Origin of the sequence: Flagellimonas flava (assembly GCF_050617915.1) — a bacterium.
Lineage (GTDB): Bacteria > Bacteroidota > Bacteroidia > Flavobacteriales > Flavobacteriaceae > Flagellimonas > Flagellimonas flava_A.
In genome coordinates, this window is sequence record NZ_JBODQE010000001.1 from 57,672 (window position 1) to 115,342 (window position 57,671).

The window sequence follows — 57,671 nt, forward strand, 5'->3', positions numbered from 1 at the left end:
ATCTTTATTAGTTTTTTCAACTTATTATAATTAAGGGTTCTGGACAAGAGCGTTGATAGCTCTATTTTCCAAATGCTTCATTTTTTGGGAATGGAATAGCGTGTGGATCATGGCCTTCCCAATTTTTGTTGTGGTCGTAATGTTTTTGGACTTTTTCATTAAGGGAAAAAAAGGTCTTGTGATTACATAAAACGCATTGTACCATCCCGTACGTGATTTAATCCCTTTTTCCGGAATAATGCCTCCTGGCCTAAAAGCGTAGGCATCTTTAAATCCTTTATTCAAGATGTAGTTTTCCGTTTTCCCTTTTACCCTGGCCCACATGGAGCGGCCTTTTTCGCTACTATCCGTTCCCGTACCTGAAACATAATTGAAGACCATATTTGGATTCAAATCAAAAAGCACATCTGCAAATTTTTTGGTGATATCGTATGTAATCTGGGTATATGTTTGCTCGTTCAATCCCAATACAGAAACGCCCATGCAATAAAAACATGCGTGGTATCCCATCAATTGATCCTTGACCGATTCCAATTCCACGAAATCCTTCAACAAGATTTCCTTTAGTTTTGTATGCGACAACCCAAGTGGGTTACGATTGATGACCAGAACTTCGGAAATACGCTCATCTTCAAGGCATTCCAATAGTACACCTTTACCCACCATGCCAGTGGCGCCGGTAATTATTACTTTTTTCATTTTGTTAATTCTGCGTTCGGTATTGTGCGGGACTCATGCCCGTTTTTGACTTGAAAAGTTTGCTGAAATGTTGCGGATATTCAAACCCCAGATCATAGGCAATCTCGCTTATGGAATCAGTGGAACCAAGCAAGCGGTTCTTGGCCCTGTTCACCACAAACCCATGGATATGATCCTTAGCGCTCTTACCCGTTTCCTTTTTAAGCAGATCACTTAAGTAATTCGGTGACATGTGAAGCTCCTCCCCGCAGTATTTTACGGAAGGAATCCCTATTTCTGAAGCCTTACCGGAATTGAAGTATTCCTTTAGCAGGGATTCAAATTGGCTTACATGATCTTGGTTTAAGTTGGTTCGAACATAAAATTGCCGATCATAATATCTAGTGCAATAGTTCAACAACAACTCTATGTTGGAAACAATAAGCTTTTGACTGTGCTTATCTATGTTCTGCTGGTATTCCAAAACAATTTTCCGCACTAAATCACTCACCATAAGCTGTTCTTCTTCGGAAAGATGTAAAGCTTCATTGACCTCGTAATCAAAAAAGGAGTATTGGCTTATGGTCTTCCCAAGTTCTGATTTTCGAATCAGATCTGGGTGGAACAACAGCATCCATCCCTTGGAGTCCGCACAAATATTTTCTGAGGTACCATGAAGGACTTGTTGTGGCTTCATAAATATCATGGTGCCGTCTGAAAAATCATAGGAGTTCCTGCCATATTGAATGGATCCTTCAACCCCGTCCTTCAGGGATACCATATAGAGCTCCGATGAAAAGCGAAACCCTTCAAAGTCCATATTGCTTGGGAAATCCTTCATGTAAACTACCGACACAAGCGGATGTTTAGGTTTGGGAAAACCCATGATCTGATGGATTTTTTCAATGCTTTCTATGTGGATGATATCATTCATGGCTTTTCTAAATTACGTATTTCCTCGGGTTTTAAACCGCCGCCCGAGCAGTGCCCGAGCGACAGCTTCAACCAAACATTAATCAAACAAACATTTATTATGCACTTTTGGCGGCATTGCCCATCATTCTTATAATGGTTCTGTCAAAGAAACGATCACTGAACCACTTTCTAAAGAACAAGGTCTGGGCCGCCATTTTTCCAGCTGCGTATCTGGTTTTGGGTTTATTTACTTTCACTGCTTTGGATATTACTTCCGCAATCACCCCTGGAGAGGAACTTTTGCCTGGACTGTAGGTCTCCTCCACTGCTGCGGTAATCAAATTGGCCAGATCCGAATATGCGCCATTTTTTGAGCGAGAAAAGTTATCGTTCATCACATCACCAAACTCCGTTCTAATGGCGCCAGGTTCCACAATTACAACATCAATTCCAAACTTCTCCACTTCCAATCGGAGGCAATCGCTCCAACCTTCCAAGGCGTGTTTTGTGGCATGGTACCAAGCACCAAGAGGACTGTATATTTTCCCACCAATGGAGCTTATATTAATAATGGTTCCTCTTTTTTGATTTCGCATGCTTGGAAGCACGGCCTTAGTCACTTCCGCCAAACCAAAAATGTTCACTTCAAACTGACGTTTGGCATCTTCGTATGAAACATCTTCCACCGCTCCCCAAATGGCAAAACCGGCATTATTGACCAGTACGTCCACCCGGTCTTCTTTTTTTAGGATGTTGGCAATTACTGCCTTTACCTGATCGTGCTGGGTAACGTCCATGGATATGGCATTTCCGCCAGCCTCAATCAGATCCTGCATATTTTCCACCCTGCGGGCCAAACCATAAACGGTATGCCCTTCCTGAATTAATTGTAGGGCCGTGGCCTTACCTATTCCAGATGATGCCCCAGTGACTATAATTACTTTTTTCATGATATATGTTTTAATGAAATGGTTTCCTTTCCAATTACAGGACAAAAGTAAAAGCGCTGTTTTCCAGCCACGTATACATTTTACAGAATGATGTATACAAATTACTGGTGGTATTTTCGTCAACTAGGTATTTGTTTGGGTTTGGACTGGGATATCCCCCCTATATCCCCCACTTTAGCCCAAAAGAAATTCTGCTACGGTCCTTAAACTGCCCAAAGAGTTGGGATTCCTTCCCGTAAAATGCGTGCGCATTTAGCAATAGTTGGGTATTGGTGTTGAGCCAATAGCTAAGTCTTGGAGTCACATATCCATCGCCATGGTTGGTACTGTGAACCCATAATATTTCGGCTTTAAGGCTATCGTTCAAAAATTCCCTACTTCCCAACAAGGTCAGGTTGGTTTCCCAACGTTCCCGGTTAAAGGGACTAATGGATTCCATCACCCATTCATTGAATAGTTGTCCACTTACTACATACTCGCCTTTAATAAAGTCCACCCCTAAAGCCGTTCTAAAGAAATCGGACTCTTCTACCCAACTGACCGCATTGGGATTATCCGAAACAAAGTTTTGCCCAAATACGTAAGCTAGTTCCCCACGAAAGGTTGAAGAACCAAATACTTTATTAAAAGTCCCACCCAATAATTGTTGCCGTTCGTATTCTGGATTAATGGAAACTGTAGGAGTGCCATCAACCATCTCAAAGTTGGAATAAAAGGCGGGGAGGTCATCATAATAATACAAGTAATTCAGAGACAAGTCCCAACCTTTGGTAAATGATGTAAGCTTCACTCCAAAATCGGAATCCATAAAAAACCGTCTAGGTTTGTTAGGAGTGTTCAATTGGGAATCCACGCCTTCTGGAGGGCTTGGAAACAGACTTTGGGTAAAGAATGGCGCATCAAAATCTTGAGTAATATGATAGGTGTTATCAGGTATCCAAACCAGTTGCACGCCAATATCCTTGATATCGAACTCGGCCTTTACCGACCAAAGTGGAATACGACTATCCTCAAAATCATCAAGAATAAACTCCCTAAAATTCTGTGGGTTCACCACATCCAGTAATTTAATGCCATCCGTCTCGCCCCAGACTATCTGCTGTTTACCCAAGGTTAAACCCAAACCTTCAAGGCGTGTATGGTAATACAGTTCCCGAAGCTCCAAATTGGTGTGCTTGTCCAAAAATAACCTTTGGTTAAAATTCCCTACGGTATGCTGATCGGGGATGCCCGCTTCTAGATTATCCATGAACTCGCTATACATCTGTCCACGGAATACCAACTTAGAGCGTCTATTGAATTTATACGTTATCTCTGGTTTAATGATCCATTCCGACTTCTGTAATTGACCAGAATCAAATTCGTAAGAGGTTTCTGTTGCAACCACCAAGCTAGGGTTCAACTTGTCCCAAAACTTTTTCCTGGGCTGCTCCTGTGCCAAGCCCAATAGGCCAAGCAGCAGGAACAACTTCGGAAGTATTTTTGAAATTTTCATAGCTACAGACCGTCAACCAATGCCTCCTCAGTAAAAAAGTCATCACTTAAATCAGTGCTGTAGTCAATATCCTCAAAGCGGAATACCGTTTTGTGTTTGGTCTTGTGATTCTGCACATCAATTCGGTGCAAAGTCCAAATTCCCTGTACTTTTCTGATATCAGTTACGTGTACCGTCTTTAATGGATTGCCGGCAATGTCCCAACTCTCGGACTTACGCATCATCCATATATTGGCATCCACCCAGAATTTGCCCTTGCTGTAGCCCAATTCCTTGGCGGTGGCTTCATCCTTTGGCGTCGCTTCAAGTACATAGCAATCTTGCCCATCCACTTGGTCTATACCTATGGTCTTGTAATTATAGTCGTCCCTACTGATTTTGGTTTCCAATTTAATGTCCTCGTAGGTCAAATCGGTTCCCAAAAAGTAATCCCCTCGGTTGGAAGCCGAAATCCTCCTTGTTTTTCGAAGCGCGGGAAGGTACAGCCACTGATCATCGTCCACTTCGGCATCTGGATAATCATAGGTCAAAAAAGCCGTCCCTTTTACACTTGTGGGCGTTTCATAGAAAATGATCAAGCGACGTTCTTCTCCAAAATATTTTCGGAGCGCTGTGGTTTCCCTTACCCGAGTCTTACCGCGTTTATCCGTAAGTTCCATGATTAGTTTTCGCTTTACGGAATTCCCTTCATTCCGTGCAAAGGTTTTCTCCGCAATGGACTGTCCATCTGGTAAACTCTGTCCTTGAACAAATCCGATAGCCAACAAAAAGGCCATCATTGTTATCGTGTTGAATTTCATAATGTTTAATTTTTATGTGTGATGAAAAATTTTGGTTTTGCCAATAGAATGATGGCAGGTAAGATGGTCATGCTACCAATGAAGCTGACCATAACGGCCACGGCCACTAAGAAGCCAAATCGGTTCAATGGTGGTACCGCGCTGGTCATGAGCACACCAAAACCGAGGGTCAGTGCCAAAAAGTTGAACAATAGGGCCCTCCCCGCTGATTTAAAGAATTCCTGAAATGCCTGATGTAGGGAAAGTCCTTTTTCGGCTAAGAGATATTTAAATCGGTCTACAGTGTGTACTGCAAAATCGACCCCTACTCCAATGGCAATGGCAGCGAACATGGAAGTACCTACGGCCAACCATATATCGAGCACGCCCATGACGGTGTAGATGAACAATACCGAAATCAATACAGGCACAATGGTAAGTACACCCCCCGCCATGGAACGAAAGCTCAATGCAGCGACAATTAGAACAACCAGCAGCGCAACTATAGCCCCAGTAAAGTGGTTTTGTCCCAATTTGCCTATCCAGTGTACATCAAGGGCCACTTTCCCACTTTGGGTTGCCTTGATGGTGGGTGTGTTGAAATTTGCGTCCAGATAATCTTGCGTTTTCTCCACGATTATCTTTTCATCCAGGTATTCCCCAGAGTTTATTCGGAATCTAACATTGGCCAGACGGTAATCATAATCCACATAATTATCAAAGTCGGTTGGATCCCCGCTAGCAGAATATAAAAGGAAAAACTGACTGATCAGCGCTTCGTTATCAGGGATAGTATAATAATGCACATTGTCCTCATTTACAGATTGATGCATCTTTTTAACGAAATCAACAATTGAAGTACTTCCCTGTACTTTGGGCAACGTTTCCACATGACGCTGCAAGGCCTCGATTTTTTTGAGATTATGGGGTTTAAAAATGTCCTCCGTTTCCGGGGTCTCAATCAAAACGTCCAAATAACTTGTGCCTTCAGTTTTGGAATTAATAACCGCGTCCGCCTGAACAATGGGTTCGGTACTTTGGAAATTGGCGATTCTATCTTCATTTACTTTAAGCTTTAGCGCACCAAAAATTCCCAAGGCAACAATCAATAATGCAGATACAAGTATGGCTCTAGGCCTCTTATACACAAAATTTCCCAATCCCGTCATCAATTTGCCAAAGCCGTCAATGGTGTTGGCGGATTTAAACGCCTTGCTTTTTTGTGGTTTTAATAGCATTAAGGCTGATGGAATCATAAACAATGCGTATACAAGTGCTGTTGCCACCCCAATTCCACCAAACACACCAAAGAAAGCCATTGGAGGCATGTAGGAAGAAAAAACAATAGACATAAACCCAGCAATGGTGGTAATGGAGGTAATGGTAATGGGTCTCCACATGCTCAACATGGTGTTGACCACCAATTCCTTTTGACTCAATCCTGGATGTTTGGCCGCCAATTCATAATACTCTCCCATAATGTGGATACCATCCGCTACGGCAATGGCTATAAGGACCACGGGCAGTCCGTTGGTGATGACATAGAAGTCCACTCCAAAAAAGGCCATCAACCCCAATGCAATTCCAACTGAGGCCAGGACCATTAGATTTGGAATAACCACTCCCCTAACCGTTCTGTAGGCAAAAATGAGGATGAAGGCAATGACCAAACCCGCAAAGGGATTGGTGCGCATCGCATCTTCATCAATGTATTTGATAAGGTAACCGCTTACCGCGCCTTCCCCTGCCAAGTAAAAGTCATGGTTGTCGTGCTGGTAGTCCGCCAGTAGTGCCTGGAGGGAATTGTACACTTCATGCTGTTTTAGGTCATAACTGTCCAACATCTCAGCAATGACCAAAGTGGTGGTTTTATCCTTGGAAACCAGACTGCCCTTATACAATTCAAAATTGTCTATGGCTTGGGAAGCAGCTTTGGCATTGGAGTCGTTAAGTTCCTCGGATTCAAAGAACGGCTCCACCAAGATTCCAAAGTCTGTTCCCACCACATTGTTTTCTGTGGATAGACTCCGCACCTGGTCGGGATCAATGCCAGGGATTTTCTTTAGCTTTTCGCTGAGGTCATCCACAATTCCAAGAGAGGTTGGATTGAATATTCCATGGTCGTTTTTGACTGCAATGACCATGGGGTCTTTTAAACCAAAGGTTTCCTTGATGGCGTTACGCTGAATCAATACGGAATCCTGTGGTGGTAAAAAAGCTTCGTAGCGGGTGTCCTTGGTCAACTTGGGTAAAGAGACCACGGAAACAACGAACGCCGCAAAGCTGAAGATTAGAATGGGTTTGTAGTGCGATGTAACCCAATTAAAAAATGCTTGTGCCCTTTTTGTTTTCATTTTGATGGTTTTAATGTAGTATATACAACTTTATAATTAAAAAATTTATGTTCTCATTTTGGTTTCCAAATTCCTAAGCCCGTCCAATCCAGAACTACCCAATACCCCAACCAACTCGTCCATAATACCGAGCCAAACCGGTGTTAGTTTCTCTACCATTTTGTAACCTTTATCCGTAAGCTCCACAGTGGGTCTATAATCAGAACTACGCGACACGAATCCCCTTTTTTCCAACAGCTTTATATTTCTACTGACTGTGGATTTTTCCAAATAAAGATATTTTCCAATCCTGCCCTGCTCCACTTTCTTCATTTTACTCATGGCAAACAATATCGTCATCTGGTTTTCGGTAATCTCAAAGTCCACAAGGTGCTGCCTGAAATGGGTATCTACCATTCTAGATATCTTTCTTAGCCTTGATCCAATACATTCGCTATAATCATACTTCATGGGGCAAATATACAGATTTATATGTTGCATATACTACTTTTAACTTTTTAATAACATCTGCTGTTCCAACCTATTTATTCCTCATTGGTCAATCCAAACCGCCCATCCGTCAATTCAGTTCAGCTATTATTCCTAACACCATGTAGTTTGATGCTACTTTATCAACATTAAATTATTTATTAGTTATGAAAGTAGGTCCCATTCCATTGTTCCTCGTACTTTTCACAATCTTTTCTTGTTCAGATCAAGAGACACAGCAAAAACTGGTGGACACGCAACGCAAACTTGTAGCAACCGAACAAAAATTGTTAGAAGCGATCAACACAAACCAGTCCAATGCCGAGCTGATCAAAATGTATGTCGAGACTGTGCAAAATGTAATCCATTCCTCAAATGACAAATACACCATTAGAATTGACCAAACCCAGGAAGGAAAGTTGCGGTATGCCAGTTGGATGCAGCCCAAGACGCCTCTGGAAAAGCCGGATATAGTTCTCTACAATGGAGAAATTGAAAAAACTGGCTCTTGGGGAGTGGCAAAATACAAATTCAGTGGAGACAATCAGTCCTATATTGTAGAAACCGTTCCGGTTAAGCGAAGATCCAAGCTCAACCACATTTTTCTGGAAGTCTTGGAGGGCAAAACACAAAAGTTTTATGGTAAAATGAAGGATTTGAATCTACCCAACTAAGCACACTTAACTTTTGGTCCAATACTATTTTTGGGAGTGTTTGATGTACTTCTCCACCACTACCGCAGTAACAATGACCAAATAGAACTGTCCCATCAACCCAACCAACATGGCTGCTTTTTGTGCAATGGGAATGGCCGGAACAATCTCACCATATCCAATGGTCATCAAAGTGATATATGCATAATATAGGATAGCTTCACTTTTAATGGCTATCTGTTGATTTTCAAGTAAGATCCCTTGAAATGCTCCTGGGTGGGTCAATTCTATGGCCATAAAAAGAAAGAATGCAAGAAATCCAAGAGAGATATAACCGCTCATCAAGCCAATGATAACCTTTCTACTTACCAATTTGGCCTTCCAAACCTGTTGGATCACATTCCAACTTACCACAATGTAGAAAACAAAATATATCATCAGGCGAACCAGGATATCCCCTTGTGATTCTTGTCTATAAATCATGGAGCTGCCAAAAATAAAGGCGGATGCAGCAAAAAGAAGGATAAAAAACCAGGTGAGCTTCTTCCTTTTGGATATCATGAGAATCCCTGCCAAAATCCCCATCAAATACAACAATGGTAGCAGAGTGAATTCAAAAAAGTTCTCAGGAAAGAACAAGGACCCAAAAAGAATTGCCAATTGGGTGGTGAGAAAAATCTCGAACCTAAACTTGTACCATTTTTTGATCATACTAAACGCCTACATAAGATACGCGATAAATGGCATCTCCAAAGTCATCCGATATCAGCAGGGAACCATCCTCCAAGAATAGTAAATCCACTGGTCTCCCAAATTGATCTTGGGTATCATCGTTTAACCAGCCATCAATGAAAGGTTCATAGCTTACTGCTTCGTTTCCATTAAGGGTGACCATGGTTATACGGTACCCCACTTTGGAAGAGCGGTTCCACGACCCATGTTCTGCCATAAAAACCTGCCCTTTATACTGACTCGGAAACATGTCCCCTGTATTAAACTTAACCCCCAATGGAGCCACATGGGCTCCCAAGGGCTGTACCGGTGCCACAAAATCAGCGCAAGGGTGCCCCTCTCCAAATTCAGGGTCGGAAATAATTCCTCCATGGCAATGGGGATATCCAAAATGTTGACCTATTGCCGAGGCCCGGTTGAGCTCGCAAGGAGGAACGTCATCTCCCATCATATCCCGACCATTATCCGTGAACCAGAGATCTTTGGTTTCTGGATGCCAGGTAAATCCAACCGTATTTCTTACGCCTTTGGCATAAATTTCACGATTGCTACCGTCGGGATCCATGCGGGTAATGGTGTTGAATCTTTCATCTTCGTCAGTTCTATCACAAATATTGCAAGGTGCGCCTACGGGAACATAGAGCTTGCCATCTGGGCCAAAAGCAATGTACTTCCAACCATGATGGAATTCCGTTGGATAGTCATCGTAAATAACCTCGGGGTCGGGTAAACTGTCCAAATTTTGTTCAATATCATTATACTTCAGTAAACGATTCACCTCAGCAACATATAAATCCCCATCCTTAAACGCGATACCGTTGGGCACTTCCAAAGTGGAGTCCAACACTTTGACATTTTCCGCCCAGAAATCACCATCCAGGTCTTGAAGCGCATACACGGTTTTGTCATTGCGCGTACTCACAAACAGCGTTCCATCATCTCCCATGGCCATGGAACGGGCGCCATCCACCCCTTCGGCGTAAACCTCTATCTTGAATCCTTCCGGCAGATTTAGGCTATCCAATGGGAGACTGGTCGGATGAACTCGCTCTTTGGGTTCAATCCTGGCCTCTTCTTTTACTTCTTCTTTTTCCTTTTTACCATTGCATGCCATGACCAGAAGGCCTAGCATAAAAACCATCATTTTTATTGGTCTCATTTTTCTGATTGATATAGGTTTATGATTTAATGCTTTTGTAACTATTTGCTTCAGATTATCTCAACATCAAAGGCACCGTTATTGAATTACACATACCGTTCTGTACATCCTAGATTAGCAATTAGAAGCCTTTCCAACTATTAACCGTGATTTTAAACATTTGTCGCTGAATGTTCCCGAAAATACATAAAATTCATGGTATCAATAAAGTGGTTTTTGGTTTTACAACTATTAAGGCGCAGTCGGTATAAAATCCTTACAAAACTCCATGAGCGGTTGTCGATTTCATGACAGTCACAAACAATTTCAGGACAAATCCCCAATTTCCTGTCCGGAATCCCCAAAAATTGCTGGTCTTTTGCGTATTCATCAAAAACAAAAACAATGGACAGAAAAACGTTTCTCAAAAGAAATTTAGTCTTGGGCGGTGCTATTGCCCTAAGCCCCACTGCAATGTTGCCTTCCTCAAAGCAGGGCCAAAAAGAACTCTTCGGGGAAGAACTAATTACTGAATTTGTATTCGCCGCCCATAGGAGTTTGGAGGAGACCCAAAAGATACTTGAGAAACATCCCCTATTGCTTAACTGTGCCAATCAGTTCATCAAAGGGGATTTTGAAACGGCCGTTGGGGGTGCCAGCCATATGGGAAGAAGGGATATTGTGGATTACTTGGTATCCAAGGGAGCTCGATTGGATATCTTTAACTACGCCTTTCTTGGATATGACGATTTTGTAAAGAAAATGATTGCCGATCATCCCCATCTATTGAGAGCACCGGGACCTCATGGGTTTACGCTACTTCACCATGCCGAAGTTGGTAAACAAATGGAACTGGCCGAATGGTTGCAGTCCAAAGGTTTGACGGAAAAAATGTTCAAGGGAATCTTTAACTAAAATCCAAAGCAGGCCCATATAATATGTCGCAACAAGGTTTATTTATCTTTGTTGAAGAACCTTTTACCCTTTAGCATTGGATATGCAAATCAAATGGAGTGAAAAAAAGTTTTACGTGATTTCCATTGGCATTTTAATTGTCATGTTTGCGCTCACCTTGCTCCAAAACTTTATTCGGTATCGCAATCACAGTAGTTACAGTGTTTGGATTTCCGTAGTTTATCTTTTGGTTTCCATTATCCTATTTATTCCGGTAATCATACTTACAGTTCGCTTGCAGCGCTACTTAAAGAACAGATTTAGCAAAGGGTATTGGCTCCTTATTATCCTTTCAGCATTGGGTATATTGGGGCTGTTTTATCTGGTTTCCAATGTGATACTTCACAGTCTGGGTTATTTTGACCACTTTTTGGACGGGGAATACGCCCGCTACTACTTTGGTCGTGAGGCTCTTTACCATTTGATATTGATAATGGGAGCTGCCTTCTTTGTTCAGTTTTCCAAGTCAGATACCAAAACCATTACAGTATACAAAGGGCGCAAAAAGATTACCATGACCTTGTCTCTTGTACACTGGATTGAGGCTGAGGGACATTATTTGAATTTTTACACCGAAACAGATTCCTTTATCAAAAGGGAGCGATTGGTGTCGTTGGCAGAACAATTGGAGCCTGAGTTTATCCGAATTCACCGGAAGTACATGGTGAATCGGAATGAGATCAGTGCTACGGAAAAAGACAAACGGGATGAATTTCTGGTGTTAAAATCAGGAAAAAGACTAAAAATTGGGCAGTCCTTCAAACCCATAGCCTGGTAAGTTCAGTTATGGCCAAAGAAAACCCATTCGTCCAAAGTTCTAATCGGACAAATAAAGTACCACTTTAATTTCTTGCACTTTTAATTCAGTGCAGCTTCTTCATCAAGGGCCGAAACTTCTCCTGTATACGTAATGGTCTGTCTATGGGTGCTATTCACGTTGACGGTCCCGGCCATTCCTGGAAAAATCTTGGCAAACACGGTATAGGATTCCGTATCATTGTCCACAGTGAAGTTGAGGCTGTAACCTTGTGTCTTGGAATCTTCAACAAGTTCTAAATCCTTGGCAGGTCCATTAAACTGAATGGCATTGTTGGTGTTGCCGTATCCTGTGACCATGTTCCGCTCACCATAATACGGTAAATAAGCAGATACGCTATCCCCTACTACTCTCAAATAGGCCGGGCTTCCCAAAAGATTGATTTGGCCCGCGGTATTCCCTGGTGCCAACAAACCCGAGTTGGCAATACTGGCCATAGTATTGGTCAACAAAGGTCGCGCCCATTCGGCTCTGAACTCCAATCTTCCATTTTCCACCAATTCTTGCAAGGCCAGTTTATCTGCCTCGCTGACCTGCACCGTTTTGTTAGTGGCACCACAACCCAATAATAGAATTACGAAGAGGCTCCCAACTACATTTTTTATCATTTTCATCTTCTCAACTTTTTATCATTCAATAAGATACGAATACAATTTCTTATTTCAATAGTTCGCAAAAATTATTCCAAGATTAGCGGTATATTTACTTTCAACCAGACCTCATTTTATGAACCCTAAATGTTCAAAAGTCTTTGTACTTTTTTTGACCTTCCTGTCTTTTTCCCCTGTTTCTGCTCAAACGACCCAACCTTTGGACTCTCTTGGTGATAGGCCAGAGTTCCGGGCATTTAATTTGGCGCAAGATCCAGTTGTGGACGGGGAAATCATCAATGATCCCATTTGGCAAATGGTTCCGGCCATAGACAATTTAATTCAATTAAGGCCCAACTATGGACAACCAGTTTCCGAGAAAACAGTCATTCGCGTGGCCTACAGTAAAAGCACATTTTATGTGGCCGTGGTCTGTTATGATTCGGAACCGGAAAAAATAGTGGTATCTGATTCCAGAAGGGATGCCGACCTAAACGACGAAGACAGCTTTTTGTTTATCATTGACACCTATCATGATCGTCAGAACGGCTTTTTGTTCGGAACCAATGCGCAAGGTATGGAGTATGACGCGCAAATTGACAACGAGGGTAAGGGTAACTTCAATGCCAACCGCCAGCAAGGAGGTGTTATTGGGGGAACCAATATTAACTGGGATGCCTCGTGGACCGTTAGAACTCAAATTGGGGATTATGGTTGGAGCGCCGAATTTGCCATTCCCCTTAGATCCCTTCGATTTGCCTCCGGTAACAACAAGACTTGGGGATTAAATTTTAGAAGGAACATAAGTAAGAATACCGAAACTGCCTATTGGACATCCCTGCCGCTTGGCTTTGATATGAAAAGACTCTCCCTCGCAGGTAAACTTACGGGTCTCAGCTTGAAAAATCCAGGTAACCTGAAGCTTATTCCCTATGTTTTGGGTCAGGTGTCCAATAACAAAGCGGTAGATCCCAGTGAAACAGATACCAATTTTGAGGCTGGGGCGGATATCAAATACAGCATCACCCCTAGTTTAACGTTGGACCTTACCTACAATACGGACTTTGCCCAAGTGGAGGTAGATGACCAGCAAGTGAATCTGGACCGCTTCAATCTGTTCTTTCCAGAAAAAAGAGCTTTTTTCTTGGAGAACGCAGGGCAATTTAGTGTGGGAAGTCCTGGAGAAGTAGATTTGTTCTTTAGCCGTAGAATAGGCATTGGTAATGCCGGGGATTTGGTTCCGATTATTGGCGGGGCCAGATTATCTGGAAAAGTGGGTCAGACCAACGTTGGCTTCTTAAGCATGTTTACTGATGATGTTGAAGCTGCAGGCATAGAGAAAAATAATTATACAGTTGGGCGTGTCAACCATGATTTTCAAGGGACACGCTCTTCCTTGGGAGGTATTTTCATCAACCGCGCTGGATTGGGATCCATGGACGATGATTACAACAGAGTCTTTGCCATGGATGGTAAATGGGGCATTGGAAACAAAGCCGAGGTCACCGGATTTGTGGCCAAAAGTTCCACCCCGGGTATTGAGGAAAACGATCATGCATTCAAACTACTGGCTAACTACAATTGGAACGGTTGGGATTTACGAGCAGGTTACACCGAGGTTGGTGAGGGGTTTAATCCCGAAGTTGGTTTTTTACAGCGTACCGCCTTCCGTAAACCAGAGTTTTTGATTTGGAAAGCCCAGCGATTAAAAAACATGGGCAATCTTCTGGAAATACGCCCTCATGTGTCGTATCGTGGCTATTGGAATTTTGATGACCAATTGATTACTGGTTTCTTACATGTGGACAACCACTGGGAATTTAAAAGTGGGTTTGAAGTGCATACAGGAATCAATTTTACCACTGAAAGAGTATTGCAGGAATTCACCCTCTCCAATGTCACAGTTCCTATTGGGAATTACAAAAACGAGGAATTGCAGCTGGTATTGATTACCAATCCCAATAACGCATTTTCCTTGAGTTCCAGGACTTTTATAGGAGGTTATTTTAATGGTGATAGGATTACCAATAGTGGTACGGCCAATTATAGAATTGGAGACCGTTTTGTTTCCTCCTTGACATTTAGCCATAGTGATATTCAACTGGACACTGGGGATTTCACTGCCTTGGTGGGTGGGTTACGTCTCTCCTACTCCTTTACGCCCAGAATATTCCTCCAAAGCTTGATCCAGCGGAACAATGTTTCAGAAATAACTTCGGTAAATGCACGTTTTGGATGGTTACAGAATGCCAATACAGGTCTTTTTGTCGTGTTCAATATTGTTAAGGATGATAATGATATCGACCTTTTGAACAATCAGGTTGTGACGGTAAAATATACCCACCGATTTGACATATTGAATTAGGAAAATTCAAGCCGTACTTAGCGGTTTCTACTCCGCATTCGCAAAAGGAGATAAAGGATTCCCAAAAATGCCAATCCTGCACAAACGTAAAGGGTAATTGGGATTCGGTCTGGAATTTCATGGTAATACCATCCTGAAAGTAAGGCTCCAAGACCAATGCCCGCCTCCAAGGCGATGAACATGGTGGCAATGGCTTTTCCTTTTTGCCCCGGCAAACTCAAATCTATGGTCCATGCGTTGATTCCGGGAGATACAATGCCCATCCCGAGACCGTAGATTCCAGCGCCTACCAGAAAGCCTGTGGTGGATTTCATCGCGCCAATCATGACCAAGGCGATGCATAGCAATATTAAACCCAGCAGGATAACTTTGATTCTTCCGTAGCGGTCGGATAGTTTCCCAGCGATGACCCTGACCAAAAGCGAAGTCAAAGTGAACACGATAAAGAAAACACCCTTGTTCGCAAAACCAATCAGCTCGGTCCAATCGGGGATCAGGGTGAGTATTACTCCAAAGGCTACATATGCCAGAAAGGTAACTAGGGCCGCCGGAAATGCTTCCTTAGCCAAAATATCCTGTTTGGAAATACGTAGAAGTATAGGGCTAAACTTTTGTTTAACGGATAAGGTTTCGCCCAAATTTAAAATGAGCAAAGAGGCTAAAAACGCCATTACCGAAGAACTATAAAAAAGGATTTCATACGAGAAATGGAGTTTGATCAAACTACCCAAGGCCGGCCCCAACGCCAAACCCGTACTAAAAGCAATGCCTTGTATTCCCATGGCCTCCCCCAGTCTATTGGGAGGAACAACATCAGAGACATAGGTGGATGCCGCAGTGGGTGTAAATCCAGTTGAGAAACCGTGAAAAAGACGAAGCAAAAGGAATCCGTACACCGTGGTCAAAACAGGATAAAGACCTCCACAAACCACACAGACCAAAGCTCCAACTAACATCACGGGTTTTCGGCCAATAGTGTCTGTGAGCTTTCCACTAAACGGTCTGGACAATCCCGCGGTAAGCGTAAAAAGGGCAATAATCAATCCAATATATTGGGCTCCGCCCAAGTCGCTCAGATATGACGGGAGCTCTGGAATCAACATGTTGTAGCTTGCCGAAAAAAACAGGGAGCCCAAACAAACCAAGATGAATTTTGGGTTGTACAAGGATTGTTTTTTGAGGATTAATTCTCCCTTTGCTGTTGTCATCGCGATAGCTTATTCCTAATTTTAATGCAAAGAAAAATCTTGCTATTATCAACTAAAAGGACATTTGTCCCCTTTGCAAAATGATTCGAACCAATCCTGAGTTAGCAAACTATATTGAAAGTTTATGGGCCTTGGAAGGTAGCCAAATACTAAAAGAGGATTTTGGCCCTAAAGAGGTGATCATTGAGCAAGACCGTAGGTATGGAAAAGTCCACCTGATTCGTGAGGGCATTGCCAAATGTTATATTTCGGATGAAAATGGCAAGGAGTTTATCCAGGAGTTTTTGGGCGAAGGCATGGAGTTTGGGGAACTGGAAGTTTTTGACAACCATACTACCATCTGTTCGGTGGAATCCATTACTGCACTAAAGACCTATGCACTCCCCCATAGCGTCTATCATACATTGTTGGATACCGACCCGAAGTTCAACCAATTGATCATGAAAGCCCTGGCCAACAAAATACGATTTAAGGCTCCGAGACATTCCTATCAACACTCTTATCCGATTGAGGACAACCTGATTAGATTAAAGCAACTTTTTCCTGAGTTTACGGAAGTGATTTCGAAAAAGGACATCGCCAATTATATTGGCATCACCCCAAGAAGTTTGAACAGGGCATTAAAAGAGCTCAAGGAAAAATCAGATTTCTTTTAACTAGCGTTTAAAGCGCTCAAAAATCGCCAAGGTCTTTTTGGTATTGATAAAATAAACGCCCGTAAGCAAAATGGCAGCGGCCAACACCGATTGCACACTGATCTGTTCATTCAGAAAATACCAGCCCAAAAGCAAGGCCACAATGGGATTTACATAGGTGGAGGTGGCCACTTTTTCAGGAGAGACCGACTTCAGCAAATAATTAAATGAGGTAAAGGCTACGATACTACCAAATATAACCAATAACACCATGGCCAGTTGCACCTCGCCGCTCCAAACCAGTGGAGATGTCCATGTTTCTCCCAGTCCCAAACTCATAAGGGCCAAAATGAATCCTCCCATAAGCATCTGGTATCCCGTATTCACAAAATAACTGGTAGGTAAATCAGCTTTGCCTACAAACAGACTGCCGTAGGCCCAACTCAGCATTCCCGCAAAAATGGCTATCATGCCCATTACGGAGCCTTCTTTGGTTATCACCTCCTTTTGGCTCACCAATAGATAAATCCCCAATACGCCAAGCACTACGCCCACGACCGACATGGGTTTAATCTTTTTGCCTTGCAATAAGCGCATCAAAATCAAAACAACCAAAGGTTGGGCGGAGATTTCCAAGGCGGCAAATCCAGAATCTACGTAACGAAGTGCCCAGACCACTACTCCGTTCCCAATGCCCAAAAAGAGAAAACCTGCAATTATGGTATTCCTCAACTGCTTTTTGGTAATGGCCACGGAAATGCCCATAAGTCGTGCGATTCCAAAAATGAGGAGTCCCGCCACCACAAAACGATAAGCTGCCAACATAAATGGGGGAATCTCCATTACTGCCATCTTATTGAGCATGTAGGTGGAACCCCAGATGACATAAATTGCAAAAAAAGCAAGTATGATCAGGGTGGTGTTAGAAGTTTTTCCCATAGCGCCTAGGTCGGAAATTGTACTACAATATTACAGCTATTTGGGACAGCGAAAAACTAATTTTCGTAGAAGTTTTATCCAGAAAAATTGGGTGGAAAAAAGCTTTTGGAGGGACGGCTTTTAAGAATATTGGTCTGTGGCCAAGAGATAGGCCGCGATATCCTGCTCCAACTTTTTGAAACGCTCCAAATGCATTTGGATATCCGCCTTTAGACCTTTGGCCTCTCCTCTTTTTTGTTTGATCAAGTCCATGATCCTTTTTTGTTGTCCTGCGTAGGTTTTAAAACTTTGCTTCAGTTCATAGAGTTTCTCAAAACAGGTGTAATCGCGTGGTTCGCAGGTATAGGAATTAATTTTTTTGGTAAGCCGTTGGATGATGTTGTTGTTTCGTTCCATGCGAACCAACAAATCTTGAATGGAATCCTTGCTATTTTTGGTCAAGCTTGCCATATCATTTTGTTTACCATTTTAGACCTATCTAAATGCTACCATTAAGTTAGTAATTATCTTACATTTTTCCGCCTATACACTTATAATTTGCCATAATTTAACATTGGGGAGCGATTGGAACCTAATAGTGAACTGGTACTCCAAACCAAATGACATTGATAAGGTTTTTGCTATTTTTAGACTAAAAGCCTGTTATGCGATTGATTCCCTTTCTTTTTGTATTGACCTTCGGCATTCAAGCAATGCTCTTGAACGGCCAGACCAAACAGATTCAAAATGCGGAGATTCGTTTTGAGTTTGTCTCCAAAGGGGTGGAAGGCACCATATCCGGATTTGAATCCGAGTCCGTAATTGATTGGGAACATCCTGAAAATTCTGTTTTTAAGGGCAGGGTACAATCCAAAACCCTTGATACCAATAATGGCTTACGGAACTGGTCTTTACGGAGCGGGAAATATTTTGATGCCAAAGACCATCCCTATATTACTTTTGAAAGCACCGAAGTCACTCAGGATGGAAATCAATGGGGGGTGAAGGGCAATCTTACCATTAAGTCCACCACTAAATCAGTATCAGTAATTTTCAAGAAAGAGGACAAAATGCTGGTAGGAACATTTTCGTTGTATTCTATAGATTATGGGATAAAAATCAAAAAGCAGCGGGTGGATAATTTGGTGAAGGTATGGTTGGAACTGGGGGTTGAGTAATCAGTCTTCAGCAATCAGTTTACAGTTTACAGTAAACGGTTTACAGCATTTTTATCTCATATCCTTTTGAACTTGAACTTGAACTTCAGCAAAGCAATTCTCAATTTTGAATTTTCAATTTTTAATTGACCAGGCCCAAAACTAAACTTTGATGCAAAAAAGAAACCCCGGAAAACTCCGAGGCTCTTTGTTTAAATGATTGGTTGGCTTAATCTAATGTAAAAGGAGAAGAACGCGTATAGGACATTGCTCCACCTTCTTCTGTGCTCAAACCAGTAAAGGTTAGCGTAAAATAAATCTCTTCTCCAGGAATATATCCCATCACCGTCTGCCCAATCAAATCTGTAATATCGCCTCCTGATACTGGGAACTGTTGTGGTGGATCCTCAGGATGCCCATATTCCTCAATCATAATTTGAAAATTGTTTATAATTCCCAAAATATTTTCACCATTATACTCATTCTTATATTCATGCAGCATTGTTATTAAATTATGAAAGCTGTAATAGGTAAATGGTTTACCAGGAATACCCATAAAGATGCCATGTGAAACAGCCCAACGAATTCCCTGTGTCCCTCCTTGCAGTTGCTCTTGGATCAATTGTTGGTTTACCGCATCTTCAAGATTTCCAAAGTACAGCGCGTTGAGGTCGGATTTGGAAGCTTCTCCATTTCTTTGGGCATCCACTCCAAAAGTATCCTGCCACCATTGGTAGTTATAAGGTATTCCAAAATCCTGCCGTGTTAAAATCACGTTATCTGTTAGCTTATCTTGGTTGGCGGGATCTGTCCAATCTGCAAAAGGAGCTTTGGAGAAGGTCACATCTGGGCCATTCCAAATGGTACCATCAATGCCATCGCAATTGGAATCAATCTCATCTCCTGGTGTTTCTTCTGCTCCGGGGTGAATGTCACCGTCATCGTCATTACAGTCAAGATTATTGGCCACAAAATCAAAAGGTAAATTGGAACAACCTGCAATTAAATAGGAAACATCATTATTGCCGAAGCCATCCCCGTCACTGTCTTCATATATTCGCAATTGCGCCCCCGGGTAGTTATTCGCATCTGTATCATTACAATCAGTATTGTCCAAGCTATAATCCTCTGGAACCTCACAACTAGGAAAGGTGCTGGAGTCTTCTGGGTCTCCGTACCCATCCCCATCGGCATCTTTATAGGCTGTCAGCTCTTCATCTGGGTTGATATCCGTATTGGAATCATCACAGTCTGTGTTATCCGCTACATAATTGGTAGGCGCATCAACTCCAGAGCATTGAGTAATTACATCTTCTCCGTCCTTACCGTAGCCATCCCCATCTTCATCGGGGTAATAGGTAACCATATCACAATCTGAGGTAATATTGGGATCACTGTCATCCGGGTCATCATCATTGTCAACATAGCCATCGGGCTGCTCGCAGGCCATTATAGAATTGTTTTTGTCTCCTTGGTCATCCCCATCCGAATTCTTGAACCATTTTTTTTGGGTACAGCTAGGGTCTTCCGTTTTATCCTTTCCGCAAGAAATTGGGGAGAAAAGACAAAGGGATAAAATTAAAAGGTAAAAGGAAACTGACTTCATTGTCAGAAATTTTGAGCTAATGTTTTTCATAGCATCTCGGTTTTAATTTGGAACATTGTTATCCGTTATTGATTCTAGGACAAAGTAGATAGGAAGAGGAGATAATAAGGTTCAGAATTGACGGATGCCCGTTTTGAATTGACGGATGGCAATTTGGGGTAAGATTTGGTTATCAGGTAATGGGTTAATGGAGGTTGGATTCTCGGATGGTTAGATTTTTGGAAGAATACCACAAGATTCAAGAGCCAAGATTCAAGAACCAAGACTTAAGATTCAAAATATGCGACTCCTTAGCTTGAACTTGACGCTTGAACTATTCTTTGGATAATTGGATTGTTGGAAATAGGACTTAGAACCACAGACCAAAGACTTGAGACTAAAGACTAATTTCCCTTTCGATATAGAGCATGATAAATTTTCCCAACCAGCCAATTCCCAAGCGGGAAATAGAGCGCAAAGAATAAGGCCATTCCCAAACTAAAATTGCGAATGTTGAAGAGCTGATCCAAAATATTATCGGGATAGGCATATGAAGTTTGAAGTGCGTACCCGCTAAATTCCAGCAGCCCCATGGCAACCAATCCATATGCATATTGCATGTGAAATGGAAGCCCACGAAGGATCAAGGAAATGGGAACCATATACAGAATATAGCAGGTGATTACTTGCCACCAATAGGTGAACTTGGCTATTTGCACTTGCTCCCCAAACCAGTCCATACCCATGCCCCAAGTGAAGTAGACCACACAGTACGTGAGCAGCAATCGCTTATCCACATTTACTTTTTGTAAGATAAAATTCCAGAACTCCTTCATTTTATTTGGCCTCTAATTTGGTTTGAATAATACGTTGTGCATCAGCCATGGTCTGCATTCCGTCCATATCCTCGTTCTCCAACATAATGTCAAAGGCGTCCTCCACATCCAAAACAATGTCCACCAGATTGGCAGAATTGATGTTCAGTTCCTCAAGAAAATTGCTTTCCAGCTGAATTGCTTCCGAAGAAACATCGTCTGGAAGATAATTGCTTACTATTTCCTTAAGTTTTACAAAGTGTTCCTTTTCCATAAACATTAATTAGTGTGGGATTTAAAAATAATACAGGCATTGACATCTCCAAAGCCAAAGCTGGCTTTTGCTATAATTTTCGGTTGTACATCCAAGCTTGTTTGCGGAATCCTTGAAGGATCCACAATTTTTTCAATTTCTGGATGTAGATCCTCACAATTCAGGTTTCCAAAAACTTGACCTGATTCAAATTGGAGCAAACTGCCCACGCATTCAATACTCCCAGCCGCCGCTAAACAGTGTCCAAACAGCCCCTTAAAAGAGTTTACATAGGGGAAATCCTTACCGCTACGTTCCAAGGCTCTACTCCAATTCTGGATTTCCAACGAATCTTTGGTCGTGGCGGTCAAGTGCCCGTTGATCATATCTATTTGCTCAGAATTTATTCCCGCCTCCTGCACGGCTGAACGAATACATCTAATTACAGCTTCGCTGTTGGGAGCCGTCATGGTTCCCCCATTTCGTTGGCCGCCGCTGTTAATGGAACCGCCCAAAAGTTCCCCAAATATTTTGGCGCCTCTAGCATTGGCGCTTTCCAAGGATTCCAAGACCAATGCCCCCGCTCCACTCCCGGGCACGAATCCGCTGGCTGTGGCACTCATGGGTCTACTAGCTTTCTCTGGGCTATCGTTGTAATTTCTGGGTAAGATTCGCATAGCATCAAAGCCGCCCCAAACATAGGGACCACTATCACTACAGCTCCCCACCAGCATTCGCTTTGCTTTTTTGGATTTTATCCGTTCATAGCCCATTAGTATAGCCTCGGTTCCCGTGGTACAAGCTGAGGAATTGGTGGTCACCTGGTTTCCGCATCCCAGCATTCCACCCAAATAGGCACTTATTCCGCTCGCCATGGTCTGGATTACGGATGTACTTCCCAATCGTCTTACGTTACCCTCGTCCACCTGATAAATGGCTTCCCGAAACTTATCAACGCCCAATATTCCAGTACCGAAAATAATCCCACTGTCCCAATCCGGGGTTTCAACATCTGCGGACAACCCAGCATCTTGCCATGCATCCTTCCCTGCCATAACCCCGTAAACCACCCCAGAGGCATTCAATCCTTTGAGTTGAACATTAGTAAAGTAATGCTTTAAATTAGTTAATTCAAGATTCGGTTTTCCAGCAATTTGACATGAAAATTTTAGTTTTTCCAGCTCCGGATGAAAACTAATACCACTCTCGCCTTTCTGAAGCGCATGTCCGAACGCTTTAAGTCCAATTCCGTTGGGTGCGCAAACTCCCATTCCTGTGACTACTACCCTAACCGCCATGCTCTGCCATTTTAATCATCCCAGCCAAGGTTCCCTTGCAAACCATTTCTTCCTTGGCATTAAACATCTGAACCTTGCATTTGAGCTTGTTAAACCGGAAATATTCCTTTTTTGATATTACCCTGACTGTTTCTCCAGGGAAAACTGGCAACAAAAATTCCATTTCCGAACTTGAAAAGGCGACTTGTAATGATTTGAATCCGCCATCCAACCCTTCTTGACCCATAAGATGGATTCCCAAACAAACCAAGCCAATTTGTGCGCAGCATTCCGTTAGGATAACTCCAGGAGTGACTGGATTACCTTTAAAATGACCCTGATAGAAGTAGGAATCGGGTTTAAAAAGGCAGCTTCCTTCCACCCCATTTGAATCTACATGCTGAAGCTCATCCACAAAATGAAAAGGTGGGCTGTAGGGAAGATGGTCCAAAATATCTTGATAGGTCATAACTATTGCAAACTTTCCCCGCCATCAACCTTGATTACAGTTCCCGTAATCCACTGCGCCTCCTTGGTTGTCAACAAATAGGTCACATTGGCCACATCTTTTGGAGTGGTTAACCTTCGGTTCGGATTTCTTCGTATGGATGCCTGGATTAATTTTTCACTATTGGGAATCAACCTTAACGAAGGAGTATCTGTTACTCCAGCTTGGATGCAGTTCGCCTTAATCCCAAATGGGGCAAACTCCAAAGCAATATTACGGGTAATGGACTCCAAGGCGGCCTTGGCCGCACCTACGGCCGCATAGTTTTTCAAAGCCCTGGTACTACCTTCACTTGTAAAGGCAATCACCCTAACATCTTGACCAAAGATTTGGCTTTGGTGCAAAACTTTCACCCAGTCAAATAGGCTTATGGCCATGGCATCCATGGTTAATTGAAAATCGTTACTGGACAATGCACCGTCCTGGGCATCCCACATGGGTTTTACATTACCCTTGGCAATGCTATGCACCAAGACCGAAATTTTGGTAGCTCCCAACAGGGGTTTTATTTCTTCCACTATCTCCTTCCTACCGGCAACATCAACAGCATCCTTGTTAAAACTATGGACAGTGGCTCCATTGGATACCATCAATTGGAACTCCTCTTGAACGGAAGGCATATTGGCCCTTCTATCCCTATGGATCAGGATTAGGTTGAACCCTTCACTGGCCAATTTTTGGGCGGTGGCCAATCCCAATCCACTACTCCCCCCAATAATTAAAGCCCATTTCGCGGAATCTCCCATTTAGTTTTGTTTACCATTCCAACAATACCCTTTGCGCCGAAAATCCAGGCCCGAAGCTCAATATCAATCCTTGCTCTCCAGCTCCCAACTCTTTTTTCAGAAATCGTTCAAGAACATAGAGGACAGTGACGCTGCTCATATTCCCATAACTTTTAAGTACTTCCCTGGTATCGTCGATATTCTTCCCCAATTTACCAAACAATTCTTCCACCGTACTCACTATTTTTTTTCCTCCCGGGTGAAAAATCAGATGATTGACCTTGTCCAAGTTGGAATTGAATTTGGCCAAGAACGGATGGATGATACTTGGAAAGTGCTCCGCTATCACTTCTGGAACGGCAGGGTCCAAGATCATTTTTAAGCCTGTATTGGTCAAATCAAAGCCCATCAAATGTGTGGCATTGCTGAAATGGTACATTTCTTCTCCCAAAATTTTGGGGCCAGTCCCCTCTTTTTCCGAGGAAAGTAATACACAAGAAGCACCATCTCCAAAAATGGCAGCGCTGACCATGTTCGCCATTGAAAAATCATCCAGCTGAAAGGTAGCAGTTGGACTCTCAACTGCAATCACAGCAGCCCGTTTGCCTGGGTTGGACCGTAGAAAGTTGGCCGCATAAATAAGCCCTGAAACACCCGCAGCACATCCCATTTCAGTTACGGGAAGGCGAACGATATCCTGTCTTAATCCCAAGGCATTGACCAGATACGCATCCAATGACGGAATCATGATTCCCGTGCAGCTTACGGTAATAATAAAATCCAGAGAATTAGATTCCCAAGCTAGCTTGGCAAGTGCTTTTTGAAGCACTTTTTCTCCTAATTCTTTGACCTCCCTTACATAAATCTCATTTTTCTCCTCAAAGGAAGTAGCCGTAAAAACATCCTCAATATCCATTATTCCATATCGACAATCAACTCCTGCACCTTCAAAAATTTTGATGACCTTTCTTCTAAACCTTTCCTCTTGACCGCTCAGCCATTGATCCACAAAGGGGATTATGTCCAAGGTATCCCGACTATACTTGGGCAACTGTTTTGAAACTCCTGCAATCCGTACTTCCGCCATTATTCAGTATGTCGATTGAAATCCATGACCCATACATATCGAAATGCCCATTTCCATCGAATCTTGTGTGAAACATTCGGTATTTTTTTTGCCAATCCCAATAGTTCTGCTTTCCTAAAACCTTTACTTATGGAAACCAAACCATCATGCTTGGCCACATGGGTTCTCAAAAAAATGAAACTGAACATCTTGAACAGCATATAGGATATTTTGCTTCTTTGAAGATCATTAATCACCACACCAATACTTGCCAAAACTACAAACCTGTTCAGGAAGGCCTCAATCCGTTCCTCTTCAAAATGATGCATGGTCAAGGTATTGATCAATATGTCACATTCAAAGTCCAAGTCTGCCTTTAATATGTCCATTTTATGGAAGGTAACATGGGGCAAACCCTTACATTTTTTACGAGCAATGGTTAAAACATCATCCCTTAAATCAATTCCCTTCATTGTATGGGAAACCCCTTTTTTGCTAAGGAAATGGGATAATTTCAACAGCATATTGCCATCTCCACACCCCATATCAAGAATCGTATACGATTTATTGGGATCGTTTTTGACCAATTCCCAAACACCATTGAGTGTAATGGACTCTCCACCCAACCATTTATTGCAAAAATTGATGTCCTTATACGCATTTTGGAGCAGCCTAAATTGCATGTTGGGGTCATCCATCAGCTCATCCATCCTACTTCTAAACGTTAAATCCATCAATTTAAAATTGGATTACCATGAGTTCTTTTAATTAGGGTTTGCAGCATGGGTTTGGAGTTGGCGATGGATTGCATTCCAAAATTAAACCATCCGGTATGCAACATTATTCTTTGCAGTTGCCCGCCAAGCCAAATTCTTTTTTTGAAGTGTTTGTCCCATTGTTTTTGATACGCATCTTCCATCATTTTTCTATCAATGATTTGATCTTTAAGAAAATACACAACCTGCTCTGAAGCCATTTTAGCAGCATGTACGGCCATGGCCATACCATTTCCACACAGGGGATGGATCATTCCAGCCGAATCCCCGCACATCAGCATATGATCAGCAATAGCCAGTTTCTTTCCGAAGGAAATCTGCGCAATACTCAAAGGGTAATCAAAAATCGGTCTGGCATTTTCCAAAAATTGCTTCAAATATGGATTTCTGCACAGCACTTGCCTGTTGAATTCATGGATATCCCCCACCCTTTTGAAGCTATCGTACCGAACCAAATAACATAGATTCAGCACACCTTCCTCCACCTGAGATAAACCAGCGTACCCACCTTGAAAATTATGGAGGGAAACAAGGTTTTTGGGATGCCCGTCATAATGGTAATGGCATTTTACGCCTAGCCATGGGGATTTATGATGCCTGCCCTTCAATTGAAATCTTTCATCCAAATTGGAGCGCTTGCCAAAGGCTCCCAGAACCACTTTGGCCTTTATCATAGACTTTGATGCCATTGAAACTTCAAAATCATCCCCTTGAAAGTCCACCGCGGTAACCGTAGAGAACACAAACTGCACTTTGTTTCTCATGGCCAATTGATACAATTGATTATCCAGGGTGTATCTGCTCACTCCGAATCCGCCTAGTGGTAATTTCACGGAAATTGACTTTCCTCGTTGCGTACTCAGCTGAAGGGTGGTGATTTCTGGGAGGGATAATCCAGTAAAATCCATTCCCAATTGTTCCAGATAGGGTTTCACCTCATTGGAGACATATTCCCCACAGACCTTGTGTCTGGGATAGGTCTTTTTCTCTACCACCACAACCTGAATTCCTTTGGAAGCCAAGTCAACTGCAGCGGTCAATCCAGCCACACCTCCTCCAATGATAAGCACGTCCGTGTTCTTCACCTTATGAAGATAGGTTTTTTGCAAAAAAAATCCCGACCATTGGCCGGGATTCAAATTATTTAGGCAAGAATACTAGTTCTTGGTGCTTTCATAAGCTTCTTCCTTGAGTTCCTCACTAGCCATGATGGCTAATTCCACTCTACGGTTTTTGGCTTTGCCTTCAGCAGTTTCGTTGCTTTCACGAGGCTGGGTTTCCCCATACCATTTGGTGGTAAACCTCCCAGAGGAAATTCCTTTGCTCACCAAATAATTGGTTACAGATTCCGCTCTTTGCTGGGATAGGTTCCAGTTGTACTCATCGCTACCCGCGCTATCTGTATGTCCTTCCACCAAAATGATGGATTTGGGATACTCCTTAAAAATACCCGCCAATTTATCCAATGTAGTGGCAGAAGTTCCTTTCACATCAGATTTGTTGGTATCAAAATAAACTCCGGCATCTTCATTGAAGGTCACATTGATTCCTTCACCAACCCTTTTTACCTCGGCGCCTGGAATTTCTTCCTCAATACGTTCTGCTTGCCTGTCCATTCGGTTTCCGATGTAACCCCCAGCAGCTCCTCCAACAACGGCCCCAATAATGGCTCCTAATGCCGTATTTCCTTTTTTGCCCACATTATTACCAATGATTCCACCAATAACCGCACCCCCTGCAGCACCAATGGCTGCTCCTTTTTGGGTGTTGTTTGCATTTTTGACTGCATTACAGCCCACCACAAGACCAAAAGCCAAAATAATGGCGGTACTTCTAACTATTATATTTTTCATCTGATTATTTTTTTGAGAATTCATAAACTATGGTGACGAGTTCACCTTCAACAGAAACATTGGACTTAAGTACCATGGCCTGCTCGGAAAGACTAGCAATGTTCAGGCGGTAGCCCACCCCGCCAGAGATGTCCTTTCTGTTTTCATCAATAAACTTAAACTGAAACTGACTGCTGTAGTTTTGTGAAGGTTCCACCACCGACCATCTAAAAAATCGGTCTCCGCCTTGGCAAAGACTACTTTGGGAAATGGTGTAACGACCTGTACTGTTGTTGTCCCGAAAAAACCAGTCGCTGCCCTCAAAGCAGATATCCTCAGCGTCGTTGAAAATGACGGATTTGAAATTACCTGAGTTGTTCTCGTACGAAATGTTGTCCAAGGTCCAGGAACCGCTAAAGAGATTTCTTTGCGTCCTTGCACTTTTGGAAACAGAGCATGACGAGAACATAAGTCCCGCCAATGCCATAAAAATCAATGATTTTCTTACCATAAGATTAGGAGTTTAATTTTGAGTATATACGATTGAGACACCGTATTGACTCTTTTAAGTTGTTAAAAAAATGTTAAACATATATTTCAGTAGGCATATAGTTCCAAAAGTGCTGCTTCAAATCTTTGTTTGGGCAAATATTCCTGTTCCAATGCCTTCGCAAATGGTACCGGGGTTTCCAAACTACCCACCCGCCTGATTGGGGCGTCCAAAAACTCAAAGCAATTTTCCATGACCATGGCAGCAATGTCACTGGCAATGCCACCAAATAAAGTGTCTTCCTGTAAAATAATCAGTTTTGATGTCTTTTTCACCGATTCATAAACGGCATCGACATCCAGAGGTTGAAGTGTACGCAAATCTATGACATCTGCATTAATTTCCGGGTGTTTTTCCAAAATTTCCAGTGCCCAGTGCACTCCAGCCCCATAGGTGACCACGCTTAAATCCTTTCCGTTCCTCAATACGTTGGCCTTACCAAATGGAAGGGTGTAGTAATCCGTGGGCACATCTTCATAAATGCTCCGATAGAGCCCTTTATGCTCAAAAAACAGCACAGGATTGGGGTCGTTTATGGCAGTGGCCAACAAGCCCTTGGCATCAGAGGGAAATGCAGGATAGGCCACTTTTAATCCCGGAGTTTTGGTAAACCAGGCTTCATTGGTCTGTGAATGAAATGGGCCGGCACCTACCCCAGCTCCGCAAGGCATCCTAATCACCACATCCGCATTTTGACCCCAACGGTAATATACCTTGGCCAGATAGTTTACAATAGGGTTGAATCCGGAGCTAACAAAATCTGCAAATTGCATCTCCACAACGGATTTCATCCCATTGATGGACAGTCCCATGGCTGCAGACACGATAGCCGACTCGCAGATGGGCGTATTTCTTACTCTTCGTTTTCCAAAGGTTTTGGTGAAGCCTTCAGTAATCTTGAAAACACCTCCATAATCAGCAATATCCTGACCCATAATGATCAATTCATTGTACTTCTCCATGGATTGCTCCAGCCCTTGGGATACGGCATCCACAAAGCGAATGTTTTCAGTATTGTCATTTTTCTTATAATGCTTATAATCAAAATTTTGATATACATTATTTAATTCTTTAGTTGGAGTAGATTCAATGGACGGCTCATCATATGCCTTCTGAAGGTTGGTGTTGATTTCCTCGGCAATTTCAGCTCGATATGCCTCTATTTTCGCATCATCCAGAATCCCTTTTTCTTTAAGAAAGTCCTCGTAATTGGCTATTGGGTCTTTTTTGGCCCACTTCTTCATCAATTTTTCCGGAACATACTTGGTTCCACTAGCCTCCTCATGCCCTCGCATACGAAAGGTTTTAAACTCCAACAGAATGGGTCGCGGTCTTTTACGTATGGCATTGCACAGTTCGTTCACCTTGCTGTACACCTCCAGAATATTGTTCCCATCAATTATCCTGGACTCCATTCCATAGCCTTTGGCCCGATCTACCAAATCCTTGCAATTGTATTGCTCATTGGTTGGAGTGGACAAGCCGTATCCGTTATTTTCGATACAGAACAGTACGGGAAGATTCCAAACGGAGGCAACATTTAAAGCCTCATGGAAATCACCTTCACTGGTAGCACCTTCCCCTGTGAACACAGCCGTAGCTCGCTTTTTACGTCTAAGCATGTCTGCCAGGGCTATGCCGTCGGCCACGCCCAACTGTGGTCCCAAATGGGAAATCATTCCAACAATCCTGTATTCCTGGGTTCCAAAATGAAAGCTTCTATCCCTTCCGTTTGTAAATCCGCTTTTCTTTCCCTGCCATTGGCCAAAAAGTCTATGAAGCGGCACCCCGCGTGAGGTAAAGACCCCAAGATTCCGGTGCATTGGTAAGATGTACTCTTCAGCATTAAGGGCTTGGGTCACCCCAACCGAAATTGCTTCCTGGCCAATTCCACTAAACCATTTGGATATTTTTCCCTGCCGCAACAACACCAGCATCTTCTCCTCTATCATCCTGGGCTTCAACATTCCTTTGTATAAATCCAGTAATTTCTCCTGGGGCAAACCACCAATATGGTATCTCATAAAGCTTCAATTCAGTCGGGATAAATGTAATAAAAATGCACACCATCGACCATGAAATATTCCCAATCGTTTCCTAATATTCCTTACTTTTGAAAATAGCTAAATTTTCATGTCATGAGTGCAATTCCAAGTGTGGACCTTTCTGATTTTATATCAGGGGATCCTTCCAGAAAACAAAAGTTTATTAAAGAGATAGGTGCCGCTTTTGAAGATATTGGATTTGTGGCCCTAAGTGGTCATTTTCTTTCGGATGAACTCGTGGAACAGCTATACGGGCAGATCAAAAAGTTCTTCCAATTGCCGCAAGAGGTCAAAGATGGCTATGAGATAGCGGGCATTGGAGGTCAAAGAGGTTATACCTCCTTTGGGAAGGAACATGCCAAAGGAAAAAAGGAAGGCGATTTAAAAGAGTTCTGGCATTTTGGACAATATGTTGAAGGCAATCCAACTTTGGAAGCCGAATATCCAGACAATGTTACCGTAAGTGAACTTCCAGATTTCAATAGCACAGGTGAGGAGACCTATAAAATGTTGGAAAAAACTGCAAGGTATGTGCTTAGAGCATTGGCGCTTCACTTAGGTTTGGAAGAAAAATACTTTGACCAATGGATCAAAAATGGGAATTCGATATTAAGACCTATTCACTACCCACCTATAACCGAGGAACCCAAAAATGCAGTTAGAGCTGCAGCCCATGGAGACATCAACCTGATAACATTGCTTATGGGGGCACATGGAAAAGGCTTACAAGTGCAAAACCATCAAGGAGAATGGGTTGATGCCATTGCCAGACCCGACCAATTGATGATCAATGTGGGAGATATGCTTTCCAGGTTGACCAATAACAAACTTAAATCCACCATACATCAAGTAGTAAATCCTCCTAAGGAACTTTGGGGATCTTCCCGGTACTCCATTCCATTTTTTATGCATCCCGTTAGTGAAATGCCCTTAAACTGTCTTGAACATTGTGTGGATGATGATCATCCGAAGGGGTTTGAGGACACCACCGCAGGGGAATATTTGAATGAACGGCTTGTTGAGCTTGGACTGGTTAAAAAATAAGCATGGATTTACAGGACCAGCTAAAAAATTTGTTCCCTGACCACGTTTCAGAGCAAACGGAAGCCGACAAGGAGTCCAAAGCTCCCAAATATTGGCTTCAAAGCGACCCTATTATCTGCAAGTACGAAAAAAGAAAGGGAAAACCAGTCACCATTCTGGAAGGCTACAACGGAGCAAACTCGGATTTTAAAATTTTGACCAAGGACCTCAAGTCTTTATTGGGTGTTGGGGGAAGTTTCAAGAACGAATCCATCATTATTCAAGGAGATTATCGGAATCAAATCATGGAATATCTAAAAGACCATGGTTTTTCAGTAAAACGGGTTGGTGGTTAGCTGCTGTAATCCTGTAATCCCTTGTGCGCTTTTCATCTCATGTTAAATTTAAGCTTTGACAACCAAGGTTTTACGAAAAAAGTTTTTGAATTCTTGGTTTAAATATTACATTTAATGCTCCTAACCGACGAAAACTAAGTTGAAAATGAAATCACTGTTGCATATTACCAACGGGGACTCTTTCACGTCAAAACTTCAAACGCTAAATCTTAAGGGGGATATTATTACATGGAGGGAAATGCTTTGCGAGGGCAAAACCCTTTGTGCCGTAGGCAGTGAATCCTTCTGGAAGACCCGTTTTGAATTTTTGAACAAGAATTACAAGGTTACCAAATCTTGGTTCGTAGAGAAAACCCTGAAGGAGTACCGCTCCCTTTGTAACCACAAGCAACAAGACCAAATTGTGCTGTGGTTTGAGTATGACCTATTCTGCCAAATTAATATGCTAGCAGTGCTTAGCTGGCTGAAGACCCACCGAAGACATGCTGAAATCTCACTGGTTTGCAGCGGAAAAGAAGATGAAACGGACAAGTTATACGGTCTAAGCGAACTAAGCGACGAAAAGTTACTGGAACTGTACGAAAACAGAACAATTTTGTCCCAGGACGATATAGAGTTCGCCGATTACGTATGGCAGTTGTACTGCAGCGACAACCCCATACGCTTGGAAAACCTTATTGCGCATAACAATTTCCAGTTTGAATATCTTTCCGAAGCCTTAAAAGCCCACCTCAAAAGGTTCCCAACCATTAAAAATGGTTTGAACGAGTTGGAAAACCAGGTCTTGGAGACCGTAGTTGGTGAAAAGCCCAAATCCAGAAAGGAACTTTTGAACAGTATGCTTACCAATCAGGGGTACTATGGATTCGGGGACACCCAGCACAGCCGTATCATCACTTCCTTAAAACCATTGTTCAGTTCTTTCAATCCAGTGAAGCTGACCAAAATGGGTAAGGATGTTTTAACCAACAAGGCTAATTATTATTCACAACTACGTGATAATCAATTATATTTAGGAGGTTCTTTAAAGTATAACTTCTTATATAATTCATCTACGGACCGCATACTAAAATTGTAATATATGACATTGGGCCACTCAGAGCTCATTCTGAATCCTGATGGCAGTATTTACCATCTTAATCTTCATCCGGAAGACATTTCCAACACCATTATCACCGTAGGTGATCCTGACCGGGTACGTTCTGTTAGTAGACATTTTGAAACCATTGAGGTCGAAAAAGGTAAAAGGGAATTTCTTGCCCATACGGGTACTTTTAGGGGAAAAAGAATTACGGTAATATCAACAGGAATTGGAACCGATAATATCGATATTGTCTTCAACGAATTGGATGCCCTGGTCAATGTAGATTTTAAGACGCGTCGCTTAAAAGAGGAGCTCACCCAATTGGATTTTATACGGATTGGTACATCGGGTGCGATTCAGGAAGACATCCCCGTGGACTCTTTCTTACTTAGTGCTTCCGCTGTAGGTTTTGACGGTTTGATGCATTTTTATAACACTGGACAAGTGGGTAATCAGAAATTGGAGCAGGAGTTAAATGATTTTTTGGGTTGGCAGTCCCATAAAATAAGCGCTTATGCCTTTGATGCAGACACCTCCCTAGCGGATACATTTGGTGAAAATCATATACGATTTGGAATAACAGCTACAAATTCAGGGTTTTATGGGCCTCAAGGAAGAAGCATTAGACTTGAACCCCGTATCACTGATTTTAATCGGAGGCTTGCCGACTTTTCGTATCAAAATCAGCAAATTACTAACCTGGAAATGGAGACGGCAGGTATCTATGGCCTGTCCAAAATGCATGGACACAGAGCAATTTCCCTTAATGCCATATTGGCCAACAGGGCTACAGGTGAGTTTTCCCAAAAACCTGTACGCACGGTAAACGAACTCATTCAATTGGCACTTGAAAAACTAACCGCATAACGATTGGTTTCCCTTTTGACTAGCTTTAACCTTCCATTAAATCATCCTCTTAAAAAGAACCTATGAAACAGATAAAAATTGTCGGTGTTCCAGAGCATTTTAATTTGCCTTGGCATTTGGCCATTGAAGAATCAGCCTTTGAAGATCGTGGCATTCAATTACTGTGGGAAGATGTTCCAGAAGGAACTGGTCGGATGGCTAAACTTTTGGAAAATGGCGATACGGACATGGCCATTATCCTTACCGAGGGAATTGTTAAAAGTATTTCCCAAGGCAATCCAACCAAAATTGTCCAAGAATACGTGTCCTCTCCCCTGCTCTGGGGAATCCATGTTGCAGCCAACAGCAATCGTACGTCAATTGCAGACCTAGAAAAGGACAAAGTAGCAATAAGTCGCATGGGCAGTGGAAGTCATTTAATGTCCTATGTCCACGCCCAAAGTCAAGGCTGGGATACCCAAAGCTTGGAATTTGAAATCATAAACAATTTGGATGGTGCTGTGGACAGCTTGGTCAATGGCTCTGGAACCTACTTCATGTGGGAACATTTTACCACCAAACCCCTGGTGAATCAGGGTATCTTCAAACGCTTGGGAGATTGCCCTACGCCATGGCCGTGTTTTGTGATTGCGGCCAACGCTGCATTCCTCAGCAAAAACAAGAATGTTGTTCAACACATTCTGGAAATCATAAACATTTATACATCGGAATTTAAACGAATTCCCAGCATCGACCGCACCTTGTCCAACAGATATGGGCAAAAATTGGAAGACATTAGGGAGTGGCTCTCTAAAACTACTTGGGGACAAACCCAGCTCAATAGCGAAACTTTGGAAAGAGTTCAGCAGCAACTTAAGGATTTGGATTTGATTCAGGACATCAAACCCAATGAACACTTTTTGCATTCATGATCAAGAAAAATGTTTCTTGATGAGCGCCTTAAACGATATATCTGACAGTGGCTTTTGAGCTGTGTCCATGACATTAGGATTGGCTAACGCCAAAGCTGTATTTTCTTCGGTATCCAAGGCAGTTAGCATAACTATGACAATTTTGTCCTTAAAATCCGCTTCAAATTGTTGTCCGTAACCGTCCAGGAATTCCCAGCCGTTCATTACAGGCATGTTGGTGTCCAGGACAAGTAGACAGGGAAGATGGTCCTCATCCAAATCCGTGGCCAAGAACTCAATGGCTTCCATGCCATTGCCCGCCGTAAAGACTGGAAGGTTACTATCTAACTGCTTTAAAAAAAATCTGTTCAAAAAATTCGTGGTTTCGTCGTCATCGACAAGCAAAACCGATTTCAATCTGCGCAACGTATCAGAATTTTCGTATGGGGTTAGTTTACATATAAACGTAAGAAATTCCAACTAGTTTTAAGAAAACACTTTCAAGAAGTAATTCACCAACTTATTAACGTTTTTCCCATTTGGGCCAGTAACTTGTTGGTGTTGCTAAAGTGCTGGTTACCAAACCACAGTCCTCGATTTGCGCTTAATGGCGACGGATGTCCAGAGGTAAGTATGTGGTGTTTGGTCTTATCGATGAGGGAAATTTTCTTTTTGGCAAAGCCTCCCCAAAGCAAAAACACAATCCCCTCCATTTGGGTGGAAATGGTTTTGATCACGGCATCCGTGAATTTTTCCCAACCCTTGTTTTGATGGCTTCCTGCTTGATGGGCCCGAACAGTCAGGGTAGCGTTCAGCAGTAATACCCCCTGCTGCGCCCAACGCTCCAAATTACCGCTTTGCGGGTAGGGTTTTTCAACATCGGTTTTTATTTCTTTAAAGATGTTTACCAAAGAAGGTGGGTGGGGAATGCCATCTTTAACGGAAAAACAAAGGCCGTTGGCTTGATTGGGACCGTGGTAAGGGTCCTGACCAATAACCACAACCTTGGTTTCGTAAAATGGGCAATGGTCAAAAGCAGCGAATATGTCTTTGCCCTTAGGATAGCAGGTATACTGCTGATATTCGCCTTTTACAAATTGAACCAGTTGGTCAAAATAGGTCTGGTCAAATTCAGATTGCAATTGCTTCTTCCAGCTTGGTTCAATATTTACCTCCATTTAATTTTTGCATTTCCGAGGATAAAACTAAAAATAATATCTTTCTACCCTACTAATTAATTATTCAGACTTATGGGCCAAACCAAAAAAAGGAAATTCCCTACCGCACATACCGTTTTGCTCATAATTGCAGCCTTTGTTGCACTCCTGACCTGGTTGGTGCCAGCTGGACAATACGATCGTCTCACCTACTCATCGGATTCTGATACTTTCCTAAGAACCACTGAAGAAAGCCAAACCACACTACCCGCTACCCAGGAAACTTTGGACGAACTAACCGTTAAAATTCCCATTGAAAAGTTCAGGGAAGGTGCCATTTCAAAACCTATAAGTATTCCCGGTACCTATAAAAAGCTAAAAGGCCAACCGCAGGGTTTGGTTAATTTGATTAAAGCACCTCTTAAAGGTATTTCCGAATCCATTGAGATTATTTTGCTGGTGCTAATCATTGGAGGTTTAATTAGTATAGTTAATGCTACAAGGGCCTTTGAATCAGGAATAGCCTGGTTGGCCCATAAATTGAAGGGAAGGGAGTTTATCCTTATTATTATGGTGACTTTGTTGGTTGCTTTGGGCGGAACAACTTTCGGTCTGGAAGAAGAAACCATAGCCTTCTACCCTATTTTGATTCCCATTTTTTTGGCAGCGCGATACGACGCATTGGTTTGCATTGCCTCCATTTATATAGGTTCTTCCATTGGAACCTTAGCTTCTACCGTGAATCCCTTTAGCACCATTATTGCCTCTGATGCTGCTGGTATCAACTGGACCGAAGGACTTACGGATAGATTGATCATGCTGACCCTTGGACTGGCGCTTTGCATTCTCTATATCACGCGTTATGCCCAAAAAGTAAAAAAGAACCCTTCGCATTCCCTGATTTACGATCAGCGCGATGAAATAGAACAAATTTATCCCACCATCAATACGGACGCGATTACCCCGCTTACACTTAAATTAAGACTGGTGCTTTTCATTTTTGCCAGTTGTTTTTTTGTGATGGTCTATGGGGTCTCCCAATTGGAATGGTGGTTTTTGGAAATGACATCGGTCTTTTTGGCTGCGGCATTCCTAATTGGCGTAATCGCCAGGTTGAATGAAAAACAGTTTGTCACTGAATTTATGAACGGTGCCAAAGACCTTTTGAGTGTTGCCTTTATTATTGGCATTGCACGGGGAATTACCGTGCTGATGGAAGATGGACAAATTAGTGATACGCTTTTGTATTATGCTAGCCAGATCACCTCTACTATGCCACAGGGATTGTTTATCAATGTAGCCTTTTTAATGTACTCGGGGCTTACCTTCTTCATCCCATCCTCATCTGGAATGGCAGTTTTGACCATGCCCATTATGGCCCCTTTGGCCGATAGTGTGGGAATTGGGCGGGAACTCATGGTAAGTGCCTATCAATATGGAGTAGGTTTATTCAAAATCATCAATCCAACAGGCATAATCCTGGCGTCTTTGGCCTTGGTCAATGTAGGATATGACAAGTGGTTAAAATTTGCGCTACCCTTGGTATTACTGTTGGCCATCTTAGCCATGGTCATGCTCACAATTGGCGTCTATTTTTAATACCTTCGAATAAACAAATGCTATTGGTATGAAAATCTTGATCATAGGTGGGCAAGGAACCATTGGAAACAAAGTAGTATCGTATTTTTCTAATAATGACGAAGTCCTTGTGGCGGGTAGAAAAACCGGCGATATTACTGTGGATATTTCCCAAAGTGCCTCCATTGAAAGCATGTTCCAAACAATTGGAAAGCTTGACGCGATCGTATGTATAGCCGGCGAGGCCAAATGGGACGACTTTGAATCTCTATCCGAGGAAGACTTTTATATTGGTATTCGAAGCAAGCTCATGGGGCAGGTCAATTTGACCAGAATTGGACAACACTATCTCAATCCTGGAGGATCCATTACCCTCTCCACAGGTATTTTAGCTGATGACCCAGTGGTAAAAACAGCCAGTGCGGCCATGGTCAATGGGGCTATCCATAGCTTTGTACAAGCCGCGGCCTTGGAACTGCAACATGGGATTCGCCTTAATGTGGTGTCCCTAGGACTGGTCATAGACGCCTATGAAAAGTACAAGGATTATTTTCCAGGCCATACCCCTATATCCATGGAAAAGGCTGTGAATGCATACATCAAAAGCATCAAGGGCAAAGGAAATGGGAAAGTAATACGGGTTTATGGGTGAAAATACCGCATCGAAGATTGGTTTTACCCTGCTACTTGGATTGTTTTTGACTGCTGCTATATTTATTCCCTCAGGCTGTGGTAACCATAAAGCAAAAGAACAGGAGACCGTAAAACCCAAAGTTGATGTGCCCCCCTTTACAGCCCTTCCTCAAGATGTTCCCACCCCAGAGGATAACCCCTCAAGCAAGGACAAAGAAATTCTAGGTAAGCTCCTATTTTATGATCCCATTTTGTCCGGAGACAAAGATGTAAGCTGCGCCACCTGCCATCATCCTGAAATGGGCTATGCAGAATTCTTGGATATCTCCATTGGCCCAAATGCCCAAGGTTTGGGAAGTAGGCGAAAATTCATCGAGCCCAATTCCATTCCCTTTGTCAAACGCAACGCCCAAACCATACTCAACACAGCCTTTAACGGTATGCAAGGCCACCAAACCGTACAATCTGAAAATGCACCCATGTTTTGGGACGATAGGGTTCAAAGTTTGGAAAAACAGGCTTTGGAACCTATCAAAGCATTGGAGGAAATGCGTGGTCTACACTTCACTGAGGAAGAAATCCTCGAAGTGGTGGTTAAGCGGTTACAGCGTATTCCAGAGTATCAGGAACTATTCAAAAGGGCGTTTGGTGGGGAAAATCCCATTTCAGTTTCAAACCTGGGCAAGGCCATTGCTGCCTTTGAGCGCACCCTAGTCACTAACAATTCCCGTTTTGACCAGTATATGAATGGGGACCAGTCTGCCATTTCCTTATTTGAAAAAGATGGTTTTGAACAATTTAAAAAAGTGGGCTGTGCCAATTGCCATAATGGCCCTATGTTTTCGGACTACAAATTTCATGTCCTCGGGGTTCCGGAAAACAAAAAATTGCCCCTTCCAGATCTGGGACAGGCCGATAAGCAGGCTTTGGATAGTTTTGCCTTTAGAACCCCTTCTCTGCGAAACCTTCGGTTTACAGCTCCGTATATGCACAATGGGAGCTTTATGGATCTAAGGCGGGTTTTGGAGTTTTACGAGGACATTGCCCATGGAAAAATTCGGAATAAGAATGTACCAAAGACCAAGTTTGACCCCCTGGTCGCCGAACTTAAACTTTCAGTGAAGGAAATGAGCCAGATTATCTCCTTTTTAAACACCCTTAACGACCCAGATTTTGACAAGTCCATTCCTGAAACGGTGCCTAGTGGTCTTTCCGTTGGGGGCAATATCCAATAAAGCTATGGCACAGATGTTCCAGGGATTCCCTTTGATTGGAGGTATGAATGGCTATCTTTGCCCCGCGAGTAATTGAACATGCAAAAAATACACCCCAAGACACTTCAAGATTTAGAGTTCCCCACTGTACTGGAGCAAATTGCAGCGCGGTGCAATACGGAATTGGGCAAATTGGAGGCCTTTGAGATTCGTCCATTTACGGACATAGCATTCCTAAGGAACATTTTGGGGCAAACATCGGAATATCTCGCTTCTTTCTCCAATGACAACCGGATTCCCAACCACGGGTTTGACCATATCAATGGGGAGCTTAAGCTGCTGGGCATTGAGAACACCACTTTAGAAATTTCGGGCTTTAGGCGAATCGCTTCCATTTGCAAAACGGTGGAACTCCATCAAAAATTTCTTAAGAAATTCAAGGAATATTATCCTTTGCTCTTTGAGCATTCCAGTCAATTGGATGGCAATTCCCAAATTCCAGCATCTATAGATGCTGTAATCGATAAGTTTGGGGAAATAAGGGATAATGCCTCAGATGAATTAAGACATCTCCGAATCCAAATCAACGAAGTTCGGGCTAAAATCAATCAAAGTTTTGCCGCTGCTTTGGGTCGATACCAAGGACAAGACTACTTGGATGAAATCAGGGAATCTGTTGTGGAAAACCGAAGGGTATTGGCCGTAAAGGCCATGCATCGGAAAAAAGTAAAGGGAACGGTCATGGGTACTTCCAAAACGGGAAGCATTGTCTACATTGTTCCTGAGACCACTTTGGGCCATACGCGGGAACTGAACAATCTGGAATTTGAGGAAAAGGAAGAAATACAACGTATTCTAAACCAACTTACCAATGAAATACGACCTTTCCAACAGCTTTTGCGAGCTTACCAAGCATATTTAACCCATATTGATGTAACAGCTGCCAAGGCCAAGTATGCAGCGGAAATGGACGCACTACTTCCAGAGATAAACGACAAGAAGGAATTATCTCTCAGGGAAGCCTACCATCCACTTTTGTACATGACCAATAAGCTGAAGAATGAAATAACCTGGCCGCAAACCATTCAGCTACATAACGAAAACCGAATCATTGTTATCTCCGGACCCAATGCCGGTGGTAAAAGTATCACCCTAAAGACCATTGGCCTACTTCAAGTAATGCTTCAATCAGGATTGCTAATCCCGGTCCATGAAAGAAGTTCGGTGTGCCTGTTTGACAAAATATTGACTGATATAGGCGATAACCAATCCATAGAAAACCATCTGAGCACCTATAGCTATCGACTCAAGAACATGAACCAGTTTTTGAAAAAGTGCAATGCCAAAACTTTGTTCCTAATTGATGAGTTTGGGACGGGAAGTGACCCGGAGTTGGGAGGTGCCCTTGCAGAGGCATTCCTGGAGGTATTTTACGAACGGGAGGCCTATGGGGTTATCACTACGCACTATGCGAACCTTAAGGCATTGGCCAATGAATTACCCCATGCCACAAATGCCAATATGCTGTTTAATTCCAAAACCTTGGAACCTACCTTTCAGTTGATTTTGGGGGAAGCAGGTAGTTCCTTCACTTTTGAGGTGGCTCAAAAAAATGGGATTCCCTATAGTCTGATCAACAAGGCCAAAAAGAAGATTGAACGCGGTAAGGTTCGTTTTGATGCCACGATAGCCAAGCTGCAAAAGGAGCGTAGTAAAATGGCCCAAACCGGTTCCAGACTTCAAGAAGAGGAAACCAAAGCGAGGGATGAAGCAGAACGATTGGAAAAACTGAACGCCAAAATCAAATCCAAGCTGGAAAATTACCAGGAGTTGTACGACCATAACCAACGGATGATTCAATTGGGCGATAAGGTGAACACTGCTGCCGAACGCTATTTTATAGACAACAAAAAGAGGCCGCTCATTTCCGAATTGCTTCGCATTGTGGAAACCGAGAACAGCAAACGGAAAAAGATAACCGCAAAGCAGGCCAAAGCCAAACAGGCGGAAAAGAAGCAAGTTGCCCAAGAGTTGGAAAAGAAAATCGTCAAAGTAAGGCAGGAGAAAAAAGTAGAGAGGAAAAAGGCCATCCAAAAGGAAAAGAACGAACCTAGACCGGTTTTTAAAATTGGTGATCGTGTTCGGATGATGGATGGAAAGGCAGTTGGGAGCATTGATACCCTGGAAAAGGGCAAGGCGGTGGTTAACTATGGTATCTTCACCACCCAGGTCAGTGTGGATCAGTTGGAACTTGTGGAAGAGAAAAAGTAACCCTGTATGTCATTCCTGCGAAAGCAGGAATCTTTAGAAAGCAGGAATCTTTTTTATGGATTCCGCATCAAGTGCGGAATCCAAAAAAGATTCCCGCCTTCGCGGGAATGACAATTAGAATAAGAATAACAGCCGGCATCAAGTTGTTGAACCCAACCTGAGCGGCCAGCTGCATATGGATCAATCTAGTATGCTACTCTCTTAATCGTGAAAGTTACTTTCATGCTGTCCTCAAAAGAATCGAGATAGTGTGTGTAGGATTTTTTGGTCTGCGATTCTTCTGCACCCAAGTTTACCGTGGTAAAGCCGATATCCTCTAAATCAATGGACGAGCTATCGTCTCCCAAATCATCAAATCCAACGAGATTCATGTCCTTTAAGTGAGCATAGAGATAGACTTCGTCCTCTGCCAAATTGGGTTTGTACAATTCAATGGTTGCCGATTTGTTTACCGTGTAGGGATCGCTGGGGGATACATCCTTGGCATCTCCCCAACTTTCCGACCATGAAGCAGAACTTCCAGTGTAGCTACTACTTCCACTTTTCCGAACGCCTGCGGTGATGTCCCCATAAATCTCTTTTTGGGCAATTCCGCCTACCCGTGCGATTTCCTCAATTTTAACCTCATATTTAAACCATGCTTGTTCGCAATTACGAACTGGATATTCGGAGGCCAGAACAACTCTTGCCACGGGCATATCTTTCTTGATGTACCTTAATTTGTAGGCCAACAGTTTTCCAGGGGAATCTTTGGAATAGTTACCACCATTAATGATATAACTATATACCCCTGAAGGACCTGTAATGACACCTACTGCATCTTCCGCCGACCCTCCGATGACCAAGGCTTCCACTTTGGATGAGCTGATGATCTCATTATGGTCAACATCAATTCCACCATCACCACTGGATTGTCCTTGACTAAAAGAAAGCGCAAAAGCAGATTTCACCTCTAGGTAGGAATAATTGGATTCCACGGCATACAACACCATTCTTCCATACATCGCAGAAGTTACTATCACCGGACTTGTGCTGTTCAAATTGGGCAATTCCGTGAAAAGGGAACCCGGGTCATCATTGGGTGGCAAGGTCATATCAATCGTGTAGTATTCTTGGAAAAACTTGACCATGTATTTGTATCTATACTCAGAGCTTGCAAAATCAAATGAAGCGGATACGTCCTTGTTTTTGCTTCGATAATTGGCGCCCAGCGCAATATCCAAATGTTCTTCGGAATAGACCTCCTCAATAGTAAAATTCAACTCCGCAGGAGTAGCTCCGGTCACTCCTTGTGCCAAAAGTGAGTTTACCCCATTCCGTACCCCGTCCAAATCCGGCTCTTCCACTTCCACTGATGCAGAACCATCAATGTTTTCCAAGGAAATGGATAAGGTAATGGGGGCGCGACCACCATTGATGCCAATGTATTCACCAGTGGGTATGGATTCGCCCTTAAGCATGGCCCCTGGATAGATTACATCGGTAGAGGGATCTAAGGAAAGCATTTCGTCAAAGCCTGGAGCAGCTTTATAGTGTTTTACAACGCATTCATAATCTACATCCCGGGTAGGGTCTTCTTCATCCAAAAGTTCTGGGGTGGCAATCTCGGCTGGTTGGGAAAAGGCCTGCAAGCTTGCCAGTTCCGAATTGATATCAACAGGATTAACATCATCGTCATCCGTGACTACTTCGTCATCTGTAATGGGTGGATCTGTGCTGTCTTTGCTACATGCAACAAAGATTGAAAAGGACATGCCTAAAAGGATGATCAACATTCCAACTTTTAATTGGGGGTGATTTGTTTTCATAATTTCTTGGTTTTAAGGATTCAACGCTTCGAAATTATCTGTGAAACAGGGTCAAGCCTAATTTTGGGCATGGACAAAGTATGGACAGCGCTCATGGATTTCCATCAAATTGGGTATGGACAGCACAAAAGTGAAAAATGCACCTAAATGCTTGAAAACTCAGTAAAATCAATGGTTTACAAACATTGCGAATCCAACACGCAACATTCAAAACATAGACTTTTTATGGACAGGCCCTTTTTAGCCCATGGAAATCAATGTGTCGGCAAATGATATTATCGGTATCTTGGGTATATAATCAACCTCCTATGAAAATCAAACTAATACTGATTCTCGTCATCAGTTTAAACACTGCATACACATTCGGTCAAAATCAAAAAAAGGTTGACAGCCTTGTGAGTTTGCTTAGCTGGCAAAAAGACGAACAGAGGTTATTTACACTTCGGGAACTTTTTATGGAGTACTTGTACGTTGACTCTAAATTGGCCAAACCCTATTTGGATGAAGGTATCCAAATAGCGAAAAAACTAAATGATTCAAACCTTATTGCCCAGACTACTAACGAACATGGGGTTTACTTTTTGGTCAATTCAAAACCAAATGAAGCCATCTCCTTATTGCGTAAAGCACTAAAAATGTATGCTTCTTTGGGTAATAAGGAAAGGGAAAGCGCTATGTTGAACAATCTTGGGAATGCCTATCGTGGAATAGGAAATTACGTAGCATCCCTTGAAAGCCATATGAAATCATTAAAACTGAAGGAGGAAATAGGTGTTGACGACGAAAAATTAGCTGCAAGTTATTGGAATATTGGCAATGCCCAAGGAGATCTAAAAAATTACGAAGTATCCACCCAGTGGTATAAAAAGGCGGAAAACATCTATGATAACCTAAAACTTGAATCGGATTTGAATGGCATTCGTTACCTAATCGGATTGAATTTAAAAGATATCGGTAAAGATGAAGAGGCAATGGACTATTTTCTTGAAGCCATTAATTACTATAAAAAGAGCAACAGGAACAATGATTTAGCCGCCGCATATGACAATCTTGGGATAATTAAGATGCAAAATGGTTTTTATGAAGATGCTGTAGACTATTTCAATAAGTCACTTGATATAAGTAAGAATCATGGAGAAGAAGCGCTGGTTGCTGTGACCATGCGAAACTTAGGTGTTACAAAATACCATCAGGGATACTATACCGAAGCATTACGATTACAATTGGCTGCTTTGGCTAAATTGGAAGCTGCTGGGACACGTAAATTAATGATTAAAAGTCATCTACATTTATCAAGAGTTTATCATAAACTTGGAAAACTTGAGAATGCTCTTGATTCTCATAAAAAATATGCCGAATTGAACAATGAGATTATGAGTAATGAGAACATTGAACGCATTAACGAGTTAGAAATAAAGTATCAAACCGAAAAGAAAGAAGCTGCCTTAGCCCTGCAAGAGGAGGAAATCAGAACCTTAAATGAAAAAGCCAAAGTGGATAAACTGACCAAAGGACTCTATGCTGGGGGTATGGCCTCTGGCATAGCCCTGTTTGGTTTGTCCGTTTTTGGTTATCGTCAACGCATCAAAAAAAACAAGATTGCCCGGGAAAAACAAGAGGAAATCTATCGGAAAGAAATTGAGCACAAACAAAAGGAATTGGCAAGCCAGACCTTGCATCTGGTGCAGAAAAACACCTTTATCCAAGAACTGAAAGAGAACCTTGAAAACCTTAAAAATTCTCCCGAAAAATTCAAAGTTGAATTTAGACGTATTGTAATGCTGCTTAAAAAGCAAAATGCCTCAGACAAGGATTGGGAGGTGTTTAAATCCTATTTCTCTGAAGTGCACAACGACTTTGACCAAAAGCTGAAGACGCTCTACCCTGACATCTCGGAAAAGGAAATTCGACTAGCTGCCTTCTTGCGGATGAACCTCACCACCAAAGAAATTGCAGCTACGTTGAACGTCTTACCAGATAGTATTCTAAAGTCTAAGTATCGCTTAAAAAAGAAGTTAAGTCTGGATAAAGAAACCGATTTAACGGGTTTCTTAAATACCTTATAAAAAAGGCCGCCTAAATAGCGGCCTTTTTTTAGGTTTTGGTCCTCTTGGCTATTTGAATGAAATGCATGCATCACCTTTGAACTGCCAATTGATGATAATATCATCTTTATTGGCCGTAAAGCTTGTACTGCAATAGGAAATATTATTGCGCTCTACGATTTGCTTCGTATACTCATTGTAGCGCTTGGTTACATACCCATCACTGGTATATAACCAGGTATACATTTTATTGCCATTGGGCATGGTATAAACATCGCCTGGAGGACCCCAAGTGCTTATCAGGTTGTTTACATTATGACCTTTCCATGTATTGATCCTGTTTGCATAGTTCTTTGAGGATATACATGAGGTGGCAAGCAATACGATGCACAAAATAACGGCTGTTTTTAAAATACCTGTTTTCATCTTTTGCTAAATTTTATGGGTTAATAGGCCATATTGATGTTCTCACAGGCAGAAATGTCCAGGGTTTTATCTTCCAGAGTGGCGCTTCGAATTTGACAACGACTTTCAACACAGGTGGACGTAATTCTTCGAACTAAAATGTTGGGCACACCAGCCGCAAGGTCTATACTCTTTTTTTCACCCGGCGCAACCGACAGATCACCGGGGGTGTTTGAACCTATCCGCACAGGGTTGATATATAAGTGCAGGTTGCCTTCGGCTCCGAGGTTTTGAAGGGTTATAGTTCCCATATTCCCTTCTTCACAGGCTTCCGTATTTTCACAGGAGGTACCGGCAAATAAAACAGTGAACAATACGACTACATAAAAAATTCTTGGAGTTTTCATACGATTTAAATTTGTGGATTAAACTGAATTTTGGAGATACTTGCGACCGGTTTAGTCTGCAGCCTAACCAGCGCAAGACTCCACAAAATTTTGGTTGTCAACTTAATGACAGCACAAACCTAAATGTTGAAAATGGGGGATAAAAAATAGTAGGGGTGACAAAGGGGTGACAGCTTGAAAACACCTATTTTTATTGGTGTCACAAGGCATCTCTCAATATTATGTTCAGCACTTAAATGGCGATAATCAGGTCTTCCAAAGACTCTTCGGGGGTCATTTCAAGTTTTTTTCTAAGGCGATTTCGCGCTTTTTTAACCCCTGCCGTGGATATATTCAGAATACTGGCAATCTCTTTTGAAGACATATTCATTTTCATCAAGGCCATAAAACGGAGCTCATTTTTAGTAACTTCAGGATACTTGGCCTTCACATTGCCTGCAAAGTCTTTATGCACCTGTTCGAAGTATTGGGTGAAGCTTTCCCAGTTTTTATCGTCTTGCTGATCAAAAGTAATGGTTTGGATGAGCTGTTGGTAGCCTCCCGCACTTTGCTCTGAAGTCTTAAGTTCTTTTGCCTTCTGTTTTAAGTTTTCAAGCACCTCATTTTTTTTGGCCAAATGCAGGGCGTGGGTGGTGAGTTCTTTCTTTTTAAATGCCAATTCAGAATCCAACACTTGGCGTTCTGCCCTACTACGCTGTAATTTTTGTCGGACCGCATAAAAACCCAGAACGGACAGCAGTAGTCCAATGGCCAACAGAAGTTTTTGCAAATTTCCCACCTTGGCTTTCTGGTCCAAAAGCGCTATTTCATTTTGCTGTAGGGCAATTTGTTGTTCTTTCTTTTCCGTATCGAATATGATGCGCATTTCTTCGATTTGTTGGGATTTGGTCTTGTTAAAGATACTATCGTTCAATTTTTGGTACATTTCCAAATCTGCATTGGCCTTTTTATAATCCCCAAGCTCTTTGTGAGCATCGGCTCTAAACATATAATTGTATTTAAGTACATCAGAAATTTCAGTAGAATCCCATAACTGGATTGCGCGATCTAAATAGCGCAAGGCTTGTTTTGGCTTACCGATTTTAATATGCACTTTACCAAGCTTCTGTAGCGCAGTACTTAAATTTCTCTCCGATCCAAATTCTTCCTGAATTTTGAGGGCTTCTTCTAAGGTGTTTATAGCCTTCGTATACTTACCCTGTTGAAAATAGACATCACTAAGATTGGTTTTAATAAATCCTATTTTATAATTTAAATTCGTCTCTTCTGCAATTGCCAATCCTTTTTTGAGAAAGTGTTCTGCATTTTCCAAATCATTTAAGTTTTCATACGCTGTACCCACATCACTGTACGCTTCAGCCACGCTCGTCCTATATTCGCCAGCCTCAAAATGCCTCACAGCCTCCTTGGCATATGCTAGGGATTGTTTGTAATTGCCTAAACTCCTTTCTGCCTGTGCGGCCTGTACATTGGCACTCCCTAGCCGCAGGTACATGTCTTTGTCCATGGAAATTTTTGCCAGACTATCCAACAGCTTTAATGATGTAATGGCATTTTGCAAAGCCAACTTATAAGCCCCCATGGCCTCATAGGAAGAAACCTTATAGCCGTATGCGATGGCCGCATCCTTGTAGTTCCCATGGGCTTCGGCAAAAGTAATGCCCTCATCATACATCGCAATGGCTTTTAAATAGTTGCCATCCCGATATTCTGAAACGCCCAACCAATTTTTAGCAATTATCAACAGACGTTCATCACCCACTTTTTCAGACAAGCTTACCGCTTTGTTCAGATGATAACGCATCGAATCGGTATTGCCCACTTCCCAATAGTAACCCGCTCCTATTTTATAATGGGCGCGGCCTTCACCTTTGGGGAAATTTATTTTTCGGGAAAGCGCAATGGCTTTTTCAGAATATGCTTTGGCCTCCTCAGGGTCAATATGGTGCGTAGCCCAAAAAAGGTCTTCCAAATAATTTACCTTAACGGTATCATCGGGCTGGGCATTATACAATTGTAAAAGACTATCTCTTTTGGCGTTTTCTTGGGAAAATCCAGTGCAGGGTATAATCAAAAGCAGTAAGAAATAATAACAAATCGGTTTCATAAGAGGTTGGTTTGTTATTAAAAATAAGCAATTAACATAAGTCGCTGAAAAAGATGCGCTTATAATAATAGAAGTAAGGTCCTTCAAGTCAACTTACTTCAAAATCCCAATGAAAAAGAAATTGGAACTAGAGAAAGATATGGATTTGACCAGTTTTGTAAATACACGATAATTCCATAGTGCTCTCAACATAAACCTATTGCTTTTGGATCAGTGGAAAAAATACCTTAACTTTTGGTATTGTTTGCTGATTATGAGAACATTGACCATTAAATTGCTTTATGGATTGCTTGTTGCTTCCATTCTTGGTTTAACGCAGTGCAAACCTTCACCTAGGCTGTCCAATCAAGATGTAGATTCAACGGTAACCCAATTGGATTCCTTGGGACAATCCATATTGGAAGGCGGTGGAGTCGTAGGCTTTTCGATAGCGATCATGAAAGGAACCGATACCGTGTACAACCGCGGTTTTGGTTTTACCGATACAACACGAACCCAACCAGTTACCAACTCCACCCGTTTTAAGCTAGCTTCAATCTCCAAGTTGATAGGTTCCACCTTGGTGATGAAACTGGTGGAAGAAGGCAAGCTCTCCCTTGACCAGACCCTTTTAGAACTTTTGCCCGATTACCCCAATCCAGAACAGGCAAAGAAAATCACTTTGGCCCATATGATCAGCCATACATCGGGATTACCAGAATATGCTACCGAGATTGATTCCACATATGTAAGGACCGGAGTAAATCCAAGCAAGCAGGACTTCTATACCTTTTTTAAAGAAAGTGATTTGATCTTTGAACCGGGTTCCAATTACAGCTATTGCAATTCTGGCTTTCTACTGATGGGTATGATTGTGGAACGCATAAGTAAGCAGCGTCTGCAACAGGAGTTTGATAGGGTAATCAACAAACCCGCTGGCATGGATTTAAGACTTATCGAAGAAGCAGCCACTTTACCTGACATGTCCCCCTATTGGGAGAAGAAAGGAGACCGCTTTATCCCTTACCCACACTGGACATGGATCAAGGGAGATGGAGGTCTGACGGCCACCTCCATCGAATTGGCCCACTTTCCCAAACAATGGAGTACCGGTAGGTTTATTGACTTGGCTTCCTTTCAGGAAATGATAAAACCAAGAGTTTTAACAGACGGTATTGAAACGGGTTACGGGCTAGGTGTTCGCAATGGGGAGTTCTTCGGGGAAAAGATCATTGGCCATACAGGAGGGCACAAATCCACCTATGCCATAATGGTGTATTTCCCAGAACGGGATACCACTTTTGTGGTGTTCATTAATACGGATAATACCGCAACCAGCGCTCGAAAAATATTTGGGCAATTTGCAGCAACCTATTTGGGCTATACCATAAATCCAGAGGCTATCCCCAAGCAACCTTTAAACAAGGCTGTGGATTACCTTGGCACGTACAAAGGTTATGATGCCAAAATTGAGGAATCCATTGAAATAAAAATGGGAGAGGACGGTCAATTGTCTTATTGTATGGGAGATACCTGTTATCCTATGACCCACATGGGCGACCATAAATTCTGGATTGAAAAATGGCCCTATGATCTTGTAACCTTTGAAGTTAATGATATGGGACAAGCTCTGGCTTTAAAAGAATATTATACCGGTTTTTATGCCTTATTAAGAAAACGATTAATCCAGCCGAACTGATGCTTCCATCAACAGACCAACCTTTTACCAAACTGAAAGCAACCATCATATTCTTGCTGATGCTCTCCCTAGGTTACAGTCAATCTTTGGATTCTTTGGATTCTTATGTTCAAAATGAAATGTTGAAAAGGCAGATTCCTGGATTGTCCCTTGCCATTCTAAAAGATGGAATACTGATCCATAAAAAATCCCATGGCTTTTCCGTGGTTGAGCATGAGGTTCCTGCCAAAGACTACACAATTTACCCTCTGGCTTCCTTGACCAAGCAATTTATTGCTGCAGGGATACTGTTGCTGGAACAAGACGGTTCGCTCAACCTCGACGCCCCTATCAAACATTATTTGGATTCCCTGCCAAAAAAGTGGCAAAAGCTAAGCTTGAGACAGCTCCTTACGCATACTGCAGGCTTGGCACCCATGGAAATGGAATGGAAAAGTTTAAAGATTAACGGATGGCCCAAACATGTTACCAGAAAAATGCTATGGGATTCCGCTGTGGAAGATACCGTTCCTAATCTTCCCGGAGAACATTTTGCCTACCATAATGTGGGGTACTCGCTAGCTGTTTTTATCATTGAAGCAATTACAAATGCAGACCATCGCTTTTTCTTTAAGCATAGGCTCTTTGAACCCTTGGGCATGCGCAATACTTTTTTTGAGGATCAAACGAAGGTGACGCCGCATCAAGCAGAAGGGTATACCCTTAAAGATGGGCAACTGGCCAAAATTTGGCGGGTTGGACAGGAAGATATCGGGGTTGGGGATGGCCTCTATTCCAATCTTGAGGATATGATCAAATGGGTGCAAGCATTGAACCAACATCGTTTGCTGACACCACAACAGCAGGATAAAATGTTCACCAAGGCAATTTTGAACAATGGCGAAAGCTTTCATTACGGATTGGGATGGTGGCTCCCGGAACGGAATGGGATTCCCTATCGTTATCATAATGGAATCACCGGGCCGGAAATCCTGAGCATCTCGAAAATCGGTTTGGACATCATTGTTTTGTCCAACTTTGGTCAAGGCGAATTTGATGAGGTACGTTATTGGGGGCTTGCCCAGGACATAGCCGGGAAGTTTTTTTTGGAAGATTTCCAACATAGACCCGTAGCCGATAAAATCCCTGTTCCCGAACCCCATCGATATGTTGGTAGCTTTGCCTATGAAAGCGAGGGCACGCTGGACATCTACCTAAAGGAAGGCCACCTTTATTTGAAAGACAGCTACGGGGAAGCCAAAATGATATATTTGGGCAACAATGCATTTACCTTACAGGATGATTCGGTTATCTTTCGTTTTCTGGACTTTGACAAAATTCGGGTGGAAGAGGAATTCTGGAACTATGATCATGCATTACGAATCAAACAATAAAACTTTAGGCTAACAAGAACCAAATTTCAAGCACCAAATTCCAAAAACCAAATCCCAAAAACGTCAGTTCGAGCGCCCGCCTGAAAGACCAAGTCGGGCAGGCAGTCGAGAACCGAGTGGTTCCGACGAAGTTGGAAACTTATCGAGAACCAAGAGCCAAGACTTAAGACTTTAGACTTTAGACTTTAGACAATAAAACCTCCAAATCCCAATCTCCAAGACCCAAAGACTGTTAGCCGTTAACCAATAACTGTTAACTATTAACCTTATACGGAAGACTTTCGCCTCTCAACTTCCCATTTTCAATTTTCCATTTCCCATTTTCATTTCTTAAGTATATACGCAACCAACACCCCTATACACATCTAAAAAGAAATCAACCTTATGAAAAAGATAGCGGCTCTAACATTTGTGATCGCTTTGGTACTTTCCTGCAACAATGACGACATTTATGCAGATAGCGATATTGTAGGAACCTGGAAACTGATTCAAATCAAGGCCAATCCGGGGGGCGGCAGCGTGGAGTTTCGTTCAGTGGAAAGCGAAAAGATCATTCAATTTAAAAGTGATGGCACCCTAAGAACAAATACCTCCTTGTGCGACCCTTATTCCGATGAAATTAGAACCACGGGCAGGTTTAGTCTTGAAGATTTGACCATTACCACCAACTGTGAAAACCCCAATATTGCGAAAATCTCTTTTCAATGGGAGGATGAAATCCTGGTTTTAAACTTTATCTCTAATGAGGGGTATTCTCAGAAATTCCAGAGGTTGGATTAGGTAACACTCGCTTTTTTAGCAGCACTTGGCTGATCGATTTAATTAAACGATCTTAGTCGGGAATAGCCCTTAGGCTCACTTTATACCCAACCCAATGCATCGTAACCCATCTACATTTCTGTCCATTCTCTTGATATTTTTGCTGTCCTTCAGCGGTTTTACTCAGCAAAACCAAAGCAAAGCACAAACCCTCAAAGTGATGAGTTATAACATCTGGAACGGCTTTGAATGGGGAAAGGACAAGGAGAGAAAGGCCCAATGCATTGATTGGATCAAGAGCCAAAAACCAGATGTCTTGGCCCTTCAGGAATTGTGTGGCTATACGGAGGAAATGCTCAAAGAGGACGCAATGCAGTGGGGACATCCGTTTGTGCAATTGCTTAAAACGGAAGGCTACCCAACCGCCCTTACATCCAATCGACCCATTCAACTAAAAGAGCGGAAAATTGACGGTTTTTGGCATGGCCTGTTGCATTGCCAGACGTATGGGATAGACTTTTACGTCGTCCACCTCTCCCCTGCCGATGCCGAGTTTAGACTACGCGAAGCTCAAATGATTACCCAACGCATACAGGAAAGCCGACCTAATAACTTCGTTATTCTTGGGGATTTTAATGCCACTTCCCCTTTTGATGCCTATGCCCTGGAAAAGAATGATATGTTACGGGAAAATTACAGCCCCAAAACCGCCGATACCGAACACTCCAACCTAAGAAAGGGGAATTTTGACTACTCGGTAATGGCAGAGTTTCTGGCCTGCCCGGCTGTGGATTTGGCTTTGAACAAGGTCAACTTGGTTACCCAAGGCCATACCTTCCCCGCTCCTGCCCTAGTTGGAAAATACAACCATACGGATAAATCCATTGCGGAAAACAGGGTGCGGATTGATTATATATTGGCAAACCCAGAGCTGGGAAATTCCTGTACCGACTTTAAAATCTTTAATCAAAAGGAGACACACGGATTGTCCGATCATTATCCGGTAATGGCGGAGTTTAAGTGGTAAAAGCTGTTTCATAAAATACGTCCGGAGGGCTCATTGGCTCAGTAGTTTGAGATACAATAGGCAACTCGCTAGAAATTAATATCTTAAACAGGTGAAAACCGTTTCAACATTAGCTCCTGTTTCCAACAAGGAAAGATTTGTCATTTTGGATATCGTCAGGGGCTTTGCCCTTTATGGTGTTCTCATGGCCAATTTGGTATGGTTTTTTAGCGGTTATGGAGATTTGGACGAATCTGCCAGGGCCAGTTTGCCATGGTCAAACCTGGATTCTTTCTCACTCCAATGGGAGACCTTTTTTGTGGTGAACAAGTTCGTTACCATATTCTCCTTGCTTTTTGGAATTGGGTTTGCAATTCAGCTGCAAAGAATTGCGGGCAAAGGAAAAAAGTTCCATCTGTTCTACCTCAAAAGAATGCTTTGGTTACTGGTTTTCGGAGTGCTTCACCTTACCTTTTTGCTGTACACGGATATCTTGCATCTCTATGCCATTCTCGGTATCTTTCTTCTCTTTTGGACATCGCTCACAAAAAAACAACTCATATATACCGGATTATTCTTTACAATCATTGCTCCTGTCCTGGTGCATCTATTGATGTGGACGTTGCCCACATTTTTGGGAACGGCTTATGATCTGGAAATCGTCTTCGCAAATCAGTGGGATGTAGCAGCCCAGCGGCATTCAGCCTTTCAAAATGGCACTTATTTACAGATAATACAGGCAAATCTTGCAGATGTCTGGGCATGGCTCACCACCGATGATGCCCTTACTACAGGGCTGGGGAGTTTTGGGCTTTTTCTGCTGGGCTACGCCATTGGCAAGTCGGGCATTCTTGCCCGAATACAGGGCGGGCTTTCCCAAGAAGAGGTGGGCCGTTTCATAAAAGTCATGATCCTGGCATTTCTTCTGGGAGTTGGTTGCCAGGGCATTTTAGAATTGGATTTGGAATGGCTGGCCAATGGAAAAGTCCATGTACGTGTCATTAGAGAGCTCTTGTGGCGAACCGGAGTATTCTTCCTTGCCCTATCCTATTGCATAGGATTGGTTCTGCTTTTCAATAGAAATCCTAAGTCAAGACTTTTGCACCTTTTTGCACCGGTAGGTAAAATGGCCCTGACCAATTATTTGGTCCAAAGCGTTTTTGGATTTTTGATTTTTTATGGAATTGGACTTGGCTTTTATGGAAAAATGGGCCCGACCCTCTGTATAGTTTTAACCACCTTGATATTTATAGTGCAAATATGCTATAGCAAATGGTGGCTGAACAGATTTAGGTTTGGGCCGGCCGAATGGCTATGGAGAAGCCTGACCTATGGGAAATTGGATTCAAACCGACTGTTAAAAAACAACCCGTCCACTATATAATATCTGTGTTATTTAGAGTGACAGAACTTAGAACCCATATGAGAACACTACCAATCCTCTGTTTATTGCTCCTATTGATAGGTTGCGGCCCTAACAGCCCAAAGGAGGTGGCCGTGGAAAATCCAACGGACTACCAACAACTGGAAGACAACACCATCATCAACCTATATGACGCCTTTGGGGAGGACAAGGAGGGGCTTACCAAGGATTTCGGTTTTTCCTGTATCGTAAAGTACAAGGGCAAGACCATCTTGTTTGATGGAGGCACTAATGCGGACATTTTCAAAAACAACGTGGAAGCGTTGAATATTGACCTGTCCCAGATAGATTTTGCAGTCGCCTCCCATCCCCATTTTGACCACATCAATGGGTTTGACCATCTCCTTAAAGTGAATCCCAAAGTAAAAATCTATTTCCCCTTCGACCTCTTTTGGGGTGCCAATGCTTCCTTTAATTTGACTGGACAGGATTCCACCGTGGCGGATTCGCTTGATAAACGAATGCAATATTTTAGTGGGGATTATAAGAATTATCAGTTTAAGCAAACCGGGCGTTTTTGGAACGCCAATGTGGAGTTTGTCAAGGAGAACACTGAAGTGGCTCCGGGCATAAAGTTGATTACCACAAGCTCGCCGTATATGGGTTACTTCAATAGATATCCCAGTCTGGATGCCTGTGAAAACTGCGATACTCCCGAAGCCAAATTCAACGGCCTTAAGGAAATCTCCCTCTCTTTGGAAACCGACAAAGGGGAAGTTCTCTTTGTGGGCTGTTCCCATAGCACGGTGGAAAAAATCATCTCGGAGACCAAAGCACATACGCAGAACCCCATTGAATTGGTATACGGAGGTTACCATCTCCTACCCTATGAGCAACAGGCGCTGAACGATTTGGCCTCCAGGCTAAAGAATGACCTTGAGGTGAACAAAGTGGCCCCGGCGCATTGTACTGGACATTTGGCCTTTAAAACCCTGATGGATTCCTATGGAGAGGATTACATTTTTGCCGGTTTGGGAGAAGAAGTTAAGTTTTAAAATAAGTTCAAGCTCAAGCTCAAATCCCAAATTCCAAAAACGTCAGTTCGGGCGCCCGCCTGAAAGACGGAGTCGGGCAGGCAGTCGAGAACCAAGACCTCTAAAAGTTCAAAACACAAGCTCAAATTCAAACGGGCAAATCCCAAATTCCAACCACTGTAAACAGTAAACTGTCAACTGCTAGCTACCCATTTTCAATTTTCCACTTTCAATTTTCCATTGAAACAGCGTGAATATGTTCCCAAAGCCCTTTCGCCCAACAAAGTGCCACTTTTTCCTCCTCATTAATGGAAATGTCTGAATGGTAAAGTGCCAGATTATGGACAAGTTTTAGGGATTGCACCAAATCCGGAGCATCCAGGGCATTGATAAATTCCAAGAGTTGTGTTTGTGCCGGGCTAAGTGGGGTAAATGGCTTTGTGCCAGTTGCCAGGGCCACATTGCAGTGCGGACATTTGTTTTGTTCATTCTGTTTTTCCATAGATACACGTTTTAGATTATCGACAGTTCTAGGATATCAGAATGTGTTTCGCACTATAAATATACAGTTTCTCCCAAAATAGGAAAATGGAAAGAAGTTGATAACTCTTTAAAAGCTTACGGATAAAACTTTTGGAGGTGAAGGAAATTTCGGGGAAATTAGAGGTGTTATGACATTGCCAAAGCACTAGCTTTATTTGAATATTTAGATTATGAGCAAACAAGAGAATATCAAGACCAAGATCTATAGAAACCTATTTTGGATTCTTCTAATAGTAGGTATGTTAATTATTTATGCATCGTCGTGGAATGTTTTTAATGAATACATTAAGGATATTTTGGAAAAAGTTGGCTTATCAGTCCTTTCTTCCGGAGTATTTGCATCCGTACTTAAATCTTTGCAGTTCACTGGAATATTTAAAAAGGAAATAGAAAAAATAGTTCTAGGAACTAAGTTTATTGAGAACAGAAATGATTTGCCAAAACTCTGGAAAAAAGTTTCTCGAAGTATCTACAATAAAAAGTTCCCTTTAATCAGTGAAGAATTAGAAAATATAATTTTGGAAAATTATTTTCCAACGGATCATCCATATTATTATAATGATTTTAGATATACATTGGATATTGACGAATTATCTCCAGAGAATATCATCAAGTTTACTCAAACCTTTAGTTTCGAAGTTTTGTTAGCAGAAGGAGCAACTGAAGCTCTTTTGGATGGATATTTTAAAATTGAAAAAAAGCCAGAACTTGAGCATCTAACCAATGAAAGACTGTTTTTCAGAATTGATGGAGAAGATTATTTGGATAAAGTAAAAAAAGAAGATTTTGAAACCGAGTTTGAAAAAGGCTATCGGTTTGAAATTCCAGTTGAAGGAAAATCAAGATTCAGAGTTGAAACCAAAGAACGCAGGGAGTACTGTATCACCGATGATAATTATAAGATTTTCAGGGTAAATAAAATTACCAAAGAGATGAATGTTAGCATCAGTTATCCTGAGAATATGAATGTTTCTTTCTTTAATGTTGGACTAGTAGATAGTTTTGAACGAATTCATGTGGAACATCAACGAAAGATTAGTAGAGTTCATAAAAAAGGACTTATTTTGCCATATCAGGGCTTTGGTATAACATTTGGTATAAAATAATTAATTGTTAATTACGTTGTTATTGTTAAACCGAATACATATTATTGTAATGTGAAAAACTTGAAATATGAGAACTACAATCAAATTTGGAGAAGAAGATTTGGTATAAAAAAATAAATAACATTCTTAAAAGGGACTCAAAAGAGTCCCTTTTTTAATACCGTTCGTTTAAAATCTTCTTGCTGCCAATTATTTTCTTAGCTTATTCCAATTAGTTTGACTCCCCATGCTCCCGCAAAATTGTATCTTGTTGGCCGCTAATTTTACCGCGGCGTAAAGAAATCGTATCTGAAACATTCTATAACACATGAAAATATACCTACAAATTATTCTCCTTCTAATAAGTGTTACTCTTTTGGGACAAAAGAGCACTGTTATAGCTGGTACAGTGGTATTCTCAGAAGGAAATATATCAGATGCAATCGTAAGTATTGGAACCCAAGGAGGAATTACAGATGTGAGTGGAAATTTCAAGTTTGTTTACAAGGCTTTAACGATTCCCGATCATCTAATTGTTGATGTTTCAGCTCTGGGGTATCGGAGTCATCAATTTGAATACCCTTTTAAAGAAACAAATTTAGAGAACCTAGTTATAGTGCTAAATTTATTTCCAGACATTGACGACAGCACCGCTCTTAAAGATATTGAGAAAGGTACTTTACAGTTCTTATTGTCAGGGGGTATTGCACCAGTTATTTACAAATCAGACGAAAAGTTTACTCGCAA

General features: G+C 42.2%; 57 protein-coding genes (2 of these 57 cut by a window edge). 24 read left to right on the top strand and 33 right to left on the bottom strand.

The genetic code is table 11. The features are described from left to right. The 8 genes from ACRHOZ_RS00245 to ACRHOZ_RS00280 form a co-directional block, all read right to left on the bottom strand. Positions 1–20, bottom strand: the 5' end (the start) of a protein-coding gene (locus ACRHOZ_RS00245; protein ID WP_431121094.1) for an MBL fold metallo-hydrolase. 1,114 nt of this gene lie to the left of the window's left edge; 20 of the gene's 1,134 nt are visible here — the first part of the coding sequence; the start codon lies at positions 18–20; its stop codon lies off the left edge, out of view. A gap of 10 nt (positions 21–30) precedes the next feature. After that, positions 31–699 (bottom strand): epimerase, encoded by a 669-nt coding sequence (locus tag ACRHOZ_RS00250; protein WP_431121096.1) that lies wholly within the window; start codon positions 697–699, stop codon positions 31–33. Positions 700–703: 4 nt separating this feature from the next. After that, positions 704–1,612, bottom strand: coding sequence for a helix-turn-helix domain-containing protein (locus tag ACRHOZ_RS00255; protein ID WP_431121098.1), 909 nt, complete (start codon positions 1,610–1,612; stop codon positions 704–706). Positions 1,613–1,709: 97 nt separating this feature from the next. Then, on the bottom strand, positions 1,710–2,543 hold the full coding sequence (locus tag ACRHOZ_RS00260) for an oxidoreductase (RefSeq protein ID WP_431121100.1): 834 nt from the start codon (positions 2,541–2,543) through the stop codon (positions 1,710–1,712). A gap of 160 nt (positions 2,544–2,703) precedes the next feature. Further along, positions 2,704–4,038 carry a DUF1302 family protein gene (locus ACRHOZ_RS00265; RefSeq protein WP_431121102.1) on the bottom strand — a complete coding sequence of 445 codons (1,335 nt, stop codon included), beginning with the start codon at positions 4,036–4,038 and terminating at the stop codon, positions 2,704–2,706. Between the two features lie 2 nt (positions 4,039–4,040). Continuing rightward, positions 4,041–4,838, bottom strand: coding sequence for an outer membrane lipoprotein-sorting protein (locus ACRHOZ_RS00270; protein ID WP_431121104.1), 798 nt, complete (start codon positions 4,836–4,838; stop codon positions 4,041–4,043). A gap of 5 nt (positions 4,839–4,843) precedes the next feature. Beyond that, positions 4,844–7,171, bottom strand: a complete 2,328-nt coding sequence (locus ACRHOZ_RS00275) for an efflux RND transporter permease subunit (RefSeq protein ID WP_431121106.1) — start codon at positions 7,169–7,171, stop codon at positions 4,844–4,846. Between the two features lie 45 nt (positions 7,172–7,216). Then, on the bottom strand, positions 7,217–7,621 hold the full coding sequence (locus ACRHOZ_RS00280; protein ID WP_431121108.1) for a MarR family winged helix-turn-helix transcriptional regulator: 405 nt from the start codon (positions 7,619–7,621) through the stop codon (positions 7,217–7,219). Positions 7,622–7,806: 185 nt separating this feature from the next. Between ACRHOZ_RS00280 and ACRHOZ_RS00285 the strand changes: the two genes are divergently transcribed. After that, entirely contained in the window at positions 7,807–8,313 is a 507-nt protein-coding gene (locus ACRHOZ_RS00285) for a hypothetical protein (protein WP_431121110.1), read from the top strand. 24 nt (positions 8,314–8,337) lie between these two features. On the opposite strand, the gene ACRHOZ_RS00290 is transcribed toward ACRHOZ_RS00285, so the two are convergent. Next, positions 8,338–9,003, bottom strand: coding sequence for an ion channel (locus tag ACRHOZ_RS00290; RefSeq protein WP_431121112.1), 666 nt, complete (start codon positions 9,001–9,003; stop codon positions 8,338–8,340). A gap of 1 nt (position 9,004) precedes the next feature. Next, positions 9,005–10,183, bottom strand: a complete 1,179-nt coding sequence (locus ACRHOZ_RS00295) for a PQQ-dependent sugar dehydrogenase (protein ID WP_431121114.1) — start codon at positions 10,181–10,183, stop codon at positions 9,005–9,007. Between the two features lie 384 nt (positions 10,184–10,567). On the opposite strand from ACRHOZ_RS00295, the gene ACRHOZ_RS00300 reads away from it, so the two are divergent. Both ACRHOZ_RS00300 and ACRHOZ_RS00305 read left to right on the top strand, forming a co-directional pair. Further along, positions 10,568–11,077 (top strand): hypothetical protein, encoded by a 510-nt coding sequence (locus ACRHOZ_RS00300; protein WP_431121116.1) that lies wholly within the window; start codon positions 10,568–10,570, stop codon positions 11,075–11,077. A gap of 82 nt (positions 11,078–11,159) precedes the next feature. Then, positions 11,160–11,894, top strand: a complete 735-nt coding sequence (locus ACRHOZ_RS00305; RefSeq protein WP_431121118.1) for a LytTR family transcriptional regulator DNA-binding domain-containing protein — start codon at positions 11,160–11,162, stop codon at positions 11,892–11,894. A gap of 80 nt (positions 11,895–11,974) precedes the next feature. Here ACRHOZ_RS00305 and ACRHOZ_RS00310 read toward each other — a convergent pair whose 3' ends face one another. After that, on the bottom strand, positions 11,975–12,547 hold the full coding sequence (locus ACRHOZ_RS00310; RefSeq protein ID WP_431121120.1) for a DUF4251 domain-containing protein: 573 nt from the start codon (positions 12,545–12,547) through the stop codon (positions 11,975–11,977). A gap of 112 nt (positions 12,548–12,659) precedes the next feature. On the opposite strand from ACRHOZ_RS00310, the gene ACRHOZ_RS00315 reads away from it, so the two are divergent. Continuing rightward, complete coding sequence (locus ACRHOZ_RS00315; protein ID WP_431121122.1) at positions 12,660–14,888, top strand: DUF5916 domain-containing protein; 2,229 nt, start codon at positions 12,660–12,662, stop codon at positions 14,886–14,888. A 17-nt stretch (positions 14,889–14,905) separates the two neighbouring features. On the opposite strand, the gene ACRHOZ_RS00320 is transcribed toward ACRHOZ_RS00315, so the two are convergent. Further along, positions 14,906–16,096, bottom strand: a complete 1,191-nt coding sequence (locus tag ACRHOZ_RS00320; protein ID WP_431121124.1) for an MFS transporter — start codon at positions 16,094–16,096, stop codon at positions 14,906–14,908. An 80-nt stretch (positions 16,097–16,176) separates the two neighbouring features. Here ACRHOZ_RS00320 and ACRHOZ_RS00325 point away from each other — a divergent pair, with 80 nt between their 5' ends. Next, positions 16,177–16,752: a Crp/Fnr family transcriptional regulator gene (locus ACRHOZ_RS00325; RefSeq protein WP_431121126.1), complete on the top strand. Its 576-nt coding sequence runs from the start codon at positions 16,177–16,179 to the stop codon at positions 16,750–16,752. On the opposite strand, the gene ACRHOZ_RS00330 is transcribed toward ACRHOZ_RS00325, so the two are convergent. After that, positions 16,753–17,670 carry an EamA family transporter gene (locus ACRHOZ_RS00330; protein WP_431121128.1) on the bottom strand — a complete coding sequence of 306 codons (918 nt, stop codon included), beginning with the start codon at positions 17,668–17,670 and terminating at the stop codon, positions 16,753–16,755. Positions 17,671–17,790: 120 nt separating this feature from the next. Beyond that, on the bottom strand, positions 17,791–18,120 hold the full coding sequence (locus ACRHOZ_RS00335; RefSeq protein ID WP_431121130.1) for a hypothetical protein: 330 nt from the start codon (positions 18,118–18,120) through the stop codon (positions 17,791–17,793). A 194-nt stretch (positions 18,121–18,314) separates the two neighbouring features. Between ACRHOZ_RS00335 and ACRHOZ_RS00340 the strand changes: the two genes are divergently transcribed. Then, positions 18,315–18,827: a YceI family protein gene (locus tag ACRHOZ_RS00340; RefSeq protein WP_431121132.1), complete on the top strand. Its 513-nt coding sequence runs from the start codon at positions 18,315–18,317 to the stop codon at positions 18,825–18,827. Between the two features lie 208 nt (positions 18,828–19,035). Here the strand turns inward: ACRHOZ_RS00340 and ACRHOZ_RS00345 are convergent, their stop codons facing one another. The 12 genes from ACRHOZ_RS00345 to ACRHOZ_RS00400 form a co-directional block, all read right to left on the bottom strand. Next, positions 19,036–20,412: a putative metal-binding motif-containing protein gene (locus ACRHOZ_RS00345; protein WP_431121134.1), complete on the bottom strand. Its 1,377-nt coding sequence runs from the start codon at positions 20,410–20,412 to the stop codon at positions 19,036–19,038. 383 nt (positions 20,413–20,795) lie between these two features. Next, positions 20,796–21,227: a hypothetical protein gene (locus tag ACRHOZ_RS00350; RefSeq protein WP_431121136.1), complete on the bottom strand. Its 432-nt coding sequence runs from the start codon at positions 21,225–21,227 to the stop codon at positions 20,796–20,798. A 1-nt stretch (position 21,228) separates the two neighbouring features. Then, on the bottom strand, positions 21,229–21,480 hold the full coding sequence (locus ACRHOZ_RS00355; protein ID WP_431121138.1) for an acyl carrier protein: 252 nt from the start codon (positions 21,478–21,480) through the stop codon (positions 21,229–21,231). 5 nt (positions 21,481–21,485) lie between these two features. After that, positions 21,486–22,757, bottom strand: a complete 1,272-nt coding sequence (locus ACRHOZ_RS00360; RefSeq protein WP_431121140.1) for a beta-ketoacyl-[acyl-carrier-protein] synthase family protein — start codon at positions 22,755–22,757, stop codon at positions 21,486–21,488. Next, positions 22,747–23,205, bottom strand: a complete 459-nt coding sequence (locus ACRHOZ_RS00365; RefSeq protein ID WP_431121142.1) for a 3-hydroxyacyl-ACP dehydratase FabZ family protein — start codon at positions 23,203–23,205, stop codon at positions 22,747–22,749. Before ACRHOZ_RS00365 ends, ACRHOZ_RS00360 begins: the two co-directional genes overlap by 11 nt. Before the next feature lie 2 nt (positions 23,206–23,207). Beyond that, entirely contained in the window at positions 23,208–23,990 is a 783-nt protein-coding gene (locus ACRHOZ_RS00370) for an SDR family oxidoreductase (RefSeq protein WP_431121144.1), read from the bottom strand. 10 nt (positions 23,991–24,000) lie between these two features. Continuing rightward, positions 24,001–25,056: a type III polyketide synthase gene (locus ACRHOZ_RS00375; protein WP_431121146.1), complete on the bottom strand. Its 1,056-nt coding sequence runs from the start codon at positions 25,054–25,056 to the stop codon at positions 24,001–24,003. Next, the gene (locus ACRHOZ_RS00380) at positions 25,056–25,769 is read right to left on the bottom strand and encodes a methyltransferase domain-containing protein (protein WP_431121148.1); all 714 of its coding nucleotides are present in this window, start codon (positions 25,767–25,769) and stop codon (positions 25,056–25,058) included. Before ACRHOZ_RS00380 ends, ACRHOZ_RS00375 begins: the two co-directional genes overlap by 1 nt. Then, positions 25,769–26,896: an NAD(P)/FAD-dependent oxidoreductase gene (locus ACRHOZ_RS00385; RefSeq protein WP_431121150.1), complete on the bottom strand. Its 1,128-nt coding sequence runs from the start codon at positions 26,894–26,896 to the stop codon at positions 25,769–25,771. Before ACRHOZ_RS00385 ends, ACRHOZ_RS00380 begins: the two co-directional genes overlap by 1 nt. 72 nt (positions 26,897–26,968) lie before the next feature. Further along, complete coding sequence (locus ACRHOZ_RS00390; protein ID WP_431121152.1) at positions 26,969–27,664, bottom strand: OmpA family protein; 696 nt, start codon at positions 27,662–27,664, stop codon at positions 26,969–26,971. A gap of 4 nt (positions 27,665–27,668) precedes the next feature. Further along, entirely contained in the window at positions 27,669–28,154 is a 486-nt protein-coding gene (locus ACRHOZ_RS00395) for a lipocalin family protein (protein WP_431121154.1), read from the bottom strand. 86 nt (positions 28,155–28,240) lie between these two features. After that, on the bottom strand, positions 28,241–30,217 hold the full coding sequence (locus ACRHOZ_RS00400; protein WP_431121156.1) for an alpha-ketoacid dehydrogenase subunit alpha/beta: 1,977 nt from the start codon (positions 30,215–30,217) through the stop codon (positions 28,241–28,243). Between the two features lie 114 nt (positions 30,218–30,331). On the opposite strand from ACRHOZ_RS00400, the gene ACRHOZ_RS00405 reads away from it, so the two are divergent. The 5 genes from ACRHOZ_RS00405 (at position 30,332) to ACRHOZ_RS00425 (ending at position 34,479) form a co-directional block, all read left to right on the top strand. Continuing rightward, a complete protein-coding gene (locus tag ACRHOZ_RS00405; RefSeq protein WP_431121158.1) occupies positions 30,332–31,282 on the top strand; it encodes an isopenicillin N synthase family dioxygenase in 951 nt (316 codons plus the stop codon). Between the two features lie 2 nt (positions 31,283–31,284). After that, positions 31,285–31,617, top strand: coding sequence for a translation initiation factor (locus tag ACRHOZ_RS00410; protein WP_431121160.1), 333 nt, complete (start codon positions 31,285–31,287; stop codon positions 31,615–31,617). 145 nt (positions 31,618–31,762) lie between these two features. After that, positions 31,763–32,695 carry a DUF1835 domain-containing protein gene (locus ACRHOZ_RS00415; protein WP_431121162.1) on the top strand — a complete coding sequence of 311 codons (933 nt, stop codon included), beginning with the start codon at positions 31,763–31,765 and terminating at the stop codon, positions 32,693–32,695. Between the two features lie 3 nt (positions 32,696–32,698). Beyond that, a complete protein-coding gene (locus ACRHOZ_RS00420; protein ID WP_431121164.1) occupies positions 32,699–33,568 on the top strand; it encodes a nucleoside phosphorylase in 870 nt (289 codons plus the stop codon). Between the two features lie 62 nt (positions 33,569–33,630). Continuing rightward, a complete protein-coding gene (locus ACRHOZ_RS00425) occupies positions 33,631–34,479 on the top strand; it encodes a substrate-binding domain-containing protein (protein WP_431121166.1) in 849 nt (282 codons plus the stop codon). Here ACRHOZ_RS00425 and ACRHOZ_RS00430 read toward each other — a convergent pair whose 3' ends face one another. Further along, positions 34,480–34,938 carry a response regulator gene (locus ACRHOZ_RS00430; protein ID WP_431121168.1) on the bottom strand — a complete coding sequence of 153 codons (459 nt, stop codon included), beginning with the start codon at positions 34,936–34,938 and terminating at the stop codon, positions 34,480–34,482. Between the two features lie 32 nt (positions 34,939–34,970). Beyond that, positions 34,971–35,636 carry a uracil-DNA glycosylase gene (locus ACRHOZ_RS00435; protein WP_431121170.1) on the bottom strand — a complete coding sequence of 222 codons (666 nt, stop codon included), beginning with the start codon at positions 35,634–35,636 and terminating at the stop codon, positions 34,971–34,973. A 72-nt stretch (positions 35,637–35,708) separates the two neighbouring features. Here ACRHOZ_RS00435 and ACRHOZ_RS00440 point away from each other — a divergent pair, with 72 nt between their 5' ends. From ACRHOZ_RS00440 to ACRHOZ_RS00455, 4 genes are all read left to right on the top strand, one after another. Further along, positions 35,709–37,214, top strand: a complete 1,506-nt coding sequence (locus ACRHOZ_RS00440) for a YfcC family protein (protein ID WP_431121172.1) — start codon at positions 35,709–35,711, stop codon at positions 37,212–37,214. A 28-nt stretch (positions 37,215–37,242) separates the two neighbouring features. Beyond that, a complete protein-coding gene (locus tag ACRHOZ_RS00445) occupies positions 37,243–37,845 on the top strand; it encodes a short chain dehydrogenase (RefSeq protein ID WP_431121174.1) in 603 nt (200 codons plus the stop codon). Further along, entirely contained in the window at positions 37,838–39,061 is a 1,224-nt protein-coding gene (locus ACRHOZ_RS00450) for a cytochrome-c peroxidase (RefSeq protein ID WP_431121176.1), read from the top strand. The genes ACRHOZ_RS00445 and ACRHOZ_RS00450 overlap by 8 nt, the downstream gene beginning before the upstream one ends. Positions 39,062–39,139: 78 nt before the next feature. Next, on the top strand, positions 39,140–41,311 hold the full coding sequence (locus ACRHOZ_RS00455) for an endonuclease MutS2 (RefSeq protein ID WP_431121178.1): 2,172 nt from the start codon (positions 39,140–39,142) through the stop codon (positions 41,309–41,311). A gap of 185 nt (positions 41,312–41,496) precedes the next feature. Here ACRHOZ_RS00455 and ACRHOZ_RS00460 read toward each other — a convergent pair whose 3' ends face one another. Further along, positions 41,497–43,119 carry a thiol-activated cytolysin family protein gene (locus tag ACRHOZ_RS00460; protein ID WP_431121180.1) on the bottom strand — a complete coding sequence of 541 codons (1,623 nt, stop codon included), beginning with the start codon at positions 43,117–43,119 and terminating at the stop codon, positions 41,497–41,499. A gap of 308 nt (positions 43,120–43,427) precedes the next feature. Here ACRHOZ_RS00460 and ACRHOZ_RS00465 point away from each other — a divergent pair, with 308 nt between their 5' ends. Next, positions 43,428–45,185, top strand: a complete 1,758-nt coding sequence (locus tag ACRHOZ_RS00465) for a tetratricopeptide repeat protein (RefSeq protein WP_431121182.1) — start codon at positions 43,428–43,430, stop codon at positions 45,183–45,185. Positions 45,186–45,233: 48 nt separating this feature from the next. On the opposite strand, the gene ACRHOZ_RS00470 is transcribed toward ACRHOZ_RS00465, so the two are convergent. The 3 genes from ACRHOZ_RS00470 to ACRHOZ_RS00480 all read right to left on the bottom strand — a co-directional run bounded on the left by ACRHOZ_RS00470 (position 45,234) and on the right by ACRHOZ_RS00480 (position 48,083). Then, a complete protein-coding gene (locus ACRHOZ_RS00470; protein WP_431121184.1) occupies positions 45,234–45,590 on the bottom strand; it encodes a hypothetical protein in 357 nt (118 codons plus the stop codon). 20 nt (positions 45,591–45,610) lie between these two features. Continuing rightward, on the bottom strand, positions 45,611–45,976 hold the full coding sequence (locus ACRHOZ_RS00475; protein ID WP_431121186.1) for a hypothetical protein: 366 nt from the start codon (positions 45,974–45,976) through the stop codon (positions 45,611–45,613). A 232-nt stretch (positions 45,977–46,208) separates the two neighbouring features. Further along, positions 46,209–48,083 (bottom strand): tetratricopeptide repeat protein, encoded by a 1,875-nt coding sequence (locus ACRHOZ_RS00480; protein WP_431121188.1) that lies wholly within the window; start codon positions 48,081–48,083, stop codon positions 46,209–46,211. Positions 48,084–48,336: 253 nt separating this feature from the next. On the opposite strand from ACRHOZ_RS00480, the gene ACRHOZ_RS00485 reads away from it, so the two are divergent. The 6 genes from ACRHOZ_RS00485 to ACRHOZ_RS00510 all read left to right on the top strand — a co-directional run bounded on the left by ACRHOZ_RS00485 (position 48,337) and on the right by ACRHOZ_RS00510 (position 55,317). After that, positions 48,337–49,761: a serine hydrolase domain-containing protein gene (locus ACRHOZ_RS00485; RefSeq protein WP_431121190.1), complete on the top strand. Its 1,425-nt coding sequence runs from the start codon at positions 48,337–48,339 to the stop codon at positions 49,759–49,761. Then, positions 49,761–51,134 (top strand): serine hydrolase domain-containing protein, encoded by a 1,374-nt coding sequence (locus tag ACRHOZ_RS00490; protein WP_431121192.1) that lies wholly within the window; start codon positions 49,761–49,763, stop codon positions 51,132–51,134. The genes ACRHOZ_RS00485 and ACRHOZ_RS00490 overlap by 1 nt, the downstream gene beginning before the upstream one ends. A gap of 384 nt (positions 51,135–51,518) precedes the next feature. After that, positions 51,519–51,914 carry a hypothetical protein gene (locus ACRHOZ_RS00495; RefSeq protein WP_431121194.1) on the top strand — a complete coding sequence of 132 codons (396 nt, stop codon included), beginning with the start codon at positions 51,519–51,521 and terminating at the stop codon, positions 51,912–51,914. Between the two features lie 199 nt (positions 51,915–52,113). Then, on the top strand, positions 52,114–52,920 hold the full coding sequence (locus ACRHOZ_RS00500) for an endonuclease/exonuclease/phosphatase family protein (RefSeq protein WP_431121196.1): 807 nt from the start codon (positions 52,114–52,116) through the stop codon (positions 52,918–52,920). 91 nt (positions 52,921–53,011) lie between these two features. After that, positions 53,012–54,283 (top strand): DUF418 domain-containing protein, encoded by a 1,272-nt coding sequence (locus ACRHOZ_RS00505; protein WP_431121198.1) that lies wholly within the window; start codon positions 53,012–53,014, stop codon positions 54,281–54,283. Positions 54,284–54,321: 38 nt separating this feature from the next. Next, positions 54,322–55,317 carry an MBL fold metallo-hydrolase gene (locus ACRHOZ_RS00510; RefSeq protein ID WP_431121200.1) on the top strand — a complete coding sequence of 332 codons (996 nt, stop codon included), beginning with the start codon at positions 54,322–54,324 and terminating at the stop codon, positions 55,315–55,317. 208 nt (positions 55,318–55,525) lie between these two features. Here the strand turns inward: ACRHOZ_RS00510 and ACRHOZ_RS00515 are convergent, their stop codons facing one another. After that, entirely contained in the window at positions 55,526–55,798 is a 273-nt protein-coding gene (locus ACRHOZ_RS00515; RefSeq protein ID WP_431121202.1) for a hypothetical protein, read from the bottom strand. A gap of 211 nt (positions 55,799–56,009) precedes the next feature. Between ACRHOZ_RS00515 and ACRHOZ_RS00520 the strand changes: the two genes are divergently transcribed. Both ACRHOZ_RS00520 and ACRHOZ_RS00525 read left to right on the top strand, forming a co-directional pair. After that, positions 56,010–56,945, top strand: a complete 936-nt coding sequence (locus ACRHOZ_RS00520; protein ID WP_431121204.1) for a hypothetical protein — start codon at positions 56,010–56,012, stop codon at positions 56,943–56,945. 307 nt (positions 56,946–57,252) lie between these two features. After that, a protein-coding gene (locus tag ACRHOZ_RS00525) for a hypothetical protein (RefSeq protein ID WP_431121206.1) crosses the window boundary here: on the top strand, positions 57,253–57,671 show its 5' portion. 151 nt of this gene lie beyond the right edge of the window; 419 of the gene's 570 nt are visible here — the first part of the coding sequence; it begins with the start codon at positions 57,253–57,255; its stop codon lies beyond the right edge, outside the window.

Excerpts from the sequence above, each read along its gene's own strand:
- ACRHOZ_RS00250 (WP_431121096.1), bottom strand. The coding sequence starts at position 699 with ATGAAAAAAGTAATAATTACCGGCGCCACTGGCATGGTGGGTAAAGGT.
- ACRHOZ_RS00255 (WP_431121098.1), bottom strand. The coding sequence starts at position 1,612 with ATGAATGATATCATCCACATAGAAAGCATTGAAAAAATCCATCAGATC.
- ACRHOZ_RS00260 (WP_431121100.1), bottom strand. The coding sequence starts at position 2,543 with ATGAAAAAAGTAATTATAGTCACTGGGGCATCATCTGGAATAGGTAAG.
- ACRHOZ_RS00265 (WP_431121102.1), bottom strand. The coding sequence starts at position 4,038 with ATGAAAATTTCAAAAATACTTCCGAAGTTGTTCCTGCTGCTTGGCCTA.
- ACRHOZ_RS00270 (WP_431121104.1), bottom strand. The coding sequence starts at position 4,838 with ATGAAATTCAACACGATAACAATGATGGCCTTTTTGTTGGCTATCGGA.
- ACRHOZ_RS00275 (WP_431121106.1), bottom strand. The coding sequence starts at position 7,171 with ATGAAAACAAAAAGGGCACAAGCATTTTTTAATTGGGTTACATCGCAC.
- ACRHOZ_RS00280 (WP_431121108.1), bottom strand. The coding sequence starts at position 7,621 with ATGAAGTATGATTATAGCGAATGTATTGGATCAAGGCTAAGAAAGATA.
- ACRHOZ_RS00285 (WP_431121110.1), top strand. The coding sequence starts at position 7,807 with ATGAAAGTAGGTCCCATTCCATTGTTCCTCGTACTTTTCACAATCTTT.
- ACRHOZ_RS00290 (WP_431121112.1), bottom strand. The coding sequence starts at position 9,003 with ATGATCAAAAAATGGTACAAGTTTAGGTTCGAGATTTTTCTCACCACC.
- ACRHOZ_RS00295 (WP_431121114.1), bottom strand. The coding sequence starts at position 10,183 with ATGAGACCAATAAAAATGATGGTTTTTATGCTAGGCCTTCTGGTCATG.
- ACRHOZ_RS00300 (WP_431121116.1), top strand. The coding sequence starts at position 10,568 with ATGGACAGAAAAACGTTTCTCAAAAGAAATTTAGTCTTGGGCGGTGCT.
- ACRHOZ_RS00305 (WP_431121118.1), top strand. The coding sequence starts at position 11,160 with ATGCAAATCAAATGGAGTGAAAAAAAGTTTTACGTGATTTCCATTGGC.
- ACRHOZ_RS00310 (WP_431121120.1), bottom strand. The coding sequence starts at position 12,547 with ATGAAAATGATAAAAAATGTAGTTGGGAGCCTCTTCGTAATTCTATTA.
- ACRHOZ_RS00315 (WP_431121122.1), top strand. The coding sequence starts at position 12,660 with ATGAACCCTAAATGTTCAAAAGTCTTTGTACTTTTTTTGACCTTCCTG.
- ACRHOZ_RS00320 (WP_431121124.1), bottom strand. The coding sequence starts at position 16,096 with ATGACAACAGCAAAGGGAGAATTAATCCTCAAAAAACAATCCTTGTAC.
- ACRHOZ_RS00325 (WP_431121126.1), top strand. The coding sequence starts at position 16,177 with ATGATTCGAACCAATCCTGAGTTAGCAAACTATATTGAAAGTTTATGG.
- ACRHOZ_RS00330 (WP_431121128.1), bottom strand. The coding sequence starts at position 17,670 with ATGGGAAAAACTTCTAACACCACCCTGATCATACTTGCTTTTTTTGCA.
- ACRHOZ_RS00335 (WP_431121130.1), bottom strand. The coding sequence starts at position 18,120 with ATGGCAAGCTTGACCAAAAATAGCAAGGATTCCATTCAAGATTTGTTG.
- ACRHOZ_RS00340 (WP_431121132.1), top strand. The coding sequence starts at position 18,315 with ATGCGATTGATTCCCTTTCTTTTTGTATTGACCTTCGGCATTCAAGCA.
- ACRHOZ_RS00345 (WP_431121134.1), bottom strand. The coding sequence starts at position 20,412 with ATGAAGTCAGTTTCCTTTTACCTTTTAATTTTATCCCTTTGTCTTTTC.
- ACRHOZ_RS00350 (WP_431121136.1), bottom strand. The coding sequence starts at position 21,227 with ATGAAGGAGTTCTGGAATTTTATCTTACAAAAAGTAAATGTGGATAAG.
- ACRHOZ_RS00355 (WP_431121138.1), bottom strand. The coding sequence starts at position 21,480 with ATGGAAAAGGAACACTTTGTAAAACTTAAGGAAATAGTAAGCAATTAT.
- ACRHOZ_RS00360 (WP_431121140.1), bottom strand. The coding sequence starts at position 22,757 with ATGGCGGTTAGGGTAGTAGTCACAGGAATGGGAGTTTGCGCACCCAAC.
- ACRHOZ_RS00365 (WP_431121142.1), bottom strand. The coding sequence starts at position 23,205 with ATGACCTATCAAGATATTTTGGACCATCTTCCCTACAGCCCACCTTTT.
- ACRHOZ_RS00370 (WP_431121144.1), bottom strand. The coding sequence starts at position 23,990 with ATGGGAGATTCCGCGAAATGGGCTTTAATTATTGGGGGGAGTAGTGGA.
- ACRHOZ_RS00375 (WP_431121146.1), bottom strand. The coding sequence starts at position 25,056 with ATGGCGGAAGTACGGATTGCAGGAGTTTCAAAACAGTTGCCCAAGTAT.
- ACRHOZ_RS00380 (WP_431121148.1), bottom strand. The coding sequence starts at position 25,769 with ATGGATTTAACGTTTAGAAGTAGGATGGATGAGCTGATGGATGACCCC.
- ACRHOZ_RS00390 (WP_431121152.1), bottom strand. The coding sequence starts at position 27,664 with ATGAAAAATATAATAGTTAGAAGTACCGCCATTATTTTGGCTTTTGGT.
- ACRHOZ_RS00395 (WP_431121154.1), bottom strand. The coding sequence starts at position 28,154 with ATGGTAAGAAAATCATTGATTTTTATGGCATTGGCGGGACTTATGTTC.
- ACRHOZ_RS00400 (WP_431121156.1), bottom strand. The coding sequence starts at position 30,217 with ATGAGATACCATATTGGTGGTTTGCCCCAGGAGAAATTACTGGATTTA.
- ACRHOZ_RS00405 (WP_431121158.1), top strand. The coding sequence starts at position 30,332 with ATGAGTGCAATTCCAAGTGTGGACCTTTCTGATTTTATATCAGGGGAT.
- ACRHOZ_RS00410 (WP_431121160.1), top strand. The coding sequence starts at position 31,285 with ATGGATTTACAGGACCAGCTAAAAAATTTGTTCCCTGACCACGTTTCA.
- ACRHOZ_RS00415 (WP_431121162.1), top strand. The coding sequence starts at position 31,763 with ATGAAATCACTGTTGCATATTACCAACGGGGACTCTTTCACGTCAAAA.
- ACRHOZ_RS00420 (WP_431121164.1), top strand. The coding sequence starts at position 32,699 with ATGACATTGGGCCACTCAGAGCTCATTCTGAATCCTGATGGCAGTATT.
- ACRHOZ_RS00425 (WP_431121166.1), top strand. The coding sequence starts at position 33,631 with ATGAAACAGATAAAAATTGTCGGTGTTCCAGAGCATTTTAATTTGCCT.
- ACRHOZ_RS00435 (WP_431121170.1), bottom strand. The coding sequence starts at position 35,636 with ATGGAGGTAAATATTGAACCAAGCTGGAAGAAGCAATTGCAATCTGAA.
- ACRHOZ_RS00440 (WP_431121172.1), top strand. The coding sequence starts at position 35,709 with ATGGGCCAAACCAAAAAAAGGAAATTCCCTACCGCACATACCGTTTTG.
- ACRHOZ_RS00445 (WP_431121174.1), top strand. The coding sequence starts at position 37,243 with ATGAAAATCTTGATCATAGGTGGGCAAGGAACCATTGGAAACAAAGTA.
- ACRHOZ_RS00450 (WP_431121176.1), top strand. The coding sequence starts at position 37,838 with ATGGGTGAAAATACCGCATCGAAGATTGGTTTTACCCTGCTACTTGGA.
- ACRHOZ_RS00455 (WP_431121178.1), top strand. The coding sequence starts at position 39,140 with ATGCAAAAAATACACCCCAAGACACTTCAAGATTTAGAGTTCCCCACT.
- ACRHOZ_RS00460 (WP_431121180.1), bottom strand. The coding sequence starts at position 43,119 with ATGAAAACAAATCACCCCCAATTAAAAGTTGGAATGTTGATCATCCTT.
- ACRHOZ_RS00465 (WP_431121182.1), top strand. The coding sequence starts at position 43,428 with ATGAAAATCAAACTAATACTGATTCTCGTCATCAGTTTAAACACTGCA.
- ACRHOZ_RS00470 (WP_431121184.1), bottom strand. The coding sequence starts at position 45,590 with ATGAAAACAGGTATTTTAAAAACAGCCGTTATTTTGTGCATCGTATTG.
- ACRHOZ_RS00475 (WP_431121186.1), bottom strand. The coding sequence starts at position 45,976 with ATGAAAACTCCAAGAATTTTTTATGTAGTCGTATTGTTCACTGTTTTA.
- ACRHOZ_RS00480 (WP_431121188.1), bottom strand. The coding sequence starts at position 48,083 with ATGAAACCGATTTGTTATTATTTCTTACTGCTTTTGATTATACCCTGC.
- ACRHOZ_RS00485 (WP_431121190.1), top strand. The coding sequence starts at position 48,337 with ATGAGAACATTGACCATTAAATTGCTTTATGGATTGCTTGTTGCTTCC.
- ACRHOZ_RS00490 (WP_431121192.1), top strand. The coding sequence starts at position 49,761 with ATGCTTCCATCAACAGACCAACCTTTTACCAAACTGAAAGCAACCATC.
- ACRHOZ_RS00495 (WP_431121194.1), top strand. The coding sequence starts at position 51,519 with ATGAAAAAGATAGCGGCTCTAACATTTGTGATCGCTTTGGTACTTTCC.
- ACRHOZ_RS00500 (WP_431121196.1), top strand. The coding sequence starts at position 52,114 with ATGAGTTATAACATCTGGAACGGCTTTGAATGGGGAAAGGACAAGGAG.
- ACRHOZ_RS00510 (WP_431121200.1), top strand. The coding sequence starts at position 54,322 with ATGAGAACACTACCAATCCTCTGTTTATTGCTCCTATTGATAGGTTGC.
- ACRHOZ_RS00515 (WP_431121202.1), bottom strand. The coding sequence starts at position 55,798 with ATGGAAAAACAGAATGAACAAAACAAATGTCCGCACTGCAATGTGGCC.
- ACRHOZ_RS00520 (WP_431121204.1), top strand. The coding sequence starts at position 56,010 with ATGAGCAAACAAGAGAATATCAAGACCAAGATCTATAGAAACCTATTT.